This window comes from Microbispora sp. H10949 (assembly GCF_014161435.1).
In the GTDB taxonomy this organism is placed as follows: Bacteria; Actinomycetota; Actinomycetes; order Streptosporangiales; family Streptosporangiaceae; genus Microbispora; species Microbispora triticiradicis.
The window spans coordinates 113,663-171,333 of the sequence record NZ_JABBWZ010000013.1; the positions used below are offsets into that span (position 1 = coordinate 113,663).

47 protein-coding genes, 1 tRNA gene and 1 pseudogene (2 of these 49 running past the window's edge) are annotated in these 57,671 nt (G+C 71.7%); 23 read left to right on the forward strand and 26 right to left on the reverse strand.

What is annotated here, in order from left to right; translation table 11 throughout:
- A protein-coding gene (locus HHX40_RS30140) for a M36 family metallopeptidase (RefSeq protein WP_182883294.1) crosses the window boundary here: on the forward strand, positions 1 to 853 show its 3' portion. 191 nt of this gene lie to the left of the window's left edge; 853 of the gene's 1,044 nt are visible here — the last part of the coding sequence; its start codon lies beyond the left edge, outside the window; the stop codon is at positions 851 to 853.
- Positions 854 to 870: 17 nt separating this feature from the next.
- Here the strand turns inward: HHX40_RS30140 and HHX40_RS37975 are convergent, their stop codons facing one another.
- Positions 871 to 4,008, reverse strand: a complete 3,138-nt coding sequence (locus HHX40_RS37975) for a protein kinase domain-containing protein (RefSeq protein ID WP_182883295.1) — start codon at positions 4,006 to 4,008, stop codon at positions 871 to 873.
- A 187-nt stretch (positions 4,009 to 4,195) separates the two neighbouring features.
- On the opposite strand from HHX40_RS37975, the gene HHX40_RS30150 reads away from it, so the two are divergent.
- The 3 genes from HHX40_RS30150 to HHX40_RS30160 all read left to right on the forward strand — a co-directional run bounded on the left by HHX40_RS30150 (position 4,196) and on the right by HHX40_RS30160 (position 9,008).
- The gene (locus tag HHX40_RS30150; protein WP_182883296.1) at positions 4,196 to 5,122 is read left to right on the forward strand and encodes a 4-(cytidine 5'-diphospho)-2-C-methyl-D-erythritol kinase; all 927 of its coding nucleotides are present in this window, start codon (positions 4,196 to 4,198) and stop codon (positions 5,120 to 5,122) included.
- A gap of 58 nt (positions 5,123 to 5,180) precedes the next feature.
- Positions 5,181 to 7,016 (forward strand): ABC-F family ATP-binding cassette domain-containing protein, encoded by a 1,836-nt coding sequence (locus HHX40_RS30155; protein ID WP_182883297.1) that lies wholly within the window; start codon positions 5,181 to 5,183, stop codon positions 7,014 to 7,016.
- 459 nt (positions 7,017 to 7,475) lie between these two features.
- Complete coding sequence (locus tag HHX40_RS30160) at positions 7,476 to 9,008, forward strand: trypsin-like serine peptidase (RefSeq protein WP_182883298.1); 1,533 nt, start codon at positions 7,476 to 7,478, stop codon at positions 9,006 to 9,008.
- A gap of 546 nt (positions 9,009 to 9,554) precedes the next feature.
- Here the strand turns inward: HHX40_RS30160 and HHX40_RS30165 are convergent.
- The 3 genes from HHX40_RS30165 to HHX40_RS30175 all read right to left on the reverse strand — a co-directional run bounded on the left by HHX40_RS30165 (position 9,555) and on the right by HHX40_RS30175 (position 14,113).
- Positions 9,555 to 11,072, reverse strand: coding sequence for a trypsin-like serine peptidase (locus tag HHX40_RS30165; RefSeq protein WP_259404041.1), 1,518 nt, complete (start codon positions 11,070 to 11,072; stop codon positions 9,555 to 9,557).
- A gap of 529 nt (positions 11,073 to 11,601) precedes the next feature.
- The gene (locus HHX40_RS37285; protein WP_259404042.1) at positions 11,602 to 13,251 is read right to left on the reverse strand and encodes a trypsin-like serine peptidase; all 1,650 of its coding nucleotides are present in this window, start codon (positions 13,249 to 13,251) and stop codon (positions 11,602 to 11,604) included.
- A 325-nt stretch (positions 13,252 to 13,576) separates the two neighbouring features.
- Positions 13,577 to 14,113 (reverse strand): MarR family winged helix-turn-helix transcriptional regulator, encoded by a 537-nt coding sequence (locus tag HHX40_RS30175; RefSeq protein ID WP_182883299.1) that lies wholly within the window; start codon positions 14,111 to 14,113, stop codon positions 13,577 to 13,579.
- Positions 14,114 to 14,196: 83 nt separating this feature from the next.
- Here HHX40_RS30175 and HHX40_RS30180 point away from each other — a divergent pair, with 83 nt between their 5' ends.
- Positions 14,197 to 14,955 (forward strand): trans-aconitate 2-methyltransferase, encoded by a 759-nt coding sequence (locus tag HHX40_RS30180; RefSeq protein ID WP_182883300.1) that lies wholly within the window; start codon positions 14,197 to 14,199, stop codon positions 14,953 to 14,955.
- Positions 14,956 to 15,064: 109 nt separating this feature from the next.
- Positions 15,065 to 16,525: a CYTH and CHAD domain-containing protein gene (locus HHX40_RS37980; protein WP_182883301.1), complete on the forward strand. Its 1,461-nt coding sequence runs from the start codon at positions 15,065 to 15,067 to the stop codon at positions 16,523 to 16,525.
- 12 nt (positions 16,526 to 16,537) lie between these two features.
- Here HHX40_RS37980 and HHX40_RS30190 read toward each other — a convergent pair whose 3' ends face one another.
- From HHX40_RS30190 to HHX40_RS30205, 4 genes are all read right to left on the reverse strand, one after another.
- Complete coding sequence (locus tag HHX40_RS30190; RefSeq protein WP_182883302.1) at positions 16,538 to 17,407, reverse strand: NUDIX hydrolase; 870 nt, start codon at positions 17,405 to 17,407, stop codon at positions 16,538 to 16,540.
- A 29-nt stretch (positions 17,408 to 17,436) separates the two neighbouring features.
- Positions 17,437 to 19,533, reverse strand: a complete 2,097-nt coding sequence (locus HHX40_RS30195; RefSeq protein WP_182883303.1) for an RNA degradosome polyphosphate kinase — start codon at positions 19,531 to 19,533, stop codon at positions 17,437 to 17,439.
- A gap of 125 nt (positions 19,534 to 19,658) precedes the next feature.
- Positions 19,659 to 20,675 carry a TetR family transcriptional regulator gene (locus HHX40_RS30200; protein ID WP_182883304.1) on the reverse strand — a complete coding sequence of 339 codons (1,017 nt, stop codon included), beginning with the start codon at positions 20,673 to 20,675 and terminating at the stop codon, positions 19,659 to 19,661.
- 184 nt (positions 20,676 to 20,859) lie between these two features.
- Positions 20,860 to 21,798, reverse strand: coding sequence for an acyl-CoA desaturase (locus HHX40_RS30205; RefSeq protein WP_182883305.1), 939 nt, complete (start codon positions 21,796 to 21,798; stop codon positions 20,860 to 20,862).
- 438 nt (positions 21,799 to 22,236) lie between these two features.
- Here HHX40_RS30205 and HHX40_RS30210 point away from each other — a divergent pair.
- The 3 genes from HHX40_RS30210 (at position 22,237) to HHX40_RS30220 (ending at position 25,164) form a co-directional block, all read left to right on the forward strand.
- Positions 22,237 to 22,310: transfer RNA gene (locus HHX40_RS30210), tRNA-Gln, on the forward strand.
- A gap of 167 nt (positions 22,311 to 22,477) precedes the next feature.
- Positions 22,478 to 23,953, forward strand: coding sequence for a bifunctional UDP-N-acetylglucosamine diphosphorylase/glucosamine-1-phosphate N-acetyltransferase GlmU (gene glmU, locus HHX40_RS30215; RefSeq protein WP_182883306.1), 1,476 nt, complete (start codon positions 22,478 to 22,480; stop codon positions 23,951 to 23,953).
- Between the two features lie 233 nt (positions 23,954 to 24,186).
- Positions 24,187 to 25,164, forward strand: coding sequence for a ribose-phosphate diphosphokinase (locus HHX40_RS30220; protein WP_182875596.1), 978 nt, complete (start codon positions 24,187 to 24,189; stop codon positions 25,162 to 25,164).
- 58 nt (positions 25,165 to 25,222) lie between these two features.
- Here the strand turns inward: HHX40_RS30220 and trpS are convergent, their stop codons facing one another.
- On the reverse strand, positions 25,223 to 26,311 hold the full coding sequence (gene trpS / locus HHX40_RS30225; protein WP_182883307.1) for a tryptophan--tRNA ligase: 1,089 nt from the start codon (positions 26,309 to 26,311) through the stop codon (positions 25,223 to 25,225).
- A gap of 285 nt (positions 26,312 to 26,596) precedes the next feature.
- On the opposite strand from trpS, the gene HHX40_RS30230 reads away from it, so the two are divergent.
- Both HHX40_RS30230 and pth read left to right on the forward strand, forming a co-directional pair.
- Positions 26,597 to 27,196: a 50S ribosomal protein L25/general stress protein Ctc gene (locus HHX40_RS30230; protein WP_182875598.1), complete on the forward strand. Its 600-nt coding sequence runs from the start codon at positions 26,597 to 26,599 to the stop codon at positions 27,194 to 27,196.
- 79 nt (positions 27,197 to 27,275) lie between these two features.
- Entirely contained in the window at positions 27,276 to 27,887 is a 612-nt protein-coding gene (gene pth, locus HHX40_RS30235; protein ID WP_182883308.1) for an aminoacyl-tRNA hydrolase, read from the forward strand.
- 51 nt (positions 27,888 to 27,938) lie between these two features.
- Here the strand turns inward: pth and HHX40_RS30240 are convergent, their stop codons facing one another.
- The 6 genes from HHX40_RS30240 to HHX40_RS30265 form a co-directional block, all read right to left on the reverse strand.
- Complete coding sequence (locus HHX40_RS30240) at positions 27,939 to 29,270, reverse strand: UDP-glucose dehydrogenase family protein (RefSeq protein WP_111701387.1); 1,332 nt, start codon at positions 29,268 to 29,270, stop codon at positions 27,939 to 27,941.
- Positions 29,271 to 29,392: 122 nt separating this feature from the next.
- Entirely contained in the window at positions 29,393 to 30,595 is a 1,203-nt protein-coding gene (locus HHX40_RS30245; RefSeq protein ID WP_220499749.1) for a NosD domain-containing protein, read from the reverse strand.
- A gap of 3 nt (positions 30,596 to 30,598) precedes the next feature.
- Positions 30,599 to 32,560, reverse strand: a complete 1,962-nt coding sequence (locus HHX40_RS30250; protein WP_182883309.1) for a right-handed parallel beta-helix repeat-containing protein — start codon at positions 32,558 to 32,560, stop codon at positions 30,599 to 30,601.
- The gene (locus HHX40_RS37985; protein ID WP_182883310.1) at positions 32,557 to 34,875 is read right to left on the reverse strand and encodes a right-handed parallel beta-helix repeat-containing protein; all 2,319 of its coding nucleotides are present in this window, start codon (positions 34,873 to 34,875) and stop codon (positions 32,557 to 32,559) included. Before HHX40_RS37985 ends, HHX40_RS30250 begins: the two co-directional genes overlap by 4 nt.
- Positions 34,876 to 36,093, reverse strand: coding sequence for a glycosyltransferase family 2 protein (locus HHX40_RS30260; protein ID WP_220499750.1), 1,218 nt, complete (start codon positions 36,091 to 36,093; stop codon positions 34,876 to 34,878). It lies immediately after the preceding gene.
- A 371-nt stretch (positions 36,094 to 36,464) separates the two neighbouring features.
- Positions 36,465 to 37,061: an exonuclease gene (locus tag HHX40_RS30265; protein ID WP_111701383.1), complete on the reverse strand. Its 597-nt coding sequence runs from the start codon at positions 37,059 to 37,061 to the stop codon at positions 36,465 to 36,467.
- 350 nt (positions 37,062 to 37,411) lie between these two features.
- On the opposite strand from HHX40_RS30265, the pseudogene HHX40_RS30270 reads away from it, so the two are divergent.
- The 8 genes and pseudogenes from HHX40_RS30270 to HHX40_RS37310 all read left to right on the forward strand — a co-directional run.
- Positions 37,412 to 38,053: pseudogene (locus tag HHX40_RS30270) on the forward strand (sugar transferase); the annotation flags it as partial.
- Between the two features lie 2 nt (positions 38,054 to 38,055).
- Entirely contained in the window at positions 38,056 to 38,829 is a 774-nt protein-coding gene (locus tag HHX40_RS30275) for a 3'(2'),5'-bisphosphate nucleotidase CysQ (protein WP_310738350.1), read from the forward strand.
- A gap of 10 nt (positions 38,830 to 38,839) precedes the next feature.
- Complete coding sequence (gene cysD, locus HHX40_RS30280) at positions 38,840 to 39,754, forward strand: sulfate adenylyltransferase subunit CysD (RefSeq protein ID WP_182883312.1); 915 nt, start codon at positions 38,840 to 38,842, stop codon at positions 39,752 to 39,754.
- Positions 39,754 to 41,016 carry a sulfate adenylyltransferase subunit CysN gene (gene cysN / locus HHX40_RS30285; RefSeq protein ID WP_182883313.1) on the forward strand — a complete coding sequence of 421 codons (1,263 nt, stop codon included), beginning with the start codon at positions 39,754 to 39,756 and terminating at the stop codon, positions 41,014 to 41,016. Before cysD ends, cysN begins: the two co-directional genes overlap by 1 nt.
- Before the next feature lie 173 nt (positions 41,017 to 41,189).
- Positions 41,190 to 42,113: a sulfotransferase gene (locus HHX40_RS30290; protein WP_310738351.1), complete on the forward strand. Its 924-nt coding sequence runs from the start codon at positions 41,190 to 41,192 to the stop codon at positions 42,111 to 42,113.
- The gene (locus HHX40_RS30295) at positions 42,110 to 43,030 is read left to right on the forward strand and encodes a glycosyltransferase family 2 protein (RefSeq protein ID WP_182883314.1); all 921 of its coding nucleotides are present in this window, start codon (positions 42,110 to 42,112) and stop codon (positions 43,028 to 43,030) included. The genes HHX40_RS30290 and HHX40_RS30295 overlap by 4 nt, the downstream gene beginning before the upstream one ends.
- 77 nt (positions 43,031 to 43,107) lie before the next feature.
- A complete protein-coding gene (locus HHX40_RS37305) occupies positions 43,108 to 43,884 on the forward strand; it encodes a WecB/TagA/CpsF family glycosyltransferase (protein WP_182883315.1) in 777 nt (258 codons plus the stop codon).
- The gene (locus HHX40_RS37310) at positions 43,881 to 44,138 is read left to right on the forward strand and encodes a DUF6247 family protein (RefSeq protein ID WP_182883316.1); all 258 of its coding nucleotides are present in this window, start codon (positions 43,881 to 43,883) and stop codon (positions 44,136 to 44,138) included. The genes HHX40_RS37305 and HHX40_RS37310 overlap by 4 nt, the downstream gene beginning before the upstream one ends.
- Positions 44,139 to 44,168: 30 nt before the next feature.
- Here HHX40_RS37310 and HHX40_RS30310 read toward each other — a convergent pair whose 3' ends face one another.
- From HHX40_RS30310 to HHX40_RS30325, 4 genes are all read right to left on the reverse strand, one after another.
- Positions 44,169 to 44,498: a hypothetical protein gene (locus HHX40_RS30310; protein WP_182883317.1), complete on the reverse strand. Its 330-nt coding sequence runs from the start codon at positions 44,496 to 44,498 to the stop codon at positions 44,169 to 44,171.
- 16 nt (positions 44,499 to 44,514) lie between these two features.
- Positions 44,515 to 45,366, reverse strand: coding sequence for a bifunctional 5,10-methylenetetrahydrofolate dehydrogenase/5,10-methenyltetrahydrofolate cyclohydrolase (locus tag HHX40_RS30315; RefSeq protein ID WP_182883318.1), 852 nt, complete (start codon positions 45,364 to 45,366; stop codon positions 44,515 to 44,517).
- Complete coding sequence (locus tag HHX40_RS30320; RefSeq protein ID WP_310738352.1) at positions 45,363 to 46,010, reverse strand: cyclodeaminase/cyclohydrolase family protein; 648 nt, start codon at positions 46,008 to 46,010, stop codon at positions 45,363 to 45,365. The genes HHX40_RS30315 and HHX40_RS30320 overlap by 4 nt, the downstream gene beginning before the upstream one ends.
- A gap of 67 nt (positions 46,011 to 46,077) precedes the next feature.
- On the reverse strand, positions 46,078 to 47,040 hold the full coding sequence (locus HHX40_RS30325) for an EamA family transporter (protein ID WP_182883319.1): 963 nt from the start codon (positions 47,038 to 47,040) through the stop codon (positions 46,078 to 46,080).
- A gap of 97 nt (positions 47,041 to 47,137) precedes the next feature.
- Between HHX40_RS30325 and HHX40_RS30330 the strand changes: the two genes are divergently transcribed.
- The 4 genes from HHX40_RS30330 to HHX40_RS30345 all read left to right on the forward strand — a co-directional run bounded on the left by HHX40_RS30330 (position 47,138) and on the right by HHX40_RS30345 (position 50,080).
- Complete coding sequence (locus tag HHX40_RS30330; RefSeq protein ID WP_117409264.1) at positions 47,138 to 47,638, forward strand: MarR family winged helix-turn-helix transcriptional regulator; 501 nt, start codon at positions 47,138 to 47,140, stop codon at positions 47,636 to 47,638.
- Between the two features lie 107 nt (positions 47,639 to 47,745).
- A complete protein-coding gene (locus tag HHX40_RS30335; RefSeq protein WP_220499752.1) occupies positions 47,746 to 49,044 on the forward strand; it encodes a Fic family protein in 1,299 nt (432 codons plus the stop codon).
- A gap of 26 nt (positions 49,045 to 49,070) precedes the next feature.
- Positions 49,071 to 49,631 (forward strand): flavoprotein, encoded by a 561-nt coding sequence (locus HHX40_RS30340; protein ID WP_182883320.1) that lies wholly within the window; start codon positions 49,071 to 49,073, stop codon positions 49,629 to 49,631.
- An 83-nt stretch (positions 49,632 to 49,714) separates the two neighbouring features.
- A complete protein-coding gene (locus tag HHX40_RS30345; protein ID WP_117409256.1) occupies positions 49,715 to 50,080 on the forward strand; it encodes a hypothetical protein in 366 nt (121 codons plus the stop codon).
- Here the strand turns inward: HHX40_RS30345 and HHX40_RS30350 are convergent.
- The 7 genes from HHX40_RS30350 to HHX40_RS30380 form a co-directional block, all read right to left on the reverse strand.
- Complete coding sequence (locus tag HHX40_RS30350; RefSeq protein ID WP_182883321.1) at positions 50,070 to 51,359, reverse strand: hypothetical protein; 1,290 nt, start codon at positions 51,357 to 51,359, stop codon at positions 50,070 to 50,072. The genes HHX40_RS30345 and HHX40_RS30350 overlap by 11 nt on opposite strands.
- 165 nt (positions 51,360 to 51,524) lie before the next feature.
- Positions 51,525 to 52,439 (reverse strand): sulfotransferase, encoded by a 915-nt coding sequence (locus tag HHX40_RS30355; RefSeq protein WP_182883322.1) that lies wholly within the window; start codon positions 52,437 to 52,439, stop codon positions 51,525 to 51,527.
- Positions 52,436 to 53,956: a lipopolysaccharide biosynthesis protein gene (locus tag HHX40_RS30360; RefSeq protein WP_182883323.1), complete on the reverse strand. Its 1,521-nt coding sequence runs from the start codon at positions 53,954 to 53,956 to the stop codon at positions 52,436 to 52,438. Before HHX40_RS30360 ends, HHX40_RS30355 begins: the two co-directional genes overlap by 4 nt.
- A complete protein-coding gene (locus HHX40_RS30365) occupies positions 53,944 to 54,801 on the reverse strand; it encodes a sulfotransferase domain-containing protein (protein ID WP_182883324.1) in 858 nt (285 codons plus the stop codon). Before HHX40_RS30365 ends, HHX40_RS30360 begins: the two co-directional genes overlap by 13 nt.
- A 67-nt stretch (positions 54,802 to 54,868) precedes the next feature.
- Positions 54,869 to 55,912, reverse strand: coding sequence for a hypothetical protein (locus HHX40_RS30370; RefSeq protein WP_182883325.1), 1,044 nt, complete (start codon positions 55,910 to 55,912; stop codon positions 54,869 to 54,871).
- Positions 55,909 to 57,483 (reverse strand): hypothetical protein, encoded by a 1,575-nt coding sequence (locus tag HHX40_RS30375; protein WP_259404043.1) that lies wholly within the window; start codon positions 57,481 to 57,483, stop codon positions 55,909 to 55,911. Before HHX40_RS30375 ends, HHX40_RS30370 begins: the two co-directional genes overlap by 4 nt.
- Positions 57,480 to 57,671, reverse strand: partial view of a Wzz/FepE/Etk N-terminal domain-containing protein gene (locus HHX40_RS30380; RefSeq protein ID WP_182883326.1) — the 3' portion only. Its footprint extends 1,140 nt past the window's final position; only the last 192 of its 1,332 coding nucleotides appear in the window; its start codon lies off the right edge, out of view — the gene reads right to left on this strand; it ends in the stop codon at positions 57,480 to 57,482. The genes HHX40_RS30375 and HHX40_RS30380 overlap by 4 nt, the downstream gene beginning before the upstream one ends.

Below are 57,671 nucleotides of genomic sequence, written 5' to 3' on the forward strand. Positions count from 1 at the left end.
GGACCTGCCCGGGTTCGGACCGGCGTACACGCAGGTCACGCTCACCGACCTCGACGGCTCCGGCACGCTCACCGGCCGCTACGTGCGGGTGAAGAGCACGACCGGCGCCGCCGCGAAGGTGTCCGGCGGCGCCTTCCCGGCCTACCACCGCGACGCGGACCAGTTCGAGCAGGTGATGGGCTACCACTGGGTGACCACCGCCCAGCACTACATTCAGTCGCTCGGGTTCGGCGGCACGCTGCGGCCGGTGAACCAGCGGCAGATCGAGCTGCGCATCGACCAGTACGGCGGCGACAACTCCTTCTTCCGCGACGACAAGGCCAACGTCAGTCTCGGCAAGGGCGGCGTCGACGACGGCGAGGACGCCGAGGTGATCGTCCACGAGTACGGCCACAGCGTCCAGGACGGGCAGGTGCCCGGGTTCGGCACAACCCTTGAGTCCGGCGCGATCGGCGAGGCGTTCGGTGACTACCTCGCCGTGGCCGTGAGCAGCTGGGCGACCGGCACGCCCACCAGGACGGACGAGGCGTGCGTGGCCGACTGGGACTCGGTGAGCTACACCTCGGCGCCGCACTGCCTGCGCCGCCTCGACGGGACCAAGCACTATCCCGAGGACGTCAGGGGCGAGGTGCATGCCGACGGCGAGATCTGGGCCCGCGCGCTGTGGGACGTCCGCCGCGCCCTCGGCGACCGCAAGGCGAGCACACTGATCATCGAGGCGCAGTTCGCCTTCGCCCCCGACACCACGTTCAGAGCCGCCGCGGAGGCGACCGTCGCCGCGGCACGCCGCCTGTACGGCGCGAGCGCGGCGAACGCAGTGACCAAGGCGTTCGCTGACCGCGGCATCCTCTGAGGACGCGGAGGCGGGCGTCAGCCCGCGACGGCGGCGCCGAAGTCGAGGGTGTCCGCGCCGTCCGGCCCGGGGAGCACCGTCCGCCCTCCAGACCCGGAAGAGGGTTCGGAGCCGGGTGACGCCCCGGCGCGGGAGACCGTCGTATAGATCACCGCGCCCGTCACGCCGCCGTCCGGAGCCCCGGCCAGCACGCGGCCGTCCGCGGTGCCGCTCACGCTCCACCCCAGATGGTCGTACGGCGCGGGGCTGTCCTCCCGGAGCACGACGCGGCCGGGTGGGCCGGTGAGCCCGATCACGTGGACCGCCCCCGCCTCCGGCACGCCCGGCAGCGCCTGCCCGGGGGCCCCGGCGAGCAGGGACGGCCCGGCCAGCGCCAGGGAGAAGCCGAACCGCCCGCGTTCGCCCGCCTCGGCCTGCGCGCCCAGCAGCCGGACGAATCGCGGTCCGGGACCGGCCGCCTGGAGGAGCAGCACCGCCCCGGCGTCACGGGTGTCGTAGGGATCGGCCCCGGGGGCGCCCACCGCCAGGTACCCCGCGCCGTACGCCAGGGAGTAGCCGAGGCGGTCGCCGGGATGGGACGGCAGGTCGGCGGTGAGGCCGGAGACGCTCCACCCGGCGCCCTGGTAGGCCCACGGCCGGGTCGCCACGTCGTAGATCACCGTGACGGCGCCGGTGTCCGCCTGGCCGTTCTCCTCCTGGTCCTCGAACGGCGCGCCCACGGCGAGGTCGAGCGGCCCGGCGGCCCCGCCGAGCCGCCCGAGGGCGAGCGACCAGCCGAACATGTCGCCCGGCTGGGACCCTCCCGGCACGCCGGGCGAGTCCTGCGTGACGCGCTGGGGCGTGCCGGGGCTGCGACCGGTGAACCGATAGACGTAGACGGCTCCGGAGTCGACCTCGCCGTCGGCGTCCTCGTGCGGCGCGCCGACCACGACCACCCCCTGCGCGGCCGTCCCGGTGCCGCCATCGGTCGTGCCCGTGCCCGTGCCGGTGTTCGCGGGGGCCGGGGCGGTGAGGCCGTCGGAGTGCCCGCTGCCGGGAGACGTGTCGCTCACGGCGAGCGACCAGCCGAAGTGGGCGTCGGTCCTGGCCTCGGGGGCGCGCAGCTCGGTCCGGGGCGCGCCGGGCGTGCCGAAGCCGCGCCCGCCCCAGTAGACGTACGCCACCCCCGCCCCGTGCGCCTGCACCTGCCCCGCTCCCCCGTACGCGTACGGGGTCGAGACCACGAGATCCAGGCACCGGTCGCCGTCGATGTGCGCGGCGCGGGCCGTCCAGCCGGGGGCGGCGGCGTCGAACGCGGTGACCACGGGCGCCGGCTTCGACGGAGGCCCGCCGCGAAGGAGGAACACGCGGCCGGATCCCACCGCCGTGCTGTCCGGGCTCGGGGCCAGCGGGTCGGTGACCACCGCGTCGTCGTAGCCGTCTCCGTCGAAGTCGGCCGCGCCGGCCCGCGCGCAGTCGCCGCCTCCGGCGTCGCCGGGGGGCGTCGCCGTCGTCGCGCCGCTCGCCTCCAGGGCGGGGTCCGGCGTCCCTCCGGGGGCAGGACTTCCGGCGGCAGGACTTCCGGGGGCAGGACTCCCGGTGGTGGGACTTCGGGGGGACGGGCTCGCGGGGGCCGGTTCCGGCGCGGCCCGCCGGGGCGCCTCCCCGGGCGCCTTCCCGTACGCGCTCCCGGGCGGGGGAAGACGCACGTGGACGGCCGGCGCGTGGGCCACGAACGGGCCGTCGAGGCGGGCGGCCGTACGGCCGGAAGGCAGGGCGTACTCGGCGCTGAGCGTGACCATCGCCCCCGGTGCGAGCGTGCCGGGCGCGGGGTGGGAGGCACGGGGGTGGTGCGGCACGTTCCGGTCGTCGAGAAGGTCGGGCGGGCCGGCCGGTTCGGCGTCCGCGCCGCCCATGTTGAGCATGATCCAGTCGATTCTGCACACCAGGCCGTCCCCGGCCACGTCATCGCCGGCCACGCTCGCTCTGACCACGTCGGCTCGGGCCGCGCCACCGCCGACCGCGCCGGAGCCGGTCGGGGCGTGGCAGGCAGGGGGCTGGACGACGACCTGGACGTCCCCGATCTCGATGCGGCGGCCCACGTCGCTCTCCCGGGCGGCGGGCGGAGCGCCGCCGGAGCGGGAGGTGAGCAGCCCCACCGCGAGTCCCGCGACGATGGCGAGAGCCACGGCGGAGGCGACCAGCGCGAGCAGTCTCCCGGTCCTCCGCCGCGGGCGCGGCCCGGACGGATGCGGTGACGGCGCGTCCCACGGGCCCTCGATCACCTGGGTCGTCGGGTCGGGCCGGCTGCCGACGAGGTCCAGCAGCAGTTCCTGCGACGTGGGCCGGTTACGCGGCTCCCGGTCGAGCGCCCGGCGGACCAGGCGGTCCAGCGGCGCGGGCAGCGTACCGAGATCGGGCGCGCTCTCCAGCAGGCGGTGGGCGAGGACCATCGGGTCGCCCTCCCCGAAGGGGTGGCGCCCGCCCGCGGCGTACGCCACCAGGCAGCCCCAGGTGAAGACGTCGGCGGCGGGGGTGACCGGGAGGCCCCGGAGCTGCTCGGGCGCCCACCAGCCGGGGGTGCCGACCAGTTCGTCGGTCCCCGTGTGGCCGTGGGTGGCGTCCACGGCCCGCGAGATCCCGAAGTCGATGACACGGGGCCCGGACATCGACAGGATCACGTTCGAGGGCTTGAGGTCCCGGTGGACCAGCCCGGCCGCGTGGATCGCGGTCAGTGCCGCTGCCACGCCGAACGCGACGCCGTGCAGCGTGCCCGGCTCCAGCGGGCCGTCCGTCGCGATGTGCCGGTCGAGTGGCGTGCCGGGAATGTACTCGGTGACCATGTACGGCCGTCCGTCCGGCGTCTCGCCGTGACCGAGCACCTGGGCGGTGCAGAACGACGCGACGGCGCGGGCGTGCTCGACCTCGGAGGCGAACCGCGCCGTGAAGCCGGGGTCGCCCGAGCGGCCGGCCCGGATCACCTTGACCGCGACGTGCCGCCCCTCCGGGGAGACGCCCATGTAAACCGTGCCCATGCCGCCCGAGCCGATCCGGCCCACCAGCCGGTAGTCGCCGATCGCGCTCGGGTCGCTCGGTGAAAGGGGGGTGGCGGCGTCGGAATCGATCAGGGCTCCCAGGGGGCGGTGCCGGGGACGGGCATGACGGGAGGGCGTCACGGGAGGCCGGCACGGGGGCGGATCTGAGGTCACCGTACCGGGACGTGTACGGCTTTCGCCCTCGTTTATGAGCTTCTCTTGGCCGGACGGAGAACGGGACCACGTTAGGCTCGGGTCCCATGTCTGGAGCGAACCCGCAGGCCGCCCGCAGGGCCGGCCGCCAGGACGTCCCGCGGGCGGCGGCCCGATGAGCGCGATCACCGTACGCGTGCCCGCGAAGGTCAACCTGCAACTCGCGGTCGGGCCGCTGCGCGAGGACGGTTACCACGACCTCGTGAACGTCTTCCACGCCGTGTCGATCTTCGACGAGGTCACGGCCGCCGAGCCCGGCGACGTGTCGGCGGCCGCGCCGCCGCTGACCGTGCGGATCGAGGGGGAGTCGGCGGGCGAGGTCCCCGCGAACGACGACAACCTGGCCGTACGGGCGGCCCGCGCGCTGGCCGGCCACGCCGGTCGCTCCTACCGGGCCGATCTGCTGATCCGCAAGTCGATCCCGGTCGCCGGCGGCATGGCGGGAGGCAGCGCCGACGCGGCCGCCGCCCTGGTGGCCTGCAACGAGCTGTGGGGCCTCGGCCTGCCGGTGGAGGACCTCATGGAGATCGCCGCCGACGTCGGCAGCGACGTGCCGTTCGCCCTGCTCGGCGGCACGGCCGTGGGCACCGGCCGGGGCGAGCGGCTGTCACGCCTGGAGACGTCGGGCGCCTTCCACTGGGTCTTCGCGCTCGCCGACGGCGGTCTGTCCACTCCCCGGGTGTACGGCGAGTGCGACCGCCTGCGCGAGGAGGCCGGGACGGACCCCGGCCTTCCGGGGGCGAGCGAACCCCTGCTGGCCGCGCTGCGGGAGGGGGACGCCGCGGCCCTCGGCCGGGCGCTGACCAACGACCTGCAGCCCGCGGCGCTGTCCCTGCGGCCGTCGCTCGCGCACACGCTGCACGCCGGCGCCGAGCTGGGCGCCCTGGGCTCGCTCGTCTCGGGGTCGGGCCCGACCTGCGCGTTCCTCGCCGCGTCGGAGACGCACGCCGCGGAGATCGCCGCCGGGCTCAAGAACGCCGAGGGCTGCCGGGCCGCCGTCACGGCCACCGGCCCGGTCCCCGGAGCCGTGGTCGTGGGCTGAGGCCCGCATGCTCGCCGAATAGGTTCGAGGGTCGCGGGGCGGATAGGCTTGTCGGACGATGAACCTGGTCAATCTGGAGTCGGTCTCCCACGCCTTCGGTCTCAAGCCCCTGCTGGCCGATGTCTCCCTCGGCATCGAGCAGGGCGACCGGATCGGCGTCGTGGGCCGCAACGGCGGTGGCAAGACCACGCTCATCTCCATCATCTCCGGCACGCTGCGCCCCGACAGCGGGCGCGTGACGCACACGCGCAACCTGCGGGTGGGCATGCTCTCCCAGCGCGACGAGTTCGACCCGGACATGCCGGTGAAGGACATCGTCCTGGCCGGGCGGGCCGAGCACGAATGGGCCGGCGACGCGGCGATCAGGGAGATCCTCGCCCGGCTGCTCGGTGACGTCGACCTGGCGTCCCCGGCCGGCGCCCTGTCCGGCGGCGAACGCCGCCGTACCGCACTGGCCAGGCTGCTGATCGGCGAGCACGACCTGATCGTCCTCGACGAGCCGACGAACCACCTGGACATCGAGGCCATCGCCTGGCTGGCCGGGCACCTGTCCCGGCGCAGGTCGGCGTTGCTGGTCGTCACGCACGACCGGTGGTTCCTCGACGCGGTGGCCACCCGGACCTGGGAGGTCGTGGACGGCACGGTCGAGCGGTACGAGGGCGGCTACGCCGCCTACGTCCTCGCCAAGGCCGAGCGCGCCCGGCTCGCCCAGGCGGCCGAGGAGCGCAGGCAGAACCTCATGCGCAAGGAGATCGCCTGGCTGCGGCGCGGCCCGCCGGCGCGTACGTCCAAGCCGAAGTTCCGGATCAACGCCGCCGAGGCGCTGATCGCGAACGAGCCGCCGGCGCGTGAGACGGTCGAGCTGCTCAACTTCGCCTCGGCGCGGCTGGGCAAGACGGTCTTCGACCTGGAGGACGTGACGCTCCACGCCGGCGGCCCCGGCGCCGGGCCGCTCGTGCTCGACCACAGCACGTACCAGTTCGGCCCGGGTGACCGGATCGGGCTGATCGGGGTCAACGGCTCGGGCAAGTCGTCGGTGCTGCGCCTGTTGTCGGGTACGGTCACCGAGGACAGCGGCCGGGTCGTGCGGGGCAGGACCGTACGGCTCGCGCACCTGTCGCAGGAGTTGCACGACCTCGATCCGTCGCGGCGGGTGCTGGAGACCGTCGAGGAGGTGCGCAAGTACGTCCAGGTAGGCAAGAAGGAATGGTCGGCCTCCCAGCTGCTCGAACGCCTCGGCTTCCGGGGCGAGGCGCAGTGGAAGGTCGTCGGCGACCTGTCCGGCGGTGAGCGGCGGCGGCTCCAGCTCCTTCGGCTGATCATGGACGAGCCGAACGTGCTCCTGCTCGACGAGCCGACCAACGACCTCGACATCGAGACCCTCACCGAGCTGGAGGACCTGCTCGACGGCTGGGCCGGCACGCTGGTCGTGGTGAGCCACGACCGCTACTTCCTGGAGCGGGTGGCCGACCGCTGTGTGGCCCTGCTCGGGGACGGCAGGCTCTCCATGCTCCCCGGTGGCGTGGACGAATACCTGGAGCGCCGGGCCTCGGGGACCGCGCTGTCCGCCCGCGCCGCGGCGTCGTCGGCCGCTCCGGCCGCCGTACCGGCGGAGCAGAGGCAGGGCGGGGACGGACAGGGCGCGGACCAGGCGGCCACGGCCGGGCTGTCGGCCAAGGAACTGCGGGAGCTGCGCAAGGAGCTCAACCGGCTGGAGCGGCAGCTCGACAAGCTCGGCGAGCGGGAGGCGGCGCTGCACGCCGACATGGCCGGGGCCGCCGGCGACTTCACCCGCCTGGCCGCTCTCGACACGGACCTTCGCGAGGTCGGCGCGCAGAAGGAGACGGTCGAGCTCGAATGGATGGAGCTCGCCGAACGCCTCGAAGGCCAGTGACCCCGGTCTCTGCGGCTGCGCGCCCAGGGCGTGGAGACCGGCCGCAGGGCTCACATCTCCACCAGGACGCGGGACAAGGCGGCGCGTGGCCCGGGAGGGCCGCGCGCCGCTGCCTTGTGACGGTCCTTGTGACGGTCACCGCCGCGCCGTGTACGGTCCGCGGGGCCACTCGGACGTATTCACGACGGGTATGGGTTCCACCCCTGGGATGTGACCTTCGTCACATCACGTCCTGACCCACTGGCTGACAACCATCCCGTCAGGTCCCACATGATCAGCGCAAACACAGCTGACATTCAGGAACCGCGCTGACAGAGCGCCACGTATGTCGCGCTTGCCGGCTAATTGCGCTGCAGGATTACCACTTTTTCCCTCCTTTCTTCGTATAACTTTCTCCTCGTTCCTTCACTGACGCATGGGGCGCAAGTGACGCCTCACGACAGACCAGGGAGATTTTCCATGAAGCGCACGCTTGCTCTGGGTGGCATGGCGGCCGGTCTGCTGGCCACCGCCGTTGTCGCCTCCCCGGCCGCTCACGCCGGGAACGACGTCGCCGCCGACTCGCTGGCCAAGACCAACCTTGCCGCCCAGCAGGTCGCGGCGTTCTGGTACGGCGAGAACGCGGCCAACCTGATCAACGCCACGCCGTACGGCGTGGAGACCAAGGTCGTCGCCAAGCACGTCTCCAAGGGCGGGCCGGCGGCCGACAGCAAGCCCGGCGTGGTGCCGGCGATCGGCGACGAGAAGAAGTCGGCCGCGAAGTCGAAGAACGTGAACCTGCCCAAGACCACGGGCAAGGTGTTCTTCATCGGCGGCGACGGCAAGCCGCACTGGTGCACCGCGACCTCGGTGCAGTCGGCCTACCACAACCTGGTCGGCACGGCCGGTCACTGCGTGTACGACACCGAGTCGAACAAGGCCACCCTCGACAAGTGGGTGTTCGTCCCGGGTTACTACCAGGGCAAGACCCCGTGGGGCATCTACGTCGGTAAGACCGCCTACACGCACTACGACTACGACGTGTACGAGGACGGCGACCGCGACTACGCGTTCGTCACCGTGTACAACGGCGTCAAGGTCGACCGTGCTCACCTGTCCGGCGCGCACAGCGACGCGGGCAAGGACTGGGGCACCTTCGAGACCCCCTTGGACGCGCAGAAGAAGGTCAAGGACCTCCAGGACGCCAAGGCGTCCGGTGCGTCCGACCTGAAGATCACCCCCGTCGTCGACTGGGCGCACAAGGTGGTCCTGGGCACCCCCGGTTCGCAGAAGGTCGCGGCCAGCGTCGCCCAGCTCGCGGTCATCCCGTCCACGATCCCCACCGCTCGGACCACCCTGGAGAACTGGGCCAAGGGCCACATCGGCTCGTCCACGTTCACCGACAACACGTGGGGTTCCGTGGTCACCCAGACCGTCGGGTGGGCCAACACCGGCTGGAACTCGAACGACGCCACGAAGCAGACGACCTACGTCTTCTCCCAGAACAACAAGAAGTACAAGGCCACCTTCTGGGGCAACTTCGACACCGACTACAAGGTCACCGGCAAGGTGCTCTGGATCGGTCTGTCGGACGTCGGCCGCCTGGGTGACAACGTCGGTGGTCAGGGTCTGGCCTACAACCAGAAGATCGGCCAGCCGGTCTTCGTGTTCGGCTACCCGAGCGGGTCGCACCCGGACGGCAACTACGCCTTCTCCGGCCACACGCTCAAGTGGACGTACGGCAAGACCTTCGCCGCGACCGCTTCGGCGATCAAGGCCGAGGAGCTGCAGGGCGTCCGGTCCTCCTTCACCGGTGAGGGCTCGCTCGGCTCGGCGTGGCTGCTCAAGTACAACAACAGCCGCCGTCTCGGCTACCTGAACGGCGTGACCATCGGCGTCTCCGACACCGACAGCAACGACCGCTACGACACCTCCGTCTCCCCGTACTTCGACGGCGAGACCTACGGCGTCTACAAGGCCGCTGCCAGCAAGTGGTCCGGCAAGATCGTCTGATCTGCCCAAGACTGATCGAGAAGGGGCCCGGCATCCAGCCGGGCCCTTTTTCCGTTCCCACAGCGCCCCTGCTCACAGGTCCCCACGGTCATGGGCGCTGGTTCACAGCGACGGTGGCCACGGGAAGCGGCGCCCGTGGCCGCGGCGGTCACATGGCCCTGGTCAGGGGACCGTAGTTTCTGGGGACCGTAAGTTCAGAGGGCTGTGGGTCGGTCAGGCCTACGGACCTGCAGGGCTCCCGCCACGCTCGGGGCGTCCTGCTTCATGTTCATCGTCGATCATTGTCGCGGACGGGTGCTTGCTCGCCGGCCCGCCGCGCCGCCCGCTGTCGGCCCGGCAGGACACGCGGCGCATCAGCAGCACATCGGCAGCACACGACAGCGCAGCATCGGCAGGGTAGGGGCCGGTGCGGCCTCCGCGCCTCTTCAGCCGTGGAGAGATTCGCCGGAGCGGCCGGTTGTGGCGGAGGGGCTGTCCGGGTGGTGACCGGGACGACGGAAAAGGGCCCGGCATGAAGCCGGGCCCTTCTCGTCAGGCGTACGGAGATCAGACGATCTTGCCGGACCACACGTTGGCGGCCGCCTTGTAGACGCCGTAGGTCTCGCCGTCGAAGTACGGGGAGACGGAGGTGTCGTAACGGTCGTTGCCGTCGGTGTCGGAGACGCCGATGGTCACGCCGTTCAGGTAGCCGAGACGACGGCTGTTGTTGTACTTGAGCAGCCAGGACGAGCCGAGCGCGCCCTCACCGGTGAAGGAGGACTTGACGCCCTGGAGCTCCTCAGCCTTGATCGCCGGAGCGGTCGCGGCGAAGGTCTTGCCGTAGCTCCACTTGAGGGTCTTGCCGGAGAAGGCGTGGTTGCCGTCCGGGTGCGAACCGCTCGGGTAGCCGAACACGAAGACCGGCTGGCCGATCTTCTGGTTGTAGGCCAGGCCCTGACCACCGACGTTGTCGCCGAGGCGGCCGACGTCCTTCAGGCCGACCGACGCCGTCTTGCCGGTGACCTTGTAGTCGACGTCGAAGTTGCCCCAGAAGGTGGCCTGGTACTTCTTGCCGTCCTTCTCGAAGGTGTAGACGGTCTGCTTCGTGGCGTCGCTGGAGTTCCAGCCGAGGCGGTAGTAGTGGTGCCTCCGGGCCTCCTTGACCACGGCGCCCCACGTCTTGTCGTCGTAGGTGGACTCGCCGATGTGGCCCTTGGCCCAGTTCTCCAGGGTCGTGCGAGCCGAGTCGTTGGTCTTCGGGTCCACCGCGATCTGGGCGACGCTGGCCGCGACCTTCTTCGAGCCCGGGGTGCCCAGGGCCACCTTGTGGGCGTAGTCCACGACGGACTCGACCTTGAGGCCGGAGTAGCCCGAGTGCGCCTTCAGCTTGCGCAGGGCCCAGGCAGCCTGGCCGTAGGTCTCGTACGCGGCCGACTCGTACTTCTTGCCGTCGGAGGTGACCGTCGGGAGCACGCCGTTGTACACGGTGACGAACGCGTAGTCGCGGTCGCCGTCCTCGTACACGTCGTAGTCGTAGTGCGTGTAGGCGGTCTTACCGACGTAGATGCCCCACGGGGTCTTGCCCTGGTAGTAACCCGGGACGAACACCCAGCGGTCGAGCGTGGCCTTGTTCGACTGCGTGTCGTACACGCAGTGCCCGGCCGTGGCGACCAGGTTGTGGTACTTCGACTGGACCGAGGTGGCCGAGCACCAGTGCGGCTTGTGGTCGGCGCCGATGAAGAACACCTTGCCCGTGGTCTTGGGCAGGTTCACGTTCTTCGACTTCGAGGACGACTTCTTCTCGTCCCCGATCGCCGGCACGACGCCGGGCTTGCTGTCCGCGGACGGCCCGCCCTTGGACACGTGCTTCGCGGAGACCTTGGTCTCCACGCCGTACGGCTTGGCGTTGACGAGGTTGGCCTTGTTCTCGCCGTACCAGAACGCCGCGATCTGCTTGGCCGCCAGGTTGCTGCTGGCCAGCGTGTCGTGCGAGATGTCGTTCCCGGCGTGGGCGGCCGGGGAGGCGACAACGGCGGAGGCCAGCAGACCGGCCGCCATGCCACCGAGGGTGAGGGTGCGCTTCAAGAGGGTTCTCCCTTGGTCTGTCGTGGGGCGCCACCTGCGCCCCATGCGTCAGTAAAGGACTGATAAGCAAAGTTATAAGAGAAATGAGGAGGATCAACGGCCTTTGGGTGAGCGCACAGTCGCACTCCGTGATGTTGAGCCTCGGAGTGCCCTCGGACCGTTTCTGAGAATTTGCTGTGTTTCACCTGTTGGGGGCGTGAATCTTCGGCCGCGCCCGGCGTCGCTCGCAAGATCCATAAGATGCTCTCAATGTGACCTAAATCACACCAAAGAGATGAAACCAGAAAGCATAGTGATCACGTCTGAGTTGCCCGTCGCGGTGGTGCCGGGGGTCTGGACGTGACTCGGACCGTCCCGGAGGGGATGGGCGGCGCCGCTGAGTTGCGACGAGCCCCGAGGGGGTGTCCGCACGGGGGGAAGGGCGTGTACGGCCGCCAGGGGCGAGCACAGAGCAGCGGCGAGCAGCCCGAAACACGAAAAAAAGGGCCCGGCTGGATGCCGGGCCCTTTCGGGATCAGTCTGGGACAGATCAGACGATCTTGCCGGACCAGTTGCCGGCCGCGGCCTTGTAGACGCCGTAGGTCTCGCCGTCGAAGTACGGGGAGACGCTGGTGTCGATCCGGTCGTTCTTGTCGGTGTCGGCGAGGCCGATGGTCACACCGTTCAGGTAACCGAGGCGACGGGCGCTCTTGTACTGCAGCAGCCAGGACGAACCGATGGCGCCCTCACCCGTGAAGGAGGACTTGACGCCGACCAGCTCCTCGCCCTTGACCGCGGCGGCCGAGGCGGCGAAGGTCTTGCCGTAGCTCCACTTGAGGGTCGCACCCGAGAAGGCGTTGTTGCCGTCGGGGTGGTATCCGCTCGGGTAGCCGAAGACGAAGACCGAGCTGCCGATCTTCTGGTTGTAGGCCAGGCCCTGACCGCCCACGTTGTCGCCCAGGCGGCCGACGTCCTTCAGAACGATCAGCGGGCCGTGACCGCCGCCGCGCAGGCTCTTCACGTAGAAGGTCCGCTTGAAGTAGCGGTACTCCCGGTGCCCGGGCCAGGTGGGGCTGGGCGTCGCGGACGGGGAGGCCGAGGGCGTCGCGCTGGGCGAGGCGCTCGGCGACGGGCTCGGCGAGGGGGACTGGTGGTGGCCCTGGCCGAAGCCGGGCACGTCGCGGTCGCCGTACTGGCCGTGGCCGTGGTGGTCGTCACCGTGGTGGTCGTCACGACCGCGCACTTCCTTGCGGAAGTACAGGGTCTTGCCGTCCTCGCTGATGTACCAGTCACGCCGGCTGTCGTACTCGCGGCCGCTGATGTCCTTGGTCACGACGCTCGTGCCCTGGGCCCAGGGGCCGTTGCCCGTGAGGTCCTTGCCCTTGTTCTTGGCCTGGAACTCGCGGACGCTGATCTGGCGGACCAGGGTGCGGTCGTCGTGCCCGCGCCCACGGTGGTCGTCACGTCCGTAGCGGTCGTCACGCCCGTGGTGGTCGTCACGGCCGTGGTGGTCGTCGCGCCCGTGGTGGTCGTCACGGCCGTGGTGGTCGTCACGCCCGTGGCTGTCCGTGACCACGGTGGGCAGCACGCCGTTGTACACGGTGACGAACGCGTAGTCGCGGTCGCCGTCCTCGTACACGTCGTAGTCGTAGTGCGTGTAGGCCGTCTTGCCGACGTAGATGCCCCACGGGGTCTTGCCCTGGTAGTAACCCGGGACGAACACCCAGCGGTCCAGCGTGGCCCGGTTCGACTCGGTGTCGTACACGCAGTGCCCGGCCGTGGCGACCAGGTTGTGGTACGACGACTGCACCGAGGTCGCGGTGCACCAGTGCGGCCTGTGGTCGGCGCCGATGAAGAACACCTTGCCCGTGGTCTTGGGCAGGTTCACGTTCTTCGACTTGGACGTCGACTTCTTCTCGTCGCCGATCGCCGGCACGACGCCGGGCTTGCTGTCCGCGGACGGCCCGCCCTTGGACACGTGCTTGGCGACGACCTTGGTCTCCACGCCGTACGGCGTGGCGTTGATCAGGTTCGCCTTGTTCTCGCCGTACCAGAACGCCGCGACTTCCTTGGCGGCAAGGTTGGTCCCGGCGAGGGTGGCGGCGCGATGGTCGGAGCCGGCATGAGCGGCGGGGGCGGCGATAGCGGCGGAGGCCAGCAGGCCGGCCGCGACGCCACCGAGAGCGAGCGTGCGCTTCAAGAGAAACTCCCTGGTCTGTCGTGAGGCGTCACCTGCGCCCCAAGCGTCAGTAAAGGAACGAAATGGAAAGGTATCTGAGAGAATGCTGGGAAAGGGGGTATTTCACGTGACCAGATTGCGGACCCCCCGGCGTCGAGCCGGTGTCCGAAGGGCTCTGGCGTGGTCGTTTCCGCTGATCATGACGGGTGGACCCGGTCGCTGATCACGCTCGGTGATGGACCGGTCCAGTAATTGATGTGACGAACATCACACTCGGTGATGAAACCGGTGATCGCCGAAGACCCGTCCGAGATTGCCGTGTCGGCGCCCAGAGGGGCGGTGCCGCCTACCGGAGCCCGTTGTCGAGCGCGTCGGACGGGGCGTCGAAGGGCACGAGGAGCGTGCGCAGCAGCCGGGCGAGAGCCTGCTGCTCGTGCTGGTCGAGGCCGGCCAGCAGTTCGCGTTCCCGCCGCAGCAGGTCGGCGAAGGCGGCGTCCACCCGGTCCATGCCGGCGCGGGTGAGCCGCACCAGCACGCCGCGCCGGTCCTCGGGATCGGGGCGCCGGGTGACCAGTCCGGCGGCGGCGAGCCGGTCGATGCGGTTCGTCATGGTGCCCGACGTCACCAGGGTGGCGCGCAGCAGTGCGCCAGGGCTCAGCTCGTACGGCTCGCCGGAGCGGCGCAGCGCCGTCAGCACGTCGAACTCCCACGACTCGATGTCGTGGGAGGCGAAGGCGGCCCGGCGCTCACGCTCAAGATGCCGGCTCAGGCGGGAGACCCGGCTGAGCACCTCAAGCGGTGTCACGTCCAGGTCCGGGCGCTCCTGCTTCCAGGCCGCGACCAGCCGGTCCACCTCGTCCTCGGCGGGCCTCGAGAAGGTCATGGGCCGAGTCTAGCTTTTCTTGACATCGAGATATCTCACGCGATATCGAGTTATCTTGACATCAAGATAATCGGGAGGTGGGTATGCCTGCGGACATCTGGGACCCGGAGGTCTACGAGCGTTACGCGGCCGAACGCGGAAGGCCCTTTCACGAGCTTGTCAGCCGGGTGGGCGCCCGGTCGCCCGAGTACGTCGTCGACCTCGGCTGCGGCACCGGGGAGCTCACCGCGACGCTCCTCGCCCGCTGGCCCGGCGCCCGGGTCCACGGCGTGGACGCCTCACCCGCCATGATCGCCAAAGCGCCGCCGGGCCCCGATTTCGAGGTGGCCGACGTACGCGACTGGCGTCCGTCGCGGCCGGTCGACGTGATCGTCTCGAACGCGCTCCTGCAGTGGCTCCCCGAGCGCCGCGACCTGCTGGCCCGGTGGAGGGGCTGGCTCGCCGAGGACGGGTGGCTCGCCTTCCAGATGCCCGGCAACTTCGACGCGCCGAGCCACGCCGTCGTGCGCGAGCTGTGCCGTACGACCTGGCGGGCGGAGCTGGGCGACGTGCCGCGCGGCGCGACGGTGGGGGATCCCGAGGAGTACGTGGACCTGCTCGCCGGTCTCGGCCTCACGGTGGACGCCTGGGAGACCACCTATGTCCACGTCCTGCCGGGGGAGGACCCGGTGCTGAACTGGATCAAGGGCACGGCGCTGCGGCCGATGCTCGACCGGCTGCCGCCCGAGCGGCACGCCGCCTTCCTCGCCGACTGCGCGCGCGCCCTGCGGGAGGCCTACCCTCCCCGCCCGTACGGCACCCCCTTCCCTTTCCGCCGCATCTTCGCCGTCGCCCGCTCATGAGGCCACACCCGAGCGATCCGGAGTGAGCGCCCCGACGAGCGAAGCGGGCAAAGCTGTTCATTTTGGCGTGGCACTATGACGGCCCGACCGGGAGGCACTTGGGGGAACGGTGGCGCTTGAGATCGAGGACAAGTTCGACGTCCAGGACGACTTCACCCTGCCCGACCTGGGCGGAGTGCCGGGGTGCGCGCGGGTGGCGGAGCCGCTGTCACACCGCCTGACCGCGGTCTACTTCGACACCGCCGACCTGCGCCTGGCCGCCCGGGGCGTCACGCTGCGGCGCCGGCGCGGCGGGGACGACGAGGGCTGGCACCTCAAGCTGCCCAAGGCCGCGGGCGCCCGCGAGGAGATCACCCGGCCGCTCACGCGCAGCGCGAAGACCGTCCCCGCCGAGCTGGCGAGCCTCGTCCTCGCGTACACGCGGGGCGCCCCGCTGGCGCCGGTGGCCCAGCTGGAGACCCGCCGTTCCATCGCGCTGCTGCTCGGTCCCGGGGACGCGCCACTGGTGGAGGTCGCCGACGACCGGGTCAAGGGCACCGTCCTCGGCGACGAGCCGGTGGTGCGGCGCTGGCGGGAGGTCGAGGCCGAGATCAAGGAGGGCGACCGCGAGATCCTCAAGAAGGTGGGCAAGCGGCTGCGCGGGGCGGGCGCCGTCCCCGCCGCCGGCGGGAGCAAGCTCGCCCGGGTCCTCGGCGACCGCCTGCCCGCGCCGCGCCCGGCCACCCGGCCCGAGCCGGGCTCCGTCGGCGAGGTCGTCGTCGGCTACCTCCGCGCCCAGGTCGCCGCGCTCGCCGCCCAGGACCCGCGCGTACGGCTCGCCGGGGAGGACGCCGTGCACCAGGCCAGGGTGGCCTGCCGCCGGCTGCGCAGCGCGCTCAAGGCGTTCAAGCGGATCGTCGTGGAGACCGAATCCGTGCAGGAGGAGCTGAAGTGGCTCGGCGAGGTGCTGGGCGAGGCCCGTGACCTGGAGGTCATCCGGGCGCGCTTCGCCGCCCGCCTCGACGCGCTCGACCCCCGGCTCGTCACCGGCGAGGCGCGCCGCAGGCTGGGCGACGACCTGCTCGCCAGGGAACACGAGGCGTACGACCGCATCCGGGCCGCGCTCGGCGGCGAGCGTTACTTCGCGCTGCTCGACGCCCTCGACGCGCTGGCGGCCGACCCGCCGCTGACGGCGGCGGCGGGCAAGGACGCGGGCAAGGCGCTGCGGAAGATCGTGGACAGGAACTGGCGGCGGGTGGCCGACGCCTACGACGCGGCCCTCCGGGCGGAGGAGGGCGAGGAGCGCGAGACGGCCATGCACGAGGTGCGCAAGGCCGCCAAGCGCGCCCGTTACACGGCGGAGGCGGCCGGCCTGTCCGGGCCGGCCAAACGGGCCAAGGAGGTGCAGAAGGTGCTCGGCCGCCACCAGGACGGCGTGGTCGCCCAGGACACGCTCCTGGAGGAGGCGGGCCGGGCGAGGGAGGCCGGGGAGGACACCTTCACCTACGGCGTGCTCGCGGGCGTCGAGAGCGCCGAGGCGGCCCGCGCCCACGAGGAGTTCCCCGCCGTCTGGGCCTCCGTCACCGGGTGATCCGCCGGCCGGTCAGGTGACGTAGCGCTCCAGCGTGACCGCCCGGCCGGCCGCGTGGTGGAGGACGGCGAAGCCGCCCTTGGCGAGGGCGAGGTCGGCGGACCGCGTGCGGTGCAGCGCCTCGCCCGCCATGCCCAGCAGTGCGGGCAGCACCTTGCCGTGGCTGCACAGCACCGCCGCCTCCGCCGCCGCGAGCGAATCGCGCACCAGCCGTTCCGCCTCCCGGGGGTCGTAGCCGCTCTCCGACAGCGCCTTCTCCCCGCGCACCTCCAGGCCGTGCCGTTCCGCGTACGGCCCGATCGTCTGCGTGCAGCGCCTGCTGTGCGAGCTCACGAGCCGCTCCGGCCGGTACGCCCCGAGCACCGTGGCCAGGATCTCGGCCTGGGCGAGACCGCGCTCGTCCAGCGGGCGGTGGTCGTCGTCGCCCTTCCACTCCTGCCGGGAGCCCGCCAGAGCGTGCCGCAGGAAGATCAACGGGGTGGTCGTGAGGGGCGCGGCGCCGACGGCCCGCAGCAGGCGCCTGTCCCAGCCGTAGGTGAGGCGCCGCGCCGCCTCCTCGATCGGCAGCCAGACGACCTCGTCGACCTCCTCGCCGTCGCCGCCCGCAGCCCGCCCGTCGCCGGGATCGCGGGCGAGCCAGTAGTCCACCCGCTTGAGCCGGCCGTCCTTCAGATAGTGCACGGGCGGGAGCGCGCGGCCGAGCACGACCCGGAGGCCGGTCTCCTCCCGTACCTCGCGCAGCGCCGCGGCGATCACGTGCTCGCCGTGCCTGAGCTTGCCCTTGGGCAGGCTCCAGTCGTCGTACGCCGGCCGGTGGACGAGCGCGATCTCCGGATCGGCCTCCTCGCCCCGCCACACGACCGCGCCGGCCGCTCTGATCACGCGGGCCTCCCTGAGCACACCGGTCGTCGTCACTCGGCACCGTCGTCCACGGTCCGCCAGCGGCGGCTCGCGATCAGGTGGTGCTGGAGGTCGGTCTCGCCCCGGTGGCGCAGCCACTTGCCGTCGGAGTGCAGCGTCCAGGCGGTGGCGTTGTCCTCGAACGCCAGGTCGAGCAGGTGGGCGAGGTACCTCCGGTGCTCCGGGCTGCTGACCTTGACCAGCGCCTCGACCCGCCGGTCCAGGTTGCGGCGCATCAGGTCGGCGCTGCCGATCCAGATCTCCGGCCGCCGTCCTCCGCCGAACTCGAACACGCGGGAGTGTTCGAGGAACCGGCCGAGCACGCTGCGTACGCGGATGGTCTCCGACAACCCCGGCACACCCGGCCGGAGCGTGCAGATGCCGCGGACCCACAGGTCCACCGGCACGCCCGCCTGCGAGGCGCGGTACAACGCGTCGATGACCGGCTCGTCCACCATCGAGTTCGTCTTGATCCGGATGCGGGCCGTGCGGCCGGCCGCGCGATGGGCGATCTCCTGCTCGATCCGGTCGAGCAGGCCCTGGCGCAGCGAGTCCGGCGCGACCAGCAGCCTGCGGTAGTCGGACTGGTGGGAGTAGCCGGTCAGGTGGATGAACAGGTCGGTCACGTCCTCGCCGACCTGCGGGTCGGCGGTGAGCAGGCCGAAGTCCTCGTACTGCCGGGCCGTCTTCGGGTTGTAGTTCCCGGTGCCGATGTGGCAGTAGCGCCGCAGTTCGCCGCCCGCCTCCTGGCGGACCACCATGGCGAGCTTGCAGTGCGTCTTGAGGCCGAGCACGCCGTAGACCACGTGGCACCCGGCCGTCTCCAGCTTGCGGGCCCAGGAGATGTTCGCGTGCTCGTCGAACCGCGCCTTGATCTCCACCACGACCACGACCTGCTTGCCCGCCTCGGCCGCGTCGATCAGCGCGTCGACGATGGGCGAGTCGCCGCTGGTGCGGTAGAGCGTCTGCTTGATGGCCAGCACGTCCGGGTCGGCCGCCGCGTCCTCCACGAACCGCTGCACGCTCGTCGCGAACGAGTCGTACGGGTGGTGCACCAGGATGTCGTGCTCGCGCAGGGTCGCGAAGAGGTCGTCCGCGATGCTCACCGCCTCCGCCGGCACGAACGGCCGGTAGCTGAGCTCGGGGCGGTCGAGATCGGCGATGGCGTGCAGCCCGGTGAGGTCGAGCGGGCCGGGCAGCCGGTAGATCTCGTGGTCGCCCACCCCCAGCTCGTCGACCAGCAGGTCGAGCACCTCGGGGGTGATGGTGTCCTCGACCTCCAGCCGCACCGGCGGCCCGAACCTGCGCCGCAGGAGCTCGCGCTCCAGCGCCTTCATCAGGTTCTCCGTGACGTCCTCGTCGATCTCCAGGTCCTCGTTCCTGGTGACCCGGAAGACGTGGTGCTGCACCACCTGCATGCCCTTGAACAGCTCGCCCAGATGCGCCGCGATCACGTCCTCCAGCGGGACGAAACGGTCCTTCGACGCGTTCACGAAGCGGGGAAGCTGTGAGGGCACCTTCACCCGCGCGAACACCGTGTGGCCCGTCACCGGGTTGCGCACGGTGACCGCCAGGTTCAGCGAGAGCCCCGAGATGTACGGGAACGGGTGGGCGGGGTCGACGGCCAGCGGCGTCAGGACCGGCCGGATCCGCTCGCGGAAGAGCTTGCGCAGCGCCGTCCGCTCCTCCCTCGCGAGGTCGTCCCAGCGGACGATCGCGATGCCCTGCTCGGCCAGCTCCGGGCAGATCCGGTCGTGGAAGACCGCCGCGTGCCTGCGGGCGAGGTCGTCGGCGACCGACGCGATCCGGGTCAGCGCCTCGCTCGGCTTGAGCCCGCCCGGCGTCCGCAGCAGCAGCCCGGTCGCCATCCGCCGTTTCAGCCCGGCCACCCGTACGCGGAAGAACTCGTCCAGGTTGCTCGCGAAGATGGCGAGGAACCGCACCCGTTCGAGCAGCGGCACCGCGGGGTCCTCCGCGAGCTCCAGGACCCGTTCGTTGAACTGGAGCCAGCTCTCCTCACGATTGAGGAACCGGTCGTGCGGCAGCGGGGCGGGCACGGGGAGGTCGGCCTCCTCCGGCTCAGGCGAGGGGGAGCTTTGGGCGGACATATAACGAAATATGCCCCACTACGTTGAACAGAACGTTAACTTCGCAGCAACGAAACCGTCAGGCCGGTTCACCTCCGCCGGCCATGTCACCGGCCGTCCCGCCGGTCGTCTCGCGGGGGCGCCCCTCAGATCTCCCCGGGCTGCTGCCGTTCGAGGCTCCGGCCCCGCTCGCGCTGCTCGCGCTCCTTGGCCTTCTCCAGCTCGCGCTGGCGGCGTTCGAGCTCCTTGGCGCGTTCGCGCTGCTCGCGTTCGCGGGCCTTCTCCTGCTCGCGGCGGAGCTTCTCCTGCTCCTTGAGCTGCCGTTCGAGCTCCCTGGACCGCTCGCGCTGCTCGCGCTCCTTGGCCTTCTCCAGCTCGCGCTGGCGGCGTTCGAGCTGCCTGGCGCGTTCGCGCTGCTCGCGTTCGCGGGCCTTCTCCTGCTCGCGGCGGAGCTTCTCCTGCTCCTTCACCTCGCGCTCGGTGGGCCGCGGCGTACGGGTCTCGGCGGCGGGGGTGAGGATCATCCCGCGGGTCGCGCCGGTGAGCCCGGGGTTGGCGTCGAGGCCCTTCAGGCCGTTCCAGGACAGGTTCACCAGGTGGGCGGCGACCTCCTCGCGGGCGGGCCTGCGCACGTCGAGCCACCACTGGCCGGTGAGGGCGGTCATCCCCACGAGCATCTGCGCGTACATCGGCGCGAGCTTGGGGTCGTAGCCGCGTTCCCTGAACTCGTCCGCGAGCACGTCCTCGACCTGGCTCGCGATGTCGCTGATCAGGCTGGCGAAGGTGCCCGTCCCCGACGCGGCGTGGGAGTCGCGGACCAGGATGCGGAAGCCCTCGCTGCTCTCCTCGATGTACTGCAGGAGGGCGAGCGCGGCGCGCTCCAGCTTGACGCGGGCGTGCGAGGCGGAGAGCGCCTGGGTGACCAGGCTCAGCAGGCGCTGCATCTCCCGGTCGATCACGACGGCGTAGATGCCCTCCTTGCCGCCGAAGTGCTCGTACACCACGGGCTTGGAGACCTTTGCGCTGGCCGCGATCTCCTCGACCGACGTGCCGTCGAAGCCCTTGTCCGCGAACAGGGCCCGGCCGACCTGGATCAGCTGCTCGCGCCGCTCCGCGCCGGTCATGCGTCTTCGCGTTCGGGAGGACTCGGTCACAGGTTCCATGATGGCGGTTGCCCCGGCCGGAACCCGGCCCGGGACGGATAAGGGGAGCGGCGCCGGTGCGGACGTCACCGGTGCGGACGCCATCGCGGCGGACGTCACCGGAACGGACGTCATGGGAGAGGTGGTGGGAGACAGGGCCGCCGCCTGTGCGAAAGCGGCCCCGCCATCCGCGCCGACGGGAACGTCAGGCAATGCGCTTCGCCGCCAGCCGCTCCGGTGTCGGCCAGCGCACGTCGCGGGCCCAGCCGGCCTTCTCGAACCAGCGGATGAGGCCGGCGCTCAGGTCGATCTGGCCCTTCAGCGCGCCGTGCCGGGCGCAGGTGGGGTCCGAGTGGTGCAGGTTGTGCCACGACTCGCCGAACGAGGGAATCGCCAGCCACCACACGTTGCGGGACTTGTCACGCGACTCGAAGACCTCCTCGCCGAAGACGTGGCAGATGGAGTTGATCGACCAGGTGACGTGGTGCAGCAGGCCGATCCGGATGACCGTGCCCCAGAAGAACGCGGTCACCGCGCCCTGCCAGGACCAGGTGATCAGGCCGCCCAGGATCGCCGGGAGCAGCAGGGAGGTGATCGCCAGGGCCGGGAAGGCCCGGTGCAGCTTCATCACGTCCGGGTCCTTCATCAGGTCCGGGGCGTACTTGGCGCGGTTGACCCGCTCGGACTCGAACAGCCAGCCGATGTGGGCGTACAGCAGGCCCTTGCACATGGACTTGAAGCCGGGGCCGAAGCGCCACGGCGAGTGCGGGTCGCCCTCCTTGTCGGAGAACTTGTGGTGCTTGCGGTGGGCGGCCACCCAGTCGAGCACGGACATCTCCAGCGAGAGGCTGCCGGCGATGCCGAGGGCGATCTTCAGCGGCCGGTTCGGCTTGAACGATCCGTGCGTGAAGTAGCGGTGGTATCCGACGGTGACGCCCAGGCCGGACACGATGTAGAACACCGCGGCGATCACGACGTCCGTCCAGCCCAGGCCCCAGCCCCAGGCGAACGGCACCGCGGCGAAGACCGCCAGGATCGGCGCGCCGACGACGATCGCGAAGACAACCAAGTCGGCCTTGCTCTTGTCCTGCGGTTCGAAGTCCGGCTTCGGCTGTGGTGCGGCGCGGTCGGTGACGACGGTCATGGGCTACCTCACGGGTGTTGGGAAGATTGTCTGGCTACGCGACCGTAACTTACGCCATCGTAAGTTAGGAACCCCTAAGAGCGAATGTGTGGAAGGTGACGCGCGGGGCCACATCTGGTGGCGAATCCACGTCTTGCACCAACTCTCGGCAATCTGGTAAAGCCCGATGCCCCACCTCAGAGGCTCGTCGCCGGCCGCGCGAGGTCTACGGCGCCCTGCCCGAAATGTGGCTTAGATAACATCCCGAGGCCCGCTGTCGGGTGGTCCGGCTCCGGTCGCGGACCACGGGTCCGGGCAGGGGGTCGGCTGGGGGGGTCGGGCGGGGTGGGCCGGGCCGATGGGCGTCGCTTTTTGGGGGCGCGCGCGAGGGGTCGGCTCTGTATCCTGAGGTCGGATTCCGGCGCCTGTTGGAATCGGACAAACGGGGCTTTGGCCCATTCCCGGGTCGTCTAGGGGCAAGACTACAGATTTTGGTTCTGTCAACGGAGGTTCGAATCCTCCCCCGGGAGCCAGCCCGTCCGTTCGCCGTGCGCTCCGGGGGGCCTGGTTCCCACTCGGGGGACGGCAGGTAAGCTCACCTTGTCGAGCGGGTGACCGTGCGGTTCCGGGGTAGTGGACGCATGGAAGCCGCGCCACGTTTCGTGTGTAGTAAGCCGCGACGCCGAGGGAGCCTCAGTCCGTGAGTGTGCCGCGCCCGGCAGCCGTGATCGTCCTCGCCGCCGGCGAGGGCACCCGGATGAAGTCGAAAACCCCCAAGGTCCTCCACGAAGTCTGCGGCCGTGCGCTCGTGGACCACATGCTCGCCGCCGCCCGCGGCCTCGCCCCCGAACGGCTGGTCGTCGTCATCGGCCACGCGCGCGAACAGGTCGGTCCCCACCTGGCGGAGACCGCGCCGGACGCCCGCACGGTCGTGCAGGAGAAGCGGAACGGCACCGGCCACGCCGTGCGCACCGCGCTGGAGGCCGAGGGCCCGATCGAGGGCACCATCCTGGTGACGTACGGCGACACGCCGCTGCTGCGCGCCGAGACCCTGGCGGCGCTGCTGGAGCGGCACGCCGCCGACGGCAACGCCGTCACCGTGCTGACCGCCGTGGTCCCCGACCCCACCGGCTACGGCCGCATCGTGCGCGACGGGAGCGGCGCGGTGCTGGAGATCGTCGAGGAGAAGGACGCGTCCCCCGAGCAGCGCGCGATCAGCGAGATGAACTCGGGCGTGTACGCCTTCGACGGCGCGCTGCTGGCCGACGGCCTGCGCCGGATCGGCGCCGCCAACGCCCAGGGCGAGGAGTATCTGACCGACGTGCTGGCCATCCTCCGCGAGGACGGCCACCGGGTCGGCGCCCACGTCGCCGCCGACCACGCGGAGGTCGAGGGCGTCAACGACCGCGTCCAGCTCGCCTTCGTGCGGCGGGTGCTCAACGACCGCATCCTGGAGGCGCACATGCGCGCCGGGGTCACCGTCGTCGACCCGGCCGGCACGTGGGTGGACGCCGGCGTCGTCATGGAGCCCGACGTCGTGATCCATCCCGGCACCCAGCTCAGGGGCGCCACGAGGATCGGGGCGGGGGCCGAGGTGGGGCCGGGCAGCACGCTGACCGACACCGTCGTCGGCGAGGAGGCCGTCGTGCGCAACACCGTGGCCGACGGTGCGGAGATCGGCGCCGGCGCCACCGTGGGCCCGTTCGCCTACCTGCGCCCCGGCACCGTGCTCGGGCGGGGCGGCAAGATCGGCGCGTACGTCGAGACCAAGAACGCGCGGATCGGCGAGGGCTCCAAGGTCCCGCACCTCACGTACGTCGGCGACGCGACGATCGGCACCGGCTCGAACATCGGCGCCGCCTGCGTCTTCGTCAACTACGACGGCGTGGGCAAGCACCACACCGTGGTGGGCGACCACGTCCGCGTGGGCAGCGACAACATGCTCGTGGCACCGGTCACGATCGGCGACGGCGCCTACACCGCCGCCGGCTCGGTGATCACGTCCGACGTGCCGCCCGGGGCGATGGCGGTCGCCCGCGGCAGGCAGCGCAACATCGAGGGCTGGGTGGCGCGCCGCAGGGGCGGCACCCCGTCCGACGAGGCGGCCCGGCGGGCGCTGGCCGCCCCGGAGAGCGGCGCGCCCGAGCAGGACGGCGGGGACACCGCCGCGCGGTAAGGACCACCCACGGCACGCGCCCCAGCGTGCCGCGCGGGGACAGGAAGAGTACGAGGCGCGGTTGCCCGACCGCGTAGCGCCGAAGGGCCAGGCCAGGAGGACACCGTGACCGACCACATCGACGGGGCGAAGGGGTTCGCGGGCCCCGGGCGAGGCGAGGGCACCGCGGACCGGCCGGCCCGGCCACAGCAGGCCCGGCACGGCCGACAGGCTCGACACGCGAGGAGCGCGGCATGAGCGGCAAGAAGACGACCGGCGAGCGGAACCTCATGTTCTTCTCCGGCCGGGCCCACCCCGAGCTCGCCGAGGAGGTCGCGAAGGCCCTCGGTGTCGAGATCACGCCGACCGCGCTGCGCGACTTCGCGAGCGGCGAGATCTACGTGCGCTACCTGGAGTCGGTGCGCGGCTGCGACGCCTTCGTGATGCAGAGCCACACCGCGCCGATCAACCAGTGGATCATGGAACAGCTGATCATGGTGGACGCGCTCAAGCGGGCCTCGGCCAAGCGGATCACCGTGATCATGCCGTTCTACGGCTACGCCCGCCAGGACAAGAAGGGCCGCGGCCGGGAGCCGATCACCGCCCGGCTGGTGGCCGACCTGTTCAAGCAGGCGGGCGCCGACCGGATGATGTCCATCGACCTGCACACCTCGCAGATCCAGGGCTTCTTCGACGGTCCGGTGGACCACCTGTTCGCGATGCCCGTGCTGATCAACTACCTGCGTGGCAAGCTCGACCCGGCGACGACCACGATCGTCTCGCCCGACACCGGCCGCGTGCGGCTCGCCGAGCGCTGGTCCGACACCCTGGGCACCCCGGTGGCGTTCATCCACAAGCGGCGCGACCTCGACGTGGCGAACCAGGTGAAGGTGCACGAGGTGGTCGGCAAGGTCCACGGCCGGACCTGCGTGCTGATCGACGACATGATCGACACCGGCGGCTCGATCTGCAAGGCGGCCGACGCCCTGTACGAGCACGGCGCGACCGACGTCATCGTGGCCGCCACCCACGCGGTGTTCTCCGGGCCCGCCGTGGACCGTCTGAAGAACTCCCGGATCTCCGAGGTGGTCGTGACCAACACGCTGCCCATCGAGGAGGAGAAGAGGTTCGACAGCCTCACGGTGATGTCGATCGCCCCGCTGATCGCCCGGGCCATCACCGAGGTCTTCACCGACGGCTCCGTCACCAGCCTCTTCGAGGGCGACGCCTGACCCGCTCGGGACCCCCGGACGTACCCGGGGGCCCGCGCAGTTCGCCTGGGAGCGGTGGTCAGTAGACGGCGCCCATCGCCGTACGCACCTCCGCGAGGGTCGCGGCGGCGACGGCGGCGGCGCGTGCGTTGCCGTCGCGGAGCACCCGGCGGACGTGGCCGCGATCCCCGGCGAGTTCGGCCCGCCGTGCCCGCAGCGGCGCGAAGTGGTCGTTGATCGCGTCGGTGACCAGCGCCTTCAGCGCGGCGGCCCCCCGGCCGCCGATCCCGGCGGCGACCTCGTGCGGGTCCCGGCCGAGGCACAGCGCGGCCAGGAGGACGAGGCTGGACACCTCGGGCCGGGCGACCGGGTCGTAGGTGATGTGGCGCTCGGCGTCGGTCTTCGCGCCGCGGATCAGCCGGGCGGTCTCGTCGGCGGTCGCGGCCAGGGCGACGGCGTTGCCCCGGCTCTTGCTCATCTTGGCGCCGTCGGTCCCGAGCAGCAGGGGCGCCGCTGACAGCAGCGCCTCGGGCTCGGGGAACACCGGGTTCGAGGGGGTGCCGTAGCGGTTGTTGAAGCGGCGCGCGATGATGCGGGCGACCTCCAGGTGGGGCAGCTGGTCCTGCCCGACCGGGACGATTCCGGCCTTGCAGAACAGGATGTCGGCCGCCTGGTGCACGGGATAGGTGAACATCAGCCCGCTGACCGCCGACTGCCGAGAGTGGGCGATCTCGTCCTTGACCGTGGGGTTGCGGCCCAGCTCCGCGACCGAGACCAGGCTGAGGAACGGCAGGAGCAGCTGGTTGAGCGCGGGCACGGCGCTGTGCGTGAAGATCGTGGCCCGGCCGGGGTCGAGGCCCGCGGCCAGGTAGTCGAGCACCAGGTCCTCCACGCGCTCGGTGAGCCGGTCGGCGACGTCCCGGTCGGTCAGGACCTGGTAGTCCGCGACGAGCACCATCATCTCCACGCCCAGGTTCTGCAGGCGGACGCGGTTCTGCAGGGTGCCGAAGTAGTGCCCCAGATGCAGCCGGCCGGTCGGCCGGTCCCCGGTCAGCGCCCGGAACGTCCCGGGCCGCTCCCGTATCGATCTCTCCAGCTCGGCGCCGCGCCGTCGCGCGCCCGCCACGCCGAGGTCGTCGGACGGGCCGCTGTCCAGAGTGGTCGTCATGTGATCTCTCCCTTGGCAGGTGGTCCGCCGCCGGTGGCGACCCCTCGTCCAGGGAGCACGAAAAAGGGCCGTCCATCCGAACGGCCCGGTCGTACGCGTGAGATGGCCGCTCCTACCCGGAGCGCCACCAGCCCTGACACGACGTACGTTGCATCCCGCCACTCTAACGGCCACCTGGCCACTACGGGAGACGCGATAAGGTGAGGGGGTTGCGCTCGTAACGCCTTCCGCTAGGGCGGGTGAGGGGGAGCGCGTCATCCGTCGAACATCCCTAGGAGATGTGCCGTGTCCGAAGTACGCATCGCCGCCGAGCTCCGCGACGAGTTCGGCAAGGGCGCCGCCCGCAAGATCCGCCGGGCGAACAAGGTTCCCGCCGTCCTCTACGGCCACGGCACCGACACCAAGCACCTGACCCTCCCCGGCCACGAGCTGCTGCTCGCGCTGCGCACGCCCAACGTGCTCATCCGCCTGCACGGTGAGGGCGTGGACGAGATCGCGCTGCCCAAGGGCGTCCAGCGCGACCCGATCAAGGGCTTCCTGGAGCACGTCGACCTGCTCCTGGTCAAGCGGGGCGAGAAGGTCACCGTCGAGATCCCGGTCACCGTCGTCGGCGAGACGGTCGGCAGCGCCATCGTCGACCAGCCGCTGAACACGCTCTCGGTCGAGGCCGAGGCGACCCACATCCCGACCGGCGTCGAGATCGACGTGGACGGCAAGGAAGAGGGCTACACGGTGCTCGCGGGCGACCTGAAGCTGCCGGAGGGCACGACGCTGGCCGGCGACCCCGAGGCCCTGGTGCTGCACGTGATCGGCGCTCCGTCGGCCGGGCTGCCCGAGGAGGGCGAGGCCGCCGCCGAGGGCGAGACCGCCGAGGCCGCCGAGTAGGACCGATTCGTGAGAGAGTCCTCCGCGGGGTGTCCCGCGGAGGACTCTTCCATATGTGGAGACGGTGGAGGAGACAGCGATGTCCGACACGGCCGCGGAGCGGTGGCTGGTCGTGGGCCTGGGCAACCCCGGGCCGGAGTACGCCGGGAACCGCCACAACGCGGGCTTCATGGTGCTCGACGAGCTGGCGGCCCGGGTGGGCGGGCGGTTCAAGGCGCACCGGTCGCGGGCCGAGGTGGTCGAGGGCCGTCTGGCCGCGCTGCCCGTGGTGCTGGCCAAGCCGCTGTCCTTCATGAACCTGTCCGGCGGGCCGGTCAAGGCGCTGGCCGACTTCTACAAGGTCACACCTGACCGGGTCGCCGTGGTCCACGACGAGCTGGACATCCCGTACGGCGCGCTGCGGGCGAAGCTCGGCGGCGGCGACAACGGGCACAACGGCCTGAAGTCGATCACGAAGTCGCTCGGCACGCGCGACTACCCGCGCATCCGGTTCGGCATCGGCCGCCCGCCGGGCCGGATGGACCCGGCGGCGTTCGTGCTGCGCGACTTCGCCACGGCCGAGCGCAAGGACCTGCCGTTCCTGGTGGACCGGGCCGCCGACATGGTGGAGTCGCTGATGACGGCGGGCCTGGAGGCGACGCAGAACCGGTTCCACGCCGGCGACCTCAACCCGGCCAAGCCGCCCCGCTGAGGTCCCGCCGCCGGGAGCGCGAGGCTCCCGGCGGGGGTGACCCACGGAGTTTCAGGGGCGGCCGAGGGCGCGGTACTCCCAGCCCGCCGCCCGCCAGGTGTCCCGGTCGAGGGCGTGCCGGCCGTCCACGATCCGCCGGTGCGCGACGACCTCCGCCAGCGCCTCGGGCTGGATCTCGCGGAACTCGGCCCACTCGGTGAGCAGCACCACCACGTCCGCGTCCCTGGCCACGTCCATCGCGCTGGTGCCGTACCTGAGCTCCGGGTAGGTGCGACGGGCGTTGTCCAGCGCCGCCGGGTCGTAGACCCGTACGTTGGCGCCCAGGCCGTGCATCGTCCGGGCCACATCGAGCGCCGGGGCGTCCCTGATGTCGTCGGAGTTGGGCTTGAAGGCGGCGCCGAGGCAGGCCACCCGCTGGCCGTTGAGGTGACCGCCGAGCAGCTCCCTGACCAGGTCGATCGTGCGGGAGCGCCGGCGCCGGTTGATGGCGTCGACCTCCCGCAGGAAGGACACGGCCTGGCCGACGCCGATCTCCTCGGCCCGGTGGGCGAAGGCCCGGATGTCCTTGGGCAGGCAGCCGCCGCCGAACCCGAGACCGGGCTGGAGGAAGCGGCCGCCGATCCGGTCGTCGTAGGCGAGGGCCTGCGCCAGGTCGTGTACGTCGGCCCCGGTGGCCTCGCAGATCTCGGCCATCGCGTTGATGTAGGAGATCTTGGTGGCCAGGAAGGAGTTGGCGGCGACCTTGACCAGTTCGGCGGTGGCGAGGTCGGTGACCACGGTCGGGGTGCCGAGGTCGAGGATCGGCGCGAACGCCGCGGCCAGCCGCTCCCGCGCCCACTCCGTGGCGACGCCGAAGACGAGCCGGTCGGGCCGCAGCGTGTCGTCGACGGCGAAGCCCTCACGCAGGAACTCGGGGTTCCAGGCCAGCTCCACCTCCTCGCCGGCCGGGGCCAGTTCGGTCAGCAGGCCGCTCAGCCGGGCCGCGGTGCCGACCGGCACGGTCGACTTGCCGACGACCAGGCAGCGCCGGGTCAGGTGCTGGGCCAGGCCCCGGACGGCGGCGTCGACGTAGCTGAGGTCGCAGGCGTCCAGGCCGGGCTGCTGGGGGGTGCCCACGCAGATGAAGTGGACGTCGCCGTGCTCGGCGGCCTCGGCGTAGGAGGTGGTGAACCGGAGCCGTCCCGACTCCAGGGTCTTGGCCAGCAGTTCGGGCAGGCCCGGCTCGAAGAACGGCACCTCCCCGGACTGCAGTTTGCGGATCTTCCCGGGGTCCACGTCGAGCCCGACCACGTCGTAGCCCAGCGAGGCCATGCAGATGGCGTGTGTCGCCCCGAGGTAACCGGTCCCGATCACCGTCAGCCGGGGGAGTTCGGCGTCGCTCATGTCAGTATCCCAATGAGTGTCGGCGAGTCGCCGTCCGGCGGACTCGGTGCCTGGTGACCGCCGGCGGGGTGTGCCGGACGGCCGGAGAGTCGGTCTCCGGCGGGGGTTCCGCCGGGCCGTGGTCAGGAACAGCCGCCCTTCTTGGTCAGCGCTCCGCCGGTGACCTTGTTGTCGCAGGAGATCGTGTTGCCGCCGGCGGTGTCGTTGACGCCGTAGCCGCCCGAGCCGCCGAGGTCGATGACGTTGGCCCGGAACACGTTTCCGGTGCCCCAGCCGTCCACGATCCTGTGGGTCTGGAAGCCGTCCTCGCTGGTGCCGCTGCCGGTGTTGCGCTCGATGACGTAGCCGTTGCCCTTGACGTCCACCCAGGAGTCGTTGTGCTTGGACCCGCCCAGGGTGGAGCCGTCGAAGACGTTGCCGACGATCCGGCCGTCGGAGGTGCCCTCCTTGACGTCCACGGCCTCGGCGGTGGCGCGGATGACGTTGCCGCGCACGACGTTGCGGTCGCTGCGGTCCATCTTCCCGCCGGAGAAGGACGCCCAGTTGCTCTCGGCGGTGCCGAGGTAGACGCCCTCGCCGTACCTCTCGCGGCGCAGGCCGGTCGCGTAGACCGTGTTGTACTGCACGGTGTTGTCGCTGCTGAAGTTGCGCAGGTGGATGGCCTCGTCCCCGATGTCGTGGACGGTCAGGCCCTGGACGATCGTGTGTGAGGTCTGGTCGGCCATCACGCCCTTCTGGCCGTTGCGGACGTCGAAGCCGATCAACCGCCAGTGGCTCACCTGGTTGAGGTGGAAGGCGTAGCCCTTCTTCACCCCGCCGCCGTCGAGGACCGCGTCGGCCGGGCCGCAGACGAAGATCGGCTCGGAGGCGGTGCCGGAGACCGTCGCCACGAACCTGCCGACGTACACGCCGGGCTCCAGCGTGATCACCGCGCCCGGCTCGGCGGTCTTCAGCGCCTCGGTCAGCCCGGCCGCGTCGCCGACCGTCACCGTGGCCTCGGGGCAGTCGATCTTCCCCGGTCCCTCGGGGACCGGGACGGCGGGCGGGTCCTGCGTCGGGACGAACGGCACCGCCTCGTCCCCGTCCAGCGGCGCGTCCTGGTCCTCGTCCTTCCCGCCGTCGTCCGGCCGGGAGTTCTGGAGGTCCTGGGAGCCGTCGTCCATCGCCCCCGGGGGCTGGGTGTTCCCGCCCACCGGGCGGATGTCCTCGACGGGGGGCTCCGAGCCCCCGCCGAACAGCCCGCGCAGCAGCACCACGACGACTATCGTGAGGGCCGCCCCGACGAGCATCCCCACCAGGGTCCTGCGGTCGATGTAGCGGTCCACCGCTCAGTCCCCCTTCCCGGCGGCCGCGACGGCGGCGGTCCGCAGCTCGCTGGCCGGACGTTCCTCCAGCACCGCCTGCTTCTCGTACGGGTCGACGAAGCGGCGGCCGGCCCGGGGGCCGTCGCCGTTCAGCGCCCGGATCGCGGCGATCACGATCAGGAGGATCACGCCGAACCAGATCAGGTTCATCGGCTTGGCGATCCGCTTGACCATGGTCCAGAAGCCGGCCGTGTCCTGCCAGCCGCCGGTGTTGTTCCGCGCGACGGTCAGCGACCCGGTAGCCCGGGCGGTGTCCAGCGCGCTGCGGCCGGCGCCGCCCAGGGTGTTGCCGGTGATCTCGCTGCCCCCGGCCGCGCCGAGCACGGAGATCGCGTGCAGCGAGGCCGACTGCACGGTGTTGGCCGTGACCGTGACCCGGGAGTTCCTGACGTAGATCGCGGTCGGGACCTCCCTGACGATGTTGCCGCTGACGCGGGCCGACACGACCCCGTCGCGCAGCACGATGCCCTGACTGCTCTGGCCCCTGACCCGGTTGCCGGAGACCTGCGCGCCGGTGGCGTCCTTGCTCACGACGATGCCCATCTCCCCGCCGACGACCTCGGTGGTCTGCACGACCGGCCGGATGCCGCCCTGCACCTCCACGCCGTACCGGCCGTTGTCGCGGGCGGCGCTGCTGAGCAGCGAGTCGCCGCCGAAGCTGCGCAGGGACTCGCCGGACGCGGAGGGGCCCTGGGCCAGCGGGAGGCCGCTGATCGTGAAACCGTTGCCCGCGTTGCGTTCGGCCGTCGATCCCGTGATCGTGACGTTCTGCGTCCCCCGGGACAGCACGAACCCGTCGCCCCGGCTGCCGGTCACGGTGGTGTTCTCGATGGAGGCGTTGCGCGCGAACCGGTGCAGCAGCACGCCGTGGATCAGGCTGTCGCCGATCGTGACGTTGGTGATGCGGGTCTGGTCCGACGCGCTGATGAAGACGCCGTACGCGTTGCCGACGACCGAGGTGTCACTGATCTCACCGGTGACCAGGTTGGCCTGGGGCATCTGGTAGGCGACCTTGCTGCCGCCCGCGCTGTCGGTGATCTCGACCTCGTCGTCGCCGCCCCGGCTCGGCACGAGCAGGCCGTTGGGCAGGAGCGTCTTCCGCTCGGCGTCCTCCCTGTCGGCCGGCTTCCTGCCGGACCCCGAGGTGCCGGGAGCGGCGGTGGCCGCCACGCCCGGGCGTACGGGGATCCGCTCGGCGGTCTCGGCGGGCCGGTCGGTGCCCGTCAGCGCCAGGCCGCCGGTCGGGCCGCTCCAGAAGCCGAGGTACTCGACCCGGGCGTGGCTCATCCTGAGCTCTCCGCCGATGGCCCGCAGGTACGCGCGGCCGTCGGAGACCTGTGTGTCCGCCGTCCTGGTGTGGGGGTTCCAGCTGGTGATCCGCACCGGGTTCTGGGCCGAGCCGTTGACCCGGATGCTCGCGTCGAAGCCCACGATCGAGACGAAGGCGCCGGGTTCGCTGCGCATCCGGATCACGAGCGGGCCCTGCGCGTTCTGCAGCACCAGCTTGGCCCCGGGGCCGAGGAACACGTTGATGCCGAGCACGAAGGAGCCGTCCGACTGCTTCTGGAACTGCTCCAGGCCGAGGCGCTCCAGGTCGGCGATGCGGTACGGGTCACGCCGCTGGGGCAGCACCAGCGTCTGGCCGTTGGCCGAACTGGAGATGTGCGGCACCCGGGCCTGCGCCGCGGCCGGCCCGCCCCGCGCGAGCGCCGAGGACAGCGTCGCCCGGGTCTGCATGACCCGCAGCGACTCCTGGTCGACCAGCGTCGACTGCTGCTGGGCCTCCGCCTGGGGCACGTCGTTGATCGCGGGCGGGGGCTCGGCTCCGTCGGTGTAGGCGAGGTACGCCCAGGTGCAGGCGGCGACCAGGCCCAGCACCAGGATCATGAGCAGGGCGCGGCTGCGGGGCCGGGGGGTGTCGCTCATGACGTCAGGCCTCCCGTCGCGGGCGCGGCCGGGGCCGGGGCCGGATGGTGGATCGGCAGCGACGGCTCGCGGTGCCGTGGCCGGTCCCCGCCGTACGCGGAGCGGGCCGGCGCGGCCCCGGCGGGACGCAGCGCGAGGACGGGCCGCTCCTCCAGCACCCGCTGGCGCGCGTAGGGGTCGCCGATCGCGGAACGGCGCCGCCGGCGATCGGCTCCCGCCTGGCGCGACCGCAGCGCCGACACGATGACCAGGAGGATGACCGCGGCCCAGATCAGGTTCATCGGCTTGACGTAACGCTTGGCCTTGACCCAGAACGTCGAGGTGTCGTGCCAGGCGTCCTCGACGTTGTCGTGCTCGTTCACCCGGTGGGCGGACCGCGAGACGCTGATCGCGCTGGTGCCCGAGCCGATGACGGTGTTGCGGGTGATCTCGGTGGCGCCGACGTCGCCGACCATGGTGATCCCGTGGGCCCGGGGCTTCACCAGGGTCGTGATCTTGTTTCCCACCACCTTGGCGTTGGAGTCGCGCAGGTAGATCCCGGTCAGGGTGTCCGTGATCGTGTTCCCGGCCACGTGGCCGGCGGTCGCGCCGTCGCGCAGCGCGATGCCCTGCCGGGCCTGGCCGGACAGCCTGTTGCCGGAGATCTGCACCTCGCTGGCGCCCTCGCGGACCACGATCCCCATGTCGCCACCGGTGATCTCGCTGGTGTAGACGGACAGGCGGCTGCCGCCGAGCACCTCGACGCCGTACCTCCCGTTGTCGCGGGCGACGCTGTCGTTGACCGAGTTGTCGCCGTAGACGGCCAGCGACTCGCCGCTCGCGGACGGGCCCTGCGCGAGGGCCTGCCCGTTGAGCGTGAAGCCGTTGCGGCCGTTGCGCTCCGCGAGGCAGTCGGTGATCTGCACCTTCTCGGTCGCCCGCGACAGCACGAAGCCGTCGCCGCCGCTGCCGATCACCTTGGTCGACTGGACGGTCGCGCTGTTCACGAAGCGGTGCAGGAAGACGCCGTGCGCCAGGCTGTCCCTGATCTCGTCGTCGACGATCTGCGTCTGGTTCGACCCCGAGACGAACAGCCCGTACGCGTTGCCGGTGATGACGCTGTGCCTGATCGACCCGGACACCAGGTCGTCGGCGAGCACGTGCGTCGCCGTGCCGGGGCCGATCGGGATGGTCTCCACGTCGCCGAAGCTGCTCCCGCCCCGCTGGCTGCCGGCCTTGGACAGGCGCTCAGCCTTGTCCTGGTGCCGCTGCGTCTTGGTGCGGTGCCGGTAGACGCTCGCCGGCCGCTCGGTGCCGGTGAGCGCGATGCCCCCGGTGCGGCCGCTCCAGAAGCCGAGGTCGGAGACCTCGGCGTACGACATCTCGAACTTGCCGCCGACCGCCCTGATGTAGGCGCGGCCGTCGGTGGTGGTCAGGTCGGGCTTGCGCGTGCGCACGTCCCAGCTGGTGATCCGGACCGGCTTGGCGGCGGTGCCCTTGATGTCGATGTCGCCGCCGAACGAGATGATCGAGCTGAACGACCCCGGCAGGCTGCCCATCCGCAGCGTCAGCGGCCCGCGCAACTGCAGGCTCGCCCCGTCGGCCACGAAGACCTGCACGCCGAGCAGGTAGGAGCCGTCCTTCATCCGCCGCAGGTAACGGCCCTTCTCCACCGCCGCGATGTCACGCAGCGTGTAGGGGGCCGTGGTGTCGTTGCGCGCGGGCAGCACCAGGGTCCTGCCGTACGCCGAGACGAAGACCTGGGGCCGCTTGCGCTGGGCCGCGGCGATGCCGCCGGCCTGCAGAAGGGCCGTGAGCGCGGCCCGGGTCTGGATGATGCGCTGGTCCTCGACGTCCACCAGCCGCGCCTGCGCCTCGGCGTCGGCGGAGATCAGGCCGGCCTTCAACGTCTCGTCGTCGGCCATGACCGCCTTCTCCAGCGGCGGTGGCGGCTCCTCTTCCTCCTTCGGCTCCTCCCGCGTGGGAGTCGGCAGGCTCTGGCCACCCGAAGGAACCGGCCGCGCCGTCCCGGCCGTGCCGGTCCCCGGCGTACGGGTGGCCTCGGGAGACCGGGCGGACGAGCGGGTGGGGCGGGACGACGGGCTCCGCTTGGGGGTGGGGGACGGGCGGGAGGTCTCGGTCGGCGTCGGATCGGGCGAGGGAGCCGGGCTGTTCTCCCGGTCGGACGGGGGCGCCGCCGGGTCCACGAGATCCACCGGCGTCGGCTCCGCGGCCGCCGCTAGCCCGCCGCGTACGGGGGTGGCCGCGGCCGCCGCGCCGCCCGTGCCGAGCGTGAGGGCCGCCGCCGTCAGAAGAGCGGGCAGCGACCGCCTCACTCAGGCCACCCCCTTGAGGGTGGCCGCGGTCTGGCCCGCCCCGCCCATCTGGTTGGACGAGCGGGTCAGCCATCCCTGCTTGTTCATGGTGACGAACGCGTACAGCTTGATCGGCAGCGCGATCATGATGACCACCAGGCAGACCAGCGGCAGGAGCCAGATCTCCCCGGGGTGGCGGCGCAGGTGCGACCAGCCGCGGACGCCCCGGCTGAGGAGCACCCAGCCGACGGCGAGCGCGATGCTCGGCAGGGTGGGCTGGAGCCTGCTGAAGAACAGGTAGGCCAGCGTGATGCCCATGGTCACCGGGGTGAGCAGGATCTGCAGCACGGTCACCTTGGTCACCAGCGGCGTCTTCCACAGCCACCCCTTCCACAGGGCGGTGAGGTAGCAACGGTAGGAGTTGCGGCTCCACCGGACGCGCTGCTTGACGAAGGCGCGGAAGGAGGAGGGGAACATCGATATGGCCCGCGCGGTCGACTGGTGCACCGTCTTGTAGCCGGAGGCGAGGACCAGCCAGGTGAGCCGGCCGTCGTCACCGGCGATGCAGCGGCGGCCGAGGAAGAACTCGTTCTCCAGGTGCTGGACCACCGGGAGGATGGCCGCGCGGCGGTAGGCCGCCGTACGGCCGGACAGGCAGGCCACGCCGCCCCTGCTGCCCATCGCCGGCACGTAGTCGTAGTAGCGGAGGTTGACCAGCCAGTCGGCGACGCGCCGCCAGACGCTGGTGGTCCGCTGGTAGACGTTCTGCTGGGTGCCCACGCCGCCGACGGCCGGGTCCTCGAAGGGCATCTGCACGGCGTCGAGCAGGCCGGGCTGCCACCACGTGTCGGAGTCGGCGAAGACCACGACCTCGCCCTGCGCGGCCCGGATGCCGACTCCCAGTGCGGAGCGCTTGCCCGCGTGCTCGTAGATGAGGACGTGCAGCCGGGGGTCCTCCACCTTCGCGAGCTTGGCGTGGCACTCGGTGTCGCCCACGTCGACGACGATGATCACTTCGAGCGGGTCCTGGGCCAGCCAGCTCTCCAGGCAGCGCACCAGGATCTCGGGATCCTCGCGATAGGACGGGACCACCACGGAGACCGTCGTCCGGTAGCCGTTCACGATCGGCCTGGCCAGCCGGGACAGCACCACCCGATAGATCCACAGTCCCCACACGAGCAGTCCGGCCAGGCCCAGCGGGATCAGATTGCGCCAGGAACCATCCGTTCCGGTGCGCACCAGCCATTCATAGGCGGTATCGAGCCAATTCGAATCTGACCCCACGGATCCTCCCCGACATTTATCCGCCTGCCCACGTGCGTGGGGCGACCTGCTCGCTTGGCGACAGGTAGAGAAGATACGTGGCGATATGCCTGGCTTGACTGGAACGATCCATCTGTTATCAGAGTGAAATGTGTTTCATCAAGGGCAGATGGGGCTTATGAGGTGACGCGAAGTAAACTTGCAGGTAACTAAATATGTCCGCACGAAAAAGTAGAAATGACTTAGTACGGTCATTTCTTGCCTTTAAAGGATACCCGAAACTCCCAAAGCGGACAAACGGCGTGTCGGATAGTGAGATGACTCGAAAATTGACTGAATTGTCAGAGTCAGCTTTCCTTGCGCTTCCTGTCGGAAGATCGCCACTCCATCAGGTTCTGCAGCAGCTCGGCCTGCTCGATCGCGTCGTCGAGCGCGTTGTGGGTGTGCCGCCGGCTCGACCGCACCTCGCGCGGCATCTGCCGCTTGGTGGCCCAGGCCACCGGCACGGCGGCCTTCGCCGCGTACAGCGTCTTGATGTCGATGCACCGGGAGTGGCCGAACGGCGACTCGCCCGTGAAGCGCAGGAAGTACCAGTACATCCACATCCAGTCGTATGACAGTGGGAAGGCCGCGAGCACCGGGAGGTCCGCCCCGCAGACCTCCCGGACCCAGGCGGCCGCGGCCGTCATCGCCTCCGCCGGATCGCGGCCCTCGCGCAGCAGCGTGCCGCGGTCGAGGCCGCTCACCGCCAGCGCCTCCGGCACGAAGTCGTCGCTGATCGGCCGCAGTTCGGCGTAGAAGGTCCGGGTCTCCGGATCGGTCCGCTCGAAGCGCCGTCCGATCATCCGGCCCGCCACGGTCATGCCGAAACTGACCATCGAGTACGGGCCCGGGATCGGGCCGTCCGCCTCGATGTCAACCGATATGTACGTCTCGGCTTTCACCAAATCTCCCTGAGGGCCGGGGCGCGGCGGCTAGCATTCCATCACGTTCAGTAGCAAGACGATCACGGGGGGTGAGAGTGCTGGACGGCGCCATGTCCCGGGTCGCCGCCGGCGCGTCGCGGGGCGCACCCGGCCGTCCGGCCGCGCGGCCGGCGAAGTGGGCCGTGCGACACCGGCTCGCCGCCGTCGTCTGCGCCATCGCGGGCGCCCTTCTCGCGGGGATCACCGCCGTCGTGATCCGGTCCGGCGAGGTTACTGCGTCCCTGGCGCCGTACGTGATCGCGCTGCCGCTCGCGGCCGTGTTCACCCTCTGCGCGCGGTACGGCCCGTGGCGCGGGCCGCGCCGGCGCCGGACCGCGGCCGGGGGCCGCGCGGGGCCGCCGCACGCCGGACCGGCCGGGTGGCGGCGGCTGGTCAAGGCCGTCTTCGACCGGCTGGTGGCCACCGTGGCGCTGATCGTGCTGGCCCCGCTGCTGACCGCCGTCGCCGTCGCCGTACGGGTGAGCGGGCCGGGCCCGGCCCTGTTCCGGCAGCGGCGGGTGGGCCGGGACGGCGCCGAGTTCACGATCCTGAAGTTCCGCACGACGCACCGCGACGCGGAGGCCCGCAAGGTCGAGCTGACCAGCGACGCCCGAGGCGTGCTGTTCAAGGTGCGCAGGGATCCCCGGGTCACCCCGCTCGGCGCCCTGCTGCGGCGTTACTCGATCGACGAGCTGCCGCAGCTCCTCAACGTGCTGCGCGGGGACATGTCGCTCGTCGGGCCGCGCCCGCTGCTGCCGGAGGAGGTCGCGCGGTACGGCGACGTACGCGGGAGGCTGCCGGTGCGCCCGGGGATGACCGGACTGTGGCAGGTTAACGGCCGATCTGACCTGTCATGGGAGGAATCGGTACGGTTGGACCTGCGTTATGTCGAGAACTGGTCTCTCAGGCTGGATCTGCAGATCCTATGGAGGACATGGGCCGCGGTCGCACGCGGGGCGGGAGCGTACTGAAGATGACGATGCGGGACGACCATTCCCTCGCGGGGGAACTGGCGTCGGAGGCGGGGGAGCGGCTCCTGGAGCTGCGCGCCCGCCTCGGGTTCGAGGACGGCCGGGCGTTGAAGGACGCCGGTGACCAGACCTCGCACCGGTTCCTGATGGACGCCCTGCGGCGGCTCCGCCCGGACGACGCCGTGCTGTCGGAGGAGGCGACCCGCGAGGAGCGGATGGATCCCCGGCGGCTGTCGGCCGAGCGCGTCTGGATCGTCGACCCCCTCGACGGCACGCGCGAGTTCTCCGAGGAGGGCCGCGCCGACTGGGCCGTCCACGTCGCCTTGTGGGAGCGGGGCTCCCTCAGTGCGGGCGCCGTCGCGCTGCCCGCACAGGGTCGTACGCTCACGACGGCGGCTCCGCCGGAGCTGCCGGAGAAGGCGCGCGAGCCGTTCCGCGTCGCGGTCAGCCGCACCCGGCCGCCGGAGTTCGTCCGCGACCTCGCCGCCCGCCTCGGCGCGGAGCTCGTCCCGATCGGCTCGGCCGGCGCGAAGATCGCCGCCGTGCTCACGGGTGAGGTCGAGGCGTACGTCCACGCCGGAGGTCAGTACGAGTGGGACTCGGCCGCGCCGGTCGCGGTGGCGCTCGCGGCGGGGGCCCACGCCAGCAGGATCGACGGCTCACCCCTGACCTACAACCAGGGTGACCCCTCACTCCCCGATATCCTGGTCTCCCTACCGGATCTGGCGCCAACGTTGCTCGCCGGAATCCGTGACCTGCATCGCCAGACTCCCTGAAGGAAGCCGAATGCTTCAGCGTGACTACACCACGTCGCAGCTCGATGTGCTCGAGGCCGAGGCGATCCACATCATGCGTGAGGTCGCGGCCGAGTTCGAGCGCCCCTGTCTGCTCTTCTCCGGCGGCAAGGACTCCATCGTCATGCTGCGGGTCGCGGAGAAGGCGTTCTGGCCGGCGCCGATCCCCTTCCCCCTCATGCACGTCGACACCGGGCACAACTTCTCCGAGGTGATCGACTATCGCGACCGCCGGGTCGGCGAACTCGGCGTGCGGCTGGTCGTCGCCTCGGTCCAGGCGTCGATCGACGCCGGACGGGTGGCCGAGGAGACCGGGCGGCGGGCCTCCCGCAACCGGCTGCAGACCACGACCCTGCTGGACGCCATCGAGGAGCACGAGTTCGACGCGGTGTTCGGCGGGGCCCGGCGCGACGAGGAGAAGGCCCGGGCCAAGGAGCGGGTGTTCTCCTTCCGCGACGACTTCGGCCAGTGGGACCCCAAGAACCAGCGGCCCGAGCTGTGGAACCTCTACAACACCAAGATCCGCCGCGGTGAGCACATCCGCGTGTTCCCGTTGTCGAACTGGACCGAGCTGGACGTGTGGCACTACATCCGGCGGGAGGGCATCGAGATCCCGTCGATCTACTTCGCCCACTCCCGCACGGTCTTCGAGCGCGACGGCATGCTGCTGGCCGACTCGGAGGTCGTCCAGCGGGGCGAGGACGAGCCGGTGTTCGACGCGGTCGTCCGCTACCGCACGGTCGGCGACATGACCTGCACCGGGGCGGTCGCCTCCACCGCCACGACCGTCGAGCAGATCATCGACGAGATCGCCGCCACCCGGATCACCGAGCGCGGCGCGACCCGCGCCGACGACCGGGCGTCCGAGGCCGCCATGGAAGATCGCAAGAAGGAAGGCTACTTCTGATGGACATCCTTCGTTTCGCGACGGCGGGCAGCGTCGACGACGGCAAGTCCACGCTGATCGGGCGGCTGCTGTTCGACTCCAAGGCGATCTTCGAGGACCAGCTCGAGGCGGTCGAGCGGACCTCCCGTGACCGGGGCACGGAGTACACCGACCTGTCGCTGCTGACCGACGGCCTGCGGGCCGAGCGCGAGCAGGGCATCACGATCGACGTGGCGTACCGCTACTTCGCCACGCCCAAGCGGAAGTTCATCATCGCCGACACCCCGGGGCACATCCAGTACACCCGGAACATGGTCACCGGCGCCTCCACCGCCGACCTGGCGATCATCCTCATCGACGCGCGCAAGGGCGTGCTGGAGCAGTCGCGGCGGCACGCCTTCCTGACGACGCTGCTGCGGGTGCCGCACCTGGTCCTGGCGGTCAACAAGATGGACCTCGTCGACTACTCCGAGGCACGCTTCGACGAGATCCGCGAGGAGTTCACCGCGTTCGCCAGCAAGCTGAACGCGAGCGACCTCACCTTCATCCCGATCTCGGCGCTGCACGGCGACAACGTCGTCTCCCGCTCCGAGAACATGCCGTGGTACGAGGGCTCCTCGCTGCTGCACCACCTGGAGCACGTGCACATCGCCTCCGACCGCAACCTGGTCGACGTGCGCTTCCCGGTGCAGTACGTCATCCGCCCGCACAGCGCGACGAGCCAGGAGCTGCACGACTACCGGGGCTACGCCGGGCAGGTCGCGGGCGGCGTGCTCAAGCCGGGGGACGAGGTGCTGCACCTGCCCTCGGGCCTGACCACCACGATCGCCGCGATCGACACCTTCGACGGGCCGGTGGAGGAGGCGTTCCCGCCCATGTCGGTCACGCTGCGCCTGGCCGACGACATCGACATCTCCCGTGGCGACATGATCTGCCGGCCGAACAACCAGCCGCAGGCCGCCCAGGAGATCGACGCGATGGTCAGCTGGATGGCCGACGGCGTGAAGCTCCAGCCCAGGTCGAAGCTGATCATCAAGCACACCACCCGTACGGCCCGGGCACTGGTGCGCGACCTGCACTACCGGCTCGACGTCAACACCCTGCACCGGGACGAGTCGGCCACCTCCCTCGGCCTGAACGAGATCGGCCGGGTGTCGCTGCGGACCACCCAGCCGCTGTTCGTGGACGACTACGCCCGCAACCGCCTCACCGGCGGCTTCATCCTGATCGACGAGGCCACCAACGGCACCGTCGGCGCCGGCATGATCGTCGACGCACACTGATCCGGTACGTCTGAGTTCCATCCTGATCGGCCCCCGAGCGCGACTGCGCCGGGGGCCGTTCGCGTACGGAAGGCGCCACCCCGCCCGCCGGTAGATCCTTTGGGAATCGCCGGTCGCTGGATTACTCTCCGCGCTAGGGTCGTCACGTTTCGCATCCGTTTCATGGAGGACACGTGGCCGACGCTCAGCCGGTGATCTTCGTGGGCGGCCTGGGACGCAGCGGAAGCACCCTGATCGAGCGCCTGCTCGGCGAGCTGCCGGGGGTGGCGCCGCTCGGCGAGGTGGTCCATCTGTGGGACCGCGGGGTGCGGGCCGACGAGCCCTGCGGCTGCGGGCAGCCGTTCTCCCGGTGCCCGTTCTGGACGAAGGTGGGCGAGCACGCGTTCGGGCAGTGGCGGCAGAGCCAGGCGGGGTGGCTCCCGAGCCTGCGCATGCGGGTCGACCGGACCCGGCGGCTGCCCGTCCTCGCCCTCGGGCTCCCGAGCCGTGAGGCCGAACTGGCCGAGTACGTGCGGTCGTACTCCCGCATCTACGCGGCGGCGGCCGAGGCGGCCGACGCCCGGGTCGTCGTCGACTCCAGCAAGCACGCCTCGCTGGCGTACTGCCTGGCCTCGATCATGAAACTCAGGGTCGTGCACGTGGTGCGCGACCCGCGGGCGGTGGCCGCGTCCTGGCGCCGCAGGGTGCGCAGACCCGAGAACGGGCGGCCGATGACCCGCTGGACGCCCGCCAGGACCGCCGTCCACTGGCTGGCCCAGAACCTCGCCTTCGAGATCCTGCGCCGCAGGGGCGTGCGGGTCGTCCGGGTCCGGCACGAGGACCTGCTGCGCGACCCGCGCACCACGGTCGTCCGCCTGGCCGCACGGCTCGGGCTGTCCGCCGGCGGGCTCGACTTCCTCGACGGCCGCCACGCGCGCCTGGGCGTCGCCCACACCGTCTCCGGCAACCCGATGCGCTTCTCCGTCGGCCCGGTCGAGCTGCGCGACCGTCCCGCGCCGCTGCCGCGTGCGCAGCGGTGGCTGGTCACCGCGCTCACCCTTCCGCTGCTCCTCTGGTACGGCTACCGCCTCGCCCAGTCCCCGGGAGCCCGGCGATGACGCCGTCGGTCGGGGTCGTCATCCCCACCAGGGGCGACCGGCCCGGCCCGCTCCGCGCCGCGCTGACCGGGGTGCTCGCCCAGGAGTACGGCGGCGAGGTGCGCGTGCTGGTCGTGGCCGACGGCATCCCTGCGCCGCTGGTGGCCAGGCAGGTGCCCGGCGTGGCCGGGCCCGGGAGCGGAGGCCCGCGCGGCGTCCGGGTGCTGGGCAACCGGCGCACCCCCGGGCTGCCCGGCGCCAGGAACACCGGGATCGCCGCGCTGGGCACCGATCTCGTCGCCTTCTGCGACGACGACGACCTATGGCTGCCGGGCAAGCTGGCCGCCCAGGTGGCCGCGCTCGCGGAGGAGCCCGCGGCGGCCTTCGCGAGCTGCGCGGTCGAGGTCGAGTACGGGACGCGGCGCGTGCCGCGGCTGGCCGGCACCGACCGGGTCGCCCACCACCACCTCACCCGATCGAGGATGATGATGGTCCACTCCTCGACGTTCCTGTTCCGGCGCGGCTCGGTGTGGGTGGACGAGAGCGCCCCCGGCGGCCAGAACGAGGACTGGGACCTCGCGCTGCGGGCCGCCCGGCGGCACCCCATCGTCCACGTCGACCACCCGCTCGTGCGGGTGCGCTGGGGATCGTCGCACTACGCGGCACGGTGGGCGGACCGGATCGCGGGGCTTGAGTGGATGCTCGCCCGGCATCCGGGCCTGACCTGCGAGCCACGCGGCGCGGCCCGCGTCTACGGGCAGCTCGCCTTCTGCCACGCCGCCCTGGGGCGGCGCCGCGAGGCCGCCCGGTGGTCGTTGCGGGCCTTCTCCGCCCGGCCGGGCGAGCCGCGCGCGGCGGTGGCGCTGGCGGTCGCCGGCGGCCTCCTCACCCCGCGTGCCGTACTGCACGCCCTCCACCTGCGCGGCCACGGCATCTGATGGCCGATCCCACATCGATCCCCACGGCCGCTCTGGACCCGGCGCTCGCGGCCGGGATCGGGGCGGTCGGGCCTGGGATGGACAGAGTTCCGGTGGCCGGGGTGCTGCTCGACCCGTTGACCGAGGCGCGGGTGGTGGCGCACATCCTGGCCGCGCTGGAGCGCGGCGAGGGCGGTCACCTGGTCACGCCGAACGTCGACATCTGCCGGGCCGCCGCCCGCGATCCGTCGCTGCGTGAGCTGATCGACGCGGCCGAGCTCGCGGTGGCCGACGGCATGCCCCTGGTCTGGGCGTCGCGGCTGCTCGGGCGTCCGCTGCCGGAGCGGGTGACGGGAGCCGACCTGATCTGGTCGCTGACCGGAGCCGCCGCGGCGCGCGGCCTGCCCGTCTATCTGATCGGGGGACCGCCGGGCGTCGCCGAGGCGGCGCGCGACGCGCTGTGCGGGCGGCATCCGGGCCTGGTGGTGGCGGGCGTCCACGCTCCGCCGTACGGATTCGAGACCAGCCCGGCGGCGCTGGCGGAGATGCGGGGGCGACTCGTCGCCGCGCGGCCGTCCCTGGTCTTCGTGGGTCTCGGGTTCCCCCGGCAGGACCGGCTCATCACGCGGCTTCGGCCCGACCTGCCGGGCACGTGGTTCGTCGGCTGCGGCGCGGCCATCGCCTTCGCCGCCGGATCGGTGCGCCGCGCCCCCGGCTGGATGGGCGACCACGGGCTCGAATGGCTGTTCCGCCTGATCAGCGAACCCCACCGCCTCGCCCGCCGCTACCTGGTCGACGACCTCCCCTTCGCCCTCCGCCTCCTCACCCGCGCCCTCCTCCACCGAGCCCTCACCGCTCGCCCACCGGACCGGTGAAGGACCCGACCGCGATCTTCGAGGCGCTTCCGCCAGCACACCGAGCTCGGTTCCGGGCGGAGTACGAGGAGGCGCTGGACGCCGCCCACGACCTGGCTCGCTTCAGCCAGGTGCAGACGCTGCTGCGTCAGTGGCGACTGCGGGCGATCGCTTACGCTCGCCCGGGTTACGAGGAGGCCGTCCAGGACGCACTTCAGCAGCGAACGGAGATGTTCGCCCGCTACACCCCGCCGGAGTGGGAAGGCCGGGTGTGAGGTGGTAGTTCGCGACGACTGATCAGGGGCTTACGGTGCGAGGACCTCGCCGAAGTCATCGTCCGGAAGCGGCTGGGTGAGCTGTGCGGTCAGTGCCGGGCTCGCCAGTATGCGGGCGGTGGCCCGCCACTCGGCGACGACACGGTGCGGTGTCGCGTGAGTGGCGTTCAGCAGCTCCTGGACGAACTTCTGCCTTTCGTCGCCCGACAGGTGCCTGACCCAGGGGAGGACGCGGGGCAGGGCGTGCAGGACGGCCGGAGCACCCTCCGCGCTCGACAGGAGGGCGGCGACACCGGTGTCCTCTCGCTTTCGGCCGTGGCGAGCGGTGAAGACGAACGGTTCGGGGTCGTCACCGGTCATCGAAGTTCTCTCCGGCTCACGGCAGGTGGTGTTGGGCGGCGTGGACGGTGTGGCGCAGCAGGAGGGCGGTGGTCACCGGGCCGACGCCGCCGGGCACGGGCGTGAGCGCCCCGGCCCTGTCGGCGACCGCGACCGCGTCCACGTCGCCGACCAGGCCGCCGTCCTCGGTGGGATTGGTGCCGACGTCCACCACGACCGCTCCCGGGCGTACGTGCTCGGCCGTGATCAGACCGGCGCGGCCGACCGCCGCGACGACCACGTCGGCTGCTGAGGTGACGGCGGCCAGGTCCCTCGTACGGGAGTGGCAGACCGTCACGGTGGCGTTCCGGTCCAGCAGGAGATGGGCGGCGGGCTTGCCGACGACGGTTGAGCGGCCCACCACGGCGACGTGCCGGCCGGCCAGGTCGATCCCGTGGTGGTCGAGGATCGCCACGACCGCCTCGGCGGTCGCTGGTGCGAACGCGGGCAACCCCGCGGCCAGACGGCCGAGTGACAGCGGGTTCGCGCCGTCGACGTCCTTCTCGAACGCGATGGCGCCGGCCAGATCCTCAAGCCTGGCCCCCTGCGGCAGCGGGGTCTGGAGGATGATCCCGTGGACGGTGTCGTCGGCGCTCAGCGACGCCAGCCTGTCGTGGATCAGGGCGGGGTCGGCCTCCGCGCCGAGGTCGACGATCTCGCAGACGATCCCGGACTTTTCGGCGGCCCGAGCGATCGAGCGGACGTACCAGGCGCTGGACTCGTCCGCCGTGGCGACGACGACCGCGAGCTTCGCCGGGGTCCCGGCCGCCGCGAGTTCGGCGGCCCGCCCGGTGGCCTCGGACCGGATGGACGCGGCGAGTTCCTTGCCGGACAGCACGCGGGCGCTCACTTGGCGATCTCCTCGCGTACGGCGGCGGTGACCTGCTCGGCACGCGCGGCGACGTCGTCCACCTCCGCGGCCTCGGCGGCCAGTCCGGCGCGGACCTTCTCGTCCTTGATCCCGCCCAGGTTGATCTCGATGTTCACCCGGGCGGTGGCCGCGGCGGCCCGGGCGGCCTCGGTGGCGGCGGCGACGTCGGAGACGACGTTGCGGTTGGCGACGGGCAGCAGTTCCTCGGCGATCTCGACGGCCCGCCGGGCGACGGCCACCACCTTCGCCGGCACGGTGCCCGCCCCCACCAGCGCCCGCGCGATGGCGGCTGACCGGGCGTCCTTCGCCTCGTCGGTGTCCTTGGGCAGCTTGTAGGCCTCGGCGACCGCCCCGAAGGCCGCCGCGTCGTCCTCGGCCAGGCGCAGCGCCTCCGATCGCAGCACGTCGGTCTCGCCGATGATCCGCTCGATCAGGGACATGTGCTCGGCGTACTTCTCGCCGGTGCTGTAGCGCGCGACCATCCCCAGCAGCGCCACGGCCTGGGCGGCCTGGAGGGCCGCGGCGGCGCCTCCGCCGGGCGCCGGCACCCGGTCGGCGAGGTGGAACAGGAAGTCGCCGATCGTCTCCTCGCGCATCGCGCCGCCCTCCGCTCGTCGCAACACAACGTGAAAATCCTCCCACGCCCGTCCGGACGCCCGGCCACCGTGCACGCGTGTCGCCTGCGGAGAGTCAGGAGGCGACGGCCTTGCATGGGAGATCGTCCAACGGGACGGAACCACCGCCCGGAACGGCGGGCCGTACGGGAGGCCGGTGGGGAGAGGACGCGGAGGCCTGGCCGAGCAGGGTGCCGGCGAGGGCGAGGGCCATGCCGAGCAACTGGATCGGGGTGAGGGCCTGACCGAGCGCCGCCCAGCCGATCACGGTGGCCGACACCGGGCTGAGCAGGGCCAGGAAGGCGACCGAGGTCGCGGGGAGCCGGGAGATGCCGCGGAACCAGATCCAGTACGCGCAGGCGGTGCCGACGATCCCGAGATAGGCGTAGCCGAGGATGTTCTCGGTGGTCAGCGCGGGCGGCGCCCCCTCGATGAGCAGGGCGACCGGGAGGAGCAGCAGCCCGCCCGCGGTCAGTTGCCATCCCGTGAGCGCGAGGGCGCCGACGCCCTCGGGACGGCCCCAGCGCTTGGTCAGCACGGTTCCGGCGGACATGGAGGCGGCCCCGGCGAGCCCGGCCAGCACCCCGACCGTGTCGAGCGCCGCGTCGGCGCGCAGGACGACCAGGCCGACACCGGCCAGCCCCACGAGACCGGCGAGCAGTTTCCGGCCGGTCGGCCGTTCGGCGAGCAGGGCGCGGGCGAAGGCGAGCGCGAACAGCGGGCCCGCCGCGCCCAGTACGGCGGCGACACCGCCGGGCAGCCGGTACGCCGCGAGGAACAGGAACGGGAAGAACGCCCCGATGTTCAGCACGCCGAGCAGCGCGGCCCGCCAGACCCACATACCGCGCGGCAGCACGCGGGTGACGGCGAGCAGCCCGAGCCCGGCCGGTAACGCCCTGGTCAGTGCGGTGAACAGCGGCCGGTCGTGCGGCAGGAACTCGGTCGTCACGGCGTAGGTCGAGCCCCAGACCAACGGGGTGAGCCCGGTGATGGCGAGCGTGCCCGCGATCGACAGGGATGTGCGGTTCGAGGCTCCCATGATTACTCCTCCGTTGATAATCTCAACGTTGAGATAAAAACATCCACGAAGCTTCAGCGTCAAGTAAACGAACGTTGAGATATCTGGAGTGGTGTCTGTGGGCGATGCGGTGGACCTGTTGCTGGATCAGTGGCGACGGGAGCGGCCGGACGTGGACCCCTGGCCGATGGGCGTGGTCGGCCGGGTCTCGCGGCTGGCCAAGCTGCTCGACCGGGAACTCAAGGAGTTCTTCGCCTCGTACGGGCTGGAGCACTGGGAGTTCGACGTGCTCGCGACGCTGCGCCGCTCGGGCCCGCCGTACGAGCTGGCGGCGGGCGCCCTGGTCAAGGCGGCGATGGTGACCTCCGGCGCGATCACCAACCGGATCGACCGGATGGTGGCCAAAGGGCTGGTCGACCGCCTGCCGGACAAGGAGGACCGCAGGTCGGTCCGGGTGCGGCTCACCGACCGCGGGGTCGCACTCGTGGACGAGATGCTGGCACCGCACGTCGCGAACGAGGAGCGCCTGCTCGCGGCCCTCGGCCCCCGTGACCGCGACCACCTGGCCGACGCCCTGCGCACCCTCCTCGCATCCCTCGGCGACACGACACTCGGCTAGCGAGCCGAGACCCCACCTGGCAGCCGTATCCTTTCACGCCGACGCCCACTGTGAAAGGATACCGATTATCCTTTCACGATCATGCCCGCTGTGAAAGGATAATCCTCGTGGCGGGATACGTGGAGGCGTCGTGGCCAATGGCCTGGGCCGCACCGAGCAAGCGGGAGAAGCGGGGTGGCCTTTACCGCCCCTACCGGCCGGACCCGCTCGTCGGTCGCCCCCTCCTCATGCCGGCCGGCATCGCCGAGGAAGCCGCCGCGGTGGAACGATTCGTACGGCGGCTCATCGCTCATCCCGCAGGTCACGGCATCGACGGCCTGGCTCGGTTCCTGCTGAGGTCCGAGGCCATCGCGTCCTCCCGGATCGAAGGGCTGCAGGCGTCCCCGCAGCAGGTCGCCCTCGCCGAGCTGGCAGACCAGGACACCGGCGTGTCGAAGGGCTTCACCGCGACGGCAAGGCTGGTCGCCAACAACGTGACCGCGTTGCGGCATGCGGTCACCGATCTGGTGACGGTCGACGCGGTCTCCGTCGCCCGCATCATCGCTCTTCACCAGGCGCTGCTACCCGAGGAACGGCACCACGGGCTCCGGGAAGTGCAGAACTGGGTCGGCGGGAGCGAATGGCATCCGCTGGACGCCGAATTCGTCCCGCCTCCGCCCGAGGACGTCCCTTCGCTCCTGGAGGATCTGTCGTCCTACATGAACGGGGCTGAGCACGCGGCCATTGTCCAGGCCGCTCTGGTTCACGCCCAGTTCGAGACCATTCACCCCTTCACGGATGGCAACGGCCGGGTGGGCCGAGCGCTCATTCACACGGTCCTCACCCGGCGAGGCCTGACGCCCAGCGCGATCCTGCCGATCAGCCTCGTCCTGCTCACGCGATCGGACGAGTACGTCTCGGGCCTCATGGCCTACCGCTATGCGGGGGACAGCACGTCCGCCGAGGCGCAGGCCGCCGTCGGCGCCTGGTTGCGCACCTTCCTGGCGGCCACGCGCACGGCGGCCGAACAGGCCGAGAAGTTCGCCGACGAACTGAGCCGACTACACGAGGAGTGGGTGGAGCGTCATCACCGTTTTCGCGAGTCCCAAGGTCTGCGCGCCGCTCCTCGTTCGGACTCGGCGGTCGCACGTCTTCTGGACCTGTTGCCAGCAGTGCCGGTCGTCACGGCGCGGACGGTCGAACGCCTGCTCGCGGTCACGCACCCCGCCGCACGCCAGGCTCTGGAGGAACTCGCGGGAGCCGGGATCCTTCATCCCAAGCAGGTTGAGAGGAATGCGCGTGGATACCTGGCGCGGGAGGTGTTCGACCTGCTCACCCTCACCGAACGCCGCCTGGCCAGTACGCGGTGGGACACACGCGAGTCAGCCCCCCGGCGCGTCGTGCCCGCCCGGCCGCAACGAGATTGACGAAACGAGACGGAGAACGGCGGGATATGGCAGAAGGCACACCGGTTCTGTATGTGATCGCGTGTGGGGGCCGGCCGGCGGGTGACCTCCCCGCCTTCGTCGAGCGCCTTCAGGCGGACGGCTGGACGGTCTGTGTGATCGCGACGCCGTCAGGCATGAAGTTCGTCGACGCCGAGCGGCTCAGCGCGCTCACGGGCTATCCCGTCCGGTACGACTACAAGCGGCCCGAGGAACCGGACGTGCTGCCTCCGGCCGACGCCATGGCGGTCGTCCCGGCGACCTTCAACACGACCAACAAGTGGGCCCAGGGCATCAGCGACACCCTGGCGCTGGGCCTGCTGAACGAGGCCATCGGCCTCGGCCTGCCGATAGTCGCCGTGCCGTGGCCCAACCACGCGCTCGCGAGGCACCCCGCCTTCCCCGTCAGCGTGGCCCGGCTCAAGGAATGGGGCGTGCGGGTGATTCTCGACTGGGACCGGCTCCCCGCACCCGATTCGGGCGTATCCGGAGCGGGTTCCTTCCCCTGGGACGATCTGCACGACGCTTTGCACGCCATGCGCGGCACGTTCGGCTCTTCGTCCGGCTGACACCTGCAGCCCTCGATCCGCTGCTCGACGCCGTCTGGCAGGCTCGACCTCCAACGCGCCGTCCAAGGAAGGACACCGGCACCATGACACAACCCGGCGACTACGGCCTGCCTGGGTCGCTGAACCGAGTGCTGAGCGACGTGGCAGCCGAACGGGCCGCCCAGGATGCGATGTGGGGAGTACAGGACCACGCCGACGGCACCGGGCCCGGGTACGGGCCCGAGGCCGACCTCGCCAAGCGCGCCGTGACCGACGCCGCGGCCGAAGGCCGGCTGACCTGGCGGCACATCCTGCACGAGGAGGTGCTCGAAGCGTTCGCCGAGGACGACGCAGACCGCCTGCGCGATGAGCTGATCCAGGTCGCCGCGGTCGCGGTCAAGTGGGTCCAGGACCTCGACAGACGCACCCGCTCGCAGGAGGCACCAGCACCACCACCGGTCACGGGCTGAGCCGTCTGCCCGGGTTCTTCTCCGTGAACGGGTTGAGGGAGGTCAGATCGCGGACGGCGGCCAGATGAGTGGGGAAGTTCGGATCGAGGAGACCCAGGAGGAGGACGACGGCCCACGCGAGGGCGGCGATCAAGGCGCCGTCGTCGAAAGGAGACGGGAGCGTGAGGCCCAGCCGGTGGACGGCGAGAAGAACGGCGAGGGGGACCAGGGCGATGATCAGGGTTCGGGTGGTCTCCACGGCACGGGCGTGCCAGGTGCGGCGCGTGGCCTCGGGGGTGGTCTCGCGAGTGGGGAGCCGGTCGTATTCGCCCGTGAGGATGGTGCGGGTCAGGTCGGCGATTTGGGTGCGGAAGTCGTCGTAGGCGGTCGGGGACGGCAGCGCGATCCAGAGCTGGAGGTCGACGACCGCTTTCGAAGCCTCGATCGCACGGGCCCTGACGACGGCCCTGGTCAGAGAGGTTCCACCACGGGCGGCGGCCGGGATCCCTGCCCGCAGGAGGACGGCGACCTTGGCCAGCAGGGTGAGGATCTCCTGACGGGCCTTGGGCGGGAGCCGGCCGCGGTGGTCGGGTTCCATACGGGTGAGGATGGTCGTCAGGTGCTCGAAGAGGGGCTCGGTGGGAAAGGTGGGGGACTCGCGGTCCCACAGCCGCATCGCCCCTTGGACCGGAGCCCACGCGAGGACCAGGCCCACGCAGAAGACGCCGATGCTCTGGACGATCGGCATCCACCACTCGCCCGCCAGGCCGACGGCCCATGCGGGGCCGCTCGCGTAGCGGCCGTACAGGGCGACCGGGAAGCAACCCAATCCCACGACGGAGACCAGCGAATCGATGAGGCGGAAGAGCGGGCGATGCCGGCGGTTCTCTGACCACCAGGCGATCACGAAGAAGACCACGAGGCCGCCGGCGGCCCGTCTGAGCTCCTGCCAGGAGTCGACGGAGAAGACCGTCACCAGGACGGTGCAGGCCACGGCGAACATCAGTAGCAAGGCGAGCAGAGACACATACCCATCGACGTTTCTCCGTCGGATCGACCAGCGGGCGGTGGACACCGCCGCCGACCGGTAGCGGCCGCGCAGGCGTGCGGGGTCGGTGGCGGGATCCAGGCTCCGGGCAAAGAGCGGCCAGGTGCCGTCCAGCTTCTTCGCCAGGCCGAACACCTCCGCGAGGTAGAGCCTCTCGTCCTCCACAGGGCCGGCCGCAGGGTCGGCCACAGTGGCGGGCGCCGTGGCGGACGCGACGGGTTCGACAACGGGGGGTGCCGCTTCTTCGGTCATGAGGTGGTCCTCACGGTGAGCGGATCAGGCAGGTAGCGGGACCTGTGGGAGGAGCGGCCCACCCCACGCGGGTCGGCCTGTCTGCAGACAGTACAAAGCAAGGAGGCGTCGCGGTGGATACAGGATCGTGTCGGTAAAGGTCGCGTCTCTGGAACACGCCGGGCATCACACGTCGGTCAGGGCCCGTACGCGGACGGCGTCCTCGGTGGGGAGGGAAGGCGAGGCGAGGGCTCGGCGGGAGTCCATCGGGCGGTAGGCCGTGCGGGACAGGCCGGTCCAGGTGAACGCGGACCGGGCCGGAGCCCGGCGGGACGTGCAGGCGGCCGCGATGCGGCGAGCGGCGCGACCGGTCCAGGGCAGGCCGCACCAGGCGTACAGGTCGCGGAAGCCGTCGAGCGGTGCCGCGCACAGGTCCTCGTAGCGCACGACCCTGATGCCGCCGGTACGGCTGGCCACCGTGCGGACGACCTGGTGGGCGACCCGCCACAGCGTGGCCGCCCCCGTGATCACGTCCTGACCGCCGACGACGGACTCCAGCTCAGCGACGTACGGATGGTCGCGGACCAGGAGCGGCTGGCTCAGCAGCTCGCGGACGTCCACCGACCAGCCGAGCCGTTGCCAGCTTCCGGCGAACGACACGGGGTCGCGGACCACGACGACCACCCGGCAGCCGAGGCGGCTCGCGAACCATTCGGTGGACAGCAGCGCGAACGGGTCGTCCAGCAGCGCCCGCCGGGCGAGCAGCCGGCCGAGGGCGAAGGCGGTGCCGTATTTGGCCATTCTGGCGAGGTCGCCGGGCCGGTGGTTGCGGCGCAGTTCCGCCCGCCAGCCGTAGCGCAGCGCGACCGTACGGGAGAACGCCCGCAGCCAGGGCGTCTCGTCGTCCGGGCAGATGTACTGGAACCGGTGCGTGACGGACGCGTCGAGCACGCCGGGGGAGCGGCCGGGCGGGCGCTGCGGGTTCAGCGGCTCGTTGACGTAGACCAGGCGGCCGCTCGCCGTGAGCATCCGGCCCACCCAGCTCGTGCCGCTGCGCGGCAGGCCCGTGACCAGCACAGGAGGCCCAGCCGGTGTTGTCACGACGCCGCCCTCCCGGCGCCGCGCGTGTTCCCCGCCAGGCAACCGGCCGCGAGGGGCCTGTCGGTGAGGCGGCCCACGCCGAAGGGGCGCAGGCCGTAGCGGCGGGAGACCTGTACGGCGGGCAGCAGGTTCTTCACCAGCACCCCGCCCGACCAGCCCAGCGCGGCTCCCAGCGCGCCGTACGCGGGGACCAGCAGCACGTCGAGGACGATCGTCACAGCCACTGCGGCGGACACGTTCGCCAGGCTGGCCGTCGTACGCCCGGCCGCCACGAGCACGACGTCGACCATCCCGCAGGCCGTGGCGACCATCATCGTGGCCGACAGGACGAGCGCGATCGCGACACCTCCCGCGTACGCGGGCCCGAACAGCGACAGCGCCCACGGCGCGAGCGCCGCGTACCCCAGCCAGAGCGGCCACGTCAGCCCGACCAGCCATCTCGTCGTGGTCCGGTACACCCTCCCGGCGGTGCCGAGGTCGCCCTCCGCCAGGGCCCTGACCAGGCGGGCCTGCGCGGCCTGGGCGAGCCCCTGCCCGGCGAGCTGTCCCACCACCTTGAAGCGGGTCGCGGCGGTGTAGACGGCCGCTGCGGCCGGCCCGGCGAGCAGCGCGACGACCACCACGTCGAGCCGCTGGAACACCGACTGCACCGCCGCCGCCACCGACCGGGGCGCGGTGTGCCGCCAGAAGGCGCGCACGTCTCCCACGTCGTACGGCCTGAGGGCGCGCAGCCGGGCGGCGGCGAGCACCGCGCAGGCCACGGAGGGCAGTGCCCAGGCCGCCGCCAGCGCCGCTGGTGGAGCCCCGGCGAGGACGGCCGCGGTGACGAGGGCGAGCTGGCCGAGCGGCTGGACGGCCCCGAAGATCAGCAGGGTGGGCCGCATCGTGCCGAGGCCGCGGGTGGCGCACACCAGCACGTCCGACAGGACCACGAACGGCAGGGCGGCGGCCAGCACCGTCCAGACGCCGGGGGACACGCCGGTCAGCCCGGCCAGCGGACCGGCCGCCAGCCAGACCCCGGCCGCGGCCACGCACGCCAGCGCCGCCACCGGAGCCAGGACCCCCCGCAGCGATCCCGCCGACGCTGCCGGAGACATCCGTCGATGCGGTGCGCCTGCCGACGCCCCCCGCGCCGACCCCGGCGACGCTGCTGGAGGTGGTGTCCGTCGACGCGGTGCTCCTGCCAGGACTCTCCGCTCCGGTCCCGGCGACCCGGCGTTCCGCGCCTGCCTCGTGCCGCTCCCGGCGAGGGCGTGGACGAGGCCGTTGCCGGTGTCGAGGCGTACGACGCCCGCGAGCATCAGGCACGCCGTGGTGGCCGTGAAGAACGCGCCGGCGGCGCGGGGTTCGAGCGTCCGCGTCACCACCAGCACGATCGCGAACTGCCCGATCGCGGCCGTCGCGGCGGCGGCCAGACCGGCGGCGCCGTGCCGCGCGAGCCCATGCCGGAACAGCTCCCGGCGGAGCCGGCCCAGGCGGAACAGCCAGCGGTTCGCCTCCCCGGTCAGCGTCGCCATGACGGGTCGGCTCCCAGCCAGCGGACGAGCAGGGCGTCCCACGGCTCGAAGTGCTCGTGCAGGCGGCGGCGCACCGACTCGGGCACGACGCCCGTACGCGGGCGGGCGTTGTGCCGCGCGAACTCCACGCCGCCGATCCGGGGCAGGTCCAGGAACTCCAGCACCCGGTCGTACGCGGAGGCCGGATCGTCGAACATCCGCCCGCTGTCGAGCACGAGGATCCGGTCGCGGCCCAGGAGGGGCTCCAGCTGGGCCAGTTGCTCGGCGTACCGGCCACGGGCGAGATAGGCGTGGTGCCGGTGGGCGGCGCTCACGTAGCCGGGCACGTCGCGCAGCCGTTCGACCTCCCCTGCGAGGCGGAGCGGTTCGAGCTCGACGGCGCGCTCGAAGCTCGGCTCGGTCTCGAAGCCCCGCGCCAGCTCGTGGGCGTGGGCGGAGCAGGCCCGCTCGACCGGGTCCCGGACCAGGACGATCAGCTTGACGCCGGGCAGGTCGGCGGCGATCCGGGCGCCCGCGAGGGGATGGAAGAGGTAGTAGGGGGTGGATTCAAAGGCCTGAACGCGGCCGCCGTGCCTGCGGCCCAGCGCCCTGGCCGTGGTCACCAGCGGGAAGTGGGCGCGATACCAGGGCAGGCCCCGGTCGTAGGCCATGTCGAAGTAGTGGACGCCCTTGCGCAGCACCGGCTTCATGACGAGCGGGTGGCGTGACAGCGCGCGGTAGAGCGACGTCGTGCCGCACCGCTGCGCCCCGGCGATGAGGAACGAGGGGAGCACCCGCGCCTCCGTGGTGAGCCGTCCGGCGGCGAACGAGACCGCGTGGGCCGAGCGCTTCAGTACCGACGTCATGGTCGCCCCTTCCGTCGTCCCGGGACGGATGAGGCTTTCCCGCGCGATCGGGCGCGTCCGACAGGTTTCACAGGAGGCACTCCAGGTGGTCGATGACGGGGTTGAGCCAGAGGGCGGGGGACCCGAGCGGCTCGTGGCCGTCGCGGCGGTGCCGCTCGGCGAGGGTGATCAGGTAGTGGGCCGCCGTGCGACGCGCCGCGGTGGCGTCGGCGCCGAACGGCTCCAGGATCCGGCCCGCCTGGGCCAGGCAGGCGCGGGCGGCGACCGGGGGAGACATCCGGCGCAGCGCCCGGTGGAAGAAGTGGTGCAGCGCGTCGAAGCCCACGGGCACGCCGACGGCGAACCGCTCCCAGTCCCACACGAGCAGCCGTCCGTCCGCGCCCGCCGCCGTGTTCCACGGAGTGAAGTCCCCGTGCCACGCCGCCGTCCGGCCGCGGTCCGCGTACGGGCCGGCGTGCAGGTCACCGGGCGGGCCGTCGTGACGCATGGGTGTGGGGCCGCCTGCGGCCAGGCTGGTACGGGGGCCGAGGGCGGCGATCTCCTGGACGGCCGAGGCGAGCAGGCCGGCGGGCACTCTGCCAGAGGTGACGGGGCGAGAGTTGACGGGGCGGGAGGGGACGGGCAGGGGCGACAGCGCCAGCACCTCCAGACCTCGCCACACACCCTGATGCAGCACCGTGGGCGGCACGACGACCTTGAGCGGCCGGTCGGCGAGCCCGCGCAGCACCTCGCCCTCGTGCCGCACCAGTTCGCGCGCTCGCTCGGAGTCGCCGATCTTCACGAACGCCACGAGCCCGGAGGCGTCGTACGCCTCCAGGACCGGCTTGCGGTTGGCCCGGCGGGCGGGCCTGACGTGGACGACGACGCGCACGCGACGGGCGAGGACCTCGCTCAGGTGTGTCTCGATCGTGCCGGACGCCCCGCCGGTCCGCAGGCCGCGGCCCAGCGCCGCGTGCCACCAGGCGCGGGGGACGACCCGCCGGGGGACGAGGCGGTGCGGCAGCACGGTGCGCGCTGTCACCCCGGCGGGCGGGAAGTCTTCCCCGGCGGGCGGGAACAGCGCTTCCAGCACCTCGTCGAGGTAGCGGAGCCGGATGGTCGCGTCCCTCATGGCCGCCGCCGATCGCCGGGGAACGCACCGGTGGCCGTCGTGGCTCCGTTGCGCCAGAGGAGGGCGAAGGAGATCAGGTAGAGGGTCAGGGCGCTCACCAGCCCGTCGTAGACGACCATGTAGAGCAGCACGAGGATCATCACGAGCGTCCCCGCCTTGCCGATGGGCGACCGGTCGGCCCAGTAGCGCCGCACCGCTCCGGCGAAGAAGGCGACGTACAGCAGCGCCCCCGTGAAGCCCTGGCTGATGAGCAGCAGCCACAGGTGCCCGTCGCTCCCGAGCGGGGGATGGCCGCAGTCGGGGCACCACGCGCTGCGGCCCGTCGTGGCCGTGCGGTGACTGCCGTACGCGGTGCGGGTGTTGCCGTAGCCGATGACCGGGGACGAGGTCGCGACCCGGACCGTGGTCGCGACCGTGAAGGCCCGGATGCCGTTGCTCTGTGGATTGTCCAGGCGCTGGGCGACGATCCCGCTCAGCGGCGACAGCAGGAACGCGACCCCGGCGACGGCCGCGACCAGGCCTGCGAGGAGGGGGCGTCCGCCCCGGACGGCCAGGTACGCCGCCGAGACGCCGAGCCCGATCCACAGGCCCCGGTTCAGCGAGTAGACGACCGGGACCGCCGCGACGGCGAGCAGCAGCACGGCCGCCGCCCGCCGGTACGGCCCGCCGTAGGTCCACCAGCCCACCACGAACCAGATCACCAGCACCGAGACGTCGCTGCCCCAGGCGTTGGCCCACTCGAACGGCGCCTCCGGGCGCGGCGAGGCGTGCCCGAGCACGTGCTGCACCTGGGCCGCCGTCGGATGGATCAGGTTGGCGACGAACGGGTTGCCGCCGAGCCACGACGGCAGCGCCATCTCCAGTGGCGAGGTGAACTCGAAGCGCGGGACGAGGACGCCGAGCAGGCCGCCCGCGACGGCAGTCAGGAACAGCGCGCCGAGCCACCTCACCAGCGTGCGCTGCGGCAGCTCCGCCACGCTCAGGTTGCCCAGGTAGAGCACCATGATCAGGAGTGCGACGTAGACCGCGAGCCGCATCAGGTAGCCGATGACCCGGCCGGTGCCGAGCTCGCCGTAGGTGCCGTCCGGGGTCTCGGCGAGCGTCAGCGCGCTGACGAGGTAGCCCACGAGCAGCAGCGCCCACAGGCCGAACCCCTTCGGCACCCTTATCGGCCGCCTGCGCCACAGCACCACCGCCATCGGCACGGCCAGCACCACCACCGACAGGGCTCCCAGGCCGAGCGCCCACCAGAGCGGGTAGCCCAGAAGGAGCGCCCCGATCGGCCACGCCGCCGCGGACGCCCGCCCTGGTCCTGTCGCCGGTCCTGTCGCCGGTCCTGTCGCCGGTCCGCTCATCGGCACGCGGTGCCTGCCAAGCGCCGGTTCATGTTCCGGTGCGGGTGGCGGGGCGTCCGCGGCCTCCAGGCGCTTCGCGTGCGCGGGCCGGGCCGCGGGTAGCCGCCCGCTCCCGCCCAAGCCGTACGGAGGGGGAGCGTCCGGGCCGGGAGACGCGGCGTACGGCGGGGGATCGATGCGGCCGGGGAAGGCGGCGTGTGGCGTCGGTGACGTCAAGCGCTCCACCTCGTGGGCTCCGTGACGGGCTCGGGAACAGGCGGGGTGAATCCCTGAGGCACGGTGACCACGCCGAGGACCCGCGCTCCCTGCCGCCCGAGCTGCCGTACGACCCGGGTGACCTCGGTGGAGGTCGTCCGCCTGAGACCGACGAGAAGCAGGGCGGCGTCCGGGTGGGCGGCGCGGCC

Coding starts and splice junctions, on each gene's coding strand:
- HHX40_RS30195 (WP_182883303.1), bottom strand. CDS start 19,533: ATGTCCGCCCAAAGCTCCCCCTCGCCTGAGCCGGAGGAGGCCGACCTC.
- HHX40_RS30200 (WP_182883304.1), bottom strand. CDS start 20,675: ATGGAACCTGTGACCGAGTCCTCCCGAACGCGAAGACGCATGACCGGC.
- HHX40_RS30160 (WP_182883298.1), top strand. CDS start 7,476: ATGAAGCGCACGCTTGCTCTGGGTGGCATGGCGGCCGGTCTGCTGGCC.
- cysN (WP_182883313.1), top strand. CDS start 39,754: ATGGACATCCTTCGTTTCGCGACGGCGGGCAGCGTCGACGACGGCAAG.
- HHX40_RS30310 (WP_182883317.1), bottom strand. CDS start 44,498: ATGACCGGTGACGACCCCGAACCGTTCGTCTTCACCGCTCGCCACGGC.
- HHX40_RS30340 (WP_182883320.1), top strand. CDS start 49,071: ATGGCAGAAGGCACACCGGTTCTGTATGTGATCGCGTGTGGGGGCCGG.
- HHX40_RS30240 (WP_111701387.1), bottom strand. CDS start 29,270: ATGAGCGACGCCGAACTCCCCCGGCTGACGGTGATCGGGACCGGTTAC.
- HHX40_RS30175 (WP_182883299.1), bottom strand. CDS start 14,113: ATGACCTTCTCGAGGCCCGCCGAGGACGAGGTGGACCGGCTGGTCGCG.
- cysD (WP_182883312.1), top strand. CDS start 38,840: ATGCTTCAGCGTGACTACACCACGTCGCAGCTCGATGTGCTCGAGGCC.
- HHX40_RS30180 (WP_182883300.1), top strand. CDS start 14,197: ATGCCTGCGGACATCTGGGACCCGGAGGTCTACGAGCGTTACGCGGCC.
- HHX40_RS30150 (WP_182883296.1), top strand. CDS start 4,196: ATGAGCGCGATCACCGTACGCGTGCCCGCGAAGGTCAACCTGCAACTC.
- HHX40_RS30205 (WP_182883305.1), bottom strand. CDS start 21,798: ATGACCGTCGTCACCGACCGCGCCGCACCACAGCCGAAGCCGGACTTC.
- HHX40_RS30220 (WP_182875596.1), top strand. CDS start 24,187: ATGAGCGGCAAGAAGACGACCGGCGAGCGGAACCTCATGTTCTTCTCC.
- HHX40_RS30360 (WP_182883323.1), bottom strand. CDS start 53,956: ATGGCGACGCTGACCGGGGAGGCGAACCGCTGGCTGTTCCGCCTGGGC.
- HHX40_RS30350 (WP_182883321.1), bottom strand. CDS start 51,359: ATGACCGAAGAAGCGGCACCCCCCGTTGTCGAACCCGTCGCGTCCGCC.
- pth (WP_182883308.1), top strand. CDS start 27,276: ATGTCCGACACGGCCGCGGAGCGGTGGCTGGTCGTGGGCCTGGGCAAC.
- trpS (WP_182883307.1), bottom strand. CDS start 26,311: ATGACGACCACTCTGGACAGCGGCCCGTCCGACGACCTCGGCGTGGCG.
- HHX40_RS30295 (WP_182883314.1), top strand. CDS start 42,110: ATGACGCCGTCGGTCGGGGTCGTCATCCCCACCAGGGGCGACCGGCCC.
- HHX40_RS30155 (WP_182883297.1), top strand. CDS start 5,181: ATGAACCTGGTCAATCTGGAGTCGGTCTCCCACGCCTTCGGTCTCAAG.
- HHX40_RS30275 (WP_310738350.1), top strand. CDS start 38,056: ATGACGATGCGGGACGACCATTCCCTCGCGGGGGAACTGGCGTCGGAG.
- HHX40_RS30250 (WP_182883309.1), bottom strand. CDS start 32,560: ATGAGCGACACCCCCCGGCCCCGCAGCCGCGCCCTGCTCATGATCCTG.
- HHX40_RS30365 (WP_182883324.1), bottom strand. CDS start 54,801: ATGACGTCGGTACTGAAGCGCTCGGCCCACGCGGTCTCGTTCGCCGCC.
- HHX40_RS30345 (WP_117409256.1), top strand. CDS start 49,715: ATGACACAACCCGGCGACTACGGCCTGCCTGGGTCGCTGAACCGAGTG.
- HHX40_RS30370 (WP_182883325.1), bottom strand. CDS start 55,912: ATGAGGGACGCGACCATCCGGCTCCGCTACCTCGACGAGGTGCTGGAA.
- HHX40_RS37305 (WP_182883315.1), top strand. CDS start 43,108: ATGGACAGAGTTCCGGTGGCCGGGGTGCTGCTCGACCCGTTGACCGAG.
- HHX40_RS30325 (WP_182883319.1), bottom strand. CDS start 47,040: ATGGGAGCCTCGAACCGCACATCCCTGTCGATCGCGGGCACGCTCGCC.